The 56,729-nt window shown below is 61.6% G+C and carries 49 protein-coding genes, 1 tRNA gene and 19 pseudogenes (1 of these 69 only partly in view); 25 read left to right on the top strand and 44 right to left on the bottom strand.

What is annotated here, in order from left to right; translation table 11 throughout:
- Nucleotides 1-32 precede the first annotated feature (32 nt).
- Both L0A91_RS00615 and L0A91_RS00610 read right to left on the bottom strand, forming a co-directional pair.
- Nucleotides 33-209: a hypothetical protein gene (locus tag L0A91_RS00615; RefSeq protein WP_235245429.1), complete on the bottom strand. Its 177-nt coding sequence runs from the start codon at nt 207-209 to the stop codon at nt 33-35.
- 26 nt (nt 210-235) lie between these two features.
- Nucleotides 236-1,573: an amidohydrolase family protein gene (locus L0A91_RS00610; RefSeq protein WP_235245428.1), complete on the bottom strand. Its 1,338-nt coding sequence runs from the start codon at nt 1,571-1,573 to the stop codon at nt 236-238.
- A 70-nt stretch (nt 1,574-1,643) separates the two neighbouring features.
- Here L0A91_RS00610 and mce point away from each other — a divergent pair.
- Nucleotides 1,644-2,094 (top strand): annotated as a pseudogene (gene mce, locus L0A91_RS00605) (methylmalonyl-CoA epimerase).
- 347 nt (nt 2,095-2,441) lie between these two features.
- Here mce and L0A91_RS00600 read toward each other — a convergent pair.
- Genes L0A91_RS00600 through L0A91_RS00590 form a run of 3 tightly spaced genes read right to left on the bottom strand, consistent with a single transcriptional unit; the run spans nt 2,442 to nt 4,089 of the window.
- Nucleotides 2,442-2,600: a hypothetical protein gene (locus L0A91_RS00600; protein WP_235245427.1), complete on the bottom strand. Its 159-nt coding sequence runs from the start codon at nt 2,598-2,600 to the stop codon at nt 2,442-2,444.
- A complete protein-coding gene (locus tag L0A91_RS00595; RefSeq protein ID WP_397333884.1) occupies nt 2,582-3,517 on the bottom strand; it encodes a 3-hydroxyacyl-CoA dehydrogenase family protein in 936 nt (311 codons plus the stop codon). Before L0A91_RS00595 ends, L0A91_RS00600 begins: the two co-directional genes overlap by 19 nt.
- Nucleotides 3,517-4,089: a 3-hydroxyacyl-CoA dehydrogenase family protein gene (locus tag L0A91_RS00590; protein WP_235245425.1), complete on the bottom strand. Its 573-nt coding sequence runs from the start codon at nt 4,087-4,089 to the stop codon at nt 3,517-3,519. Before L0A91_RS00590 ends, L0A91_RS00595 begins: the two co-directional genes overlap by 1 nt.
- Nucleotides 4,090-4,150: 61 nt before the next feature.
- Between L0A91_RS00590 and nucS the strand changes: the two are divergent.
- The 4 genes and pseudogenes from nucS (at nt 4,151) to L0A91_RS00570 (ending at nt 7,608) form a co-directional block, all read left to right on the top strand.
- Nucleotides 4,151-4,845: pseudogene (nucS, locus tag L0A91_RS00585) on the top strand (endonuclease NucS).
- A 94-nt stretch (nt 4,846-4,939) separates the two neighbouring features.
- The gene (locus L0A91_RS00580; RefSeq protein WP_235245424.1) at nt 4,940-5,743 is read left to right on the top strand and encodes a gamma-glutamyltransferase; all 804 of its coding nucleotides are present in this window, start codon (nt 4,940-4,942) and stop codon (nt 5,741-5,743) included.
- Entirely contained in the window at nt 5,743-6,465 is a 723-nt protein-coding gene (locus L0A91_RS00575) for a gamma-glutamyltransferase (protein ID WP_235245423.1), read from the top strand. Before L0A91_RS00580 ends, L0A91_RS00575 begins: the two co-directional genes overlap by 1 nt.
- 12 nt (nt 6,466-6,477) lie before the next feature.
- On the top strand, nt 6,478-7,608 hold the full coding sequence (locus tag L0A91_RS00570) for a MalY/PatB family protein (RefSeq protein ID WP_235245422.1): 1,131 nt from the start codon (nt 6,478-6,480) through the stop codon (nt 7,606-7,608).
- Here the strand turns inward: L0A91_RS00570 and L0A91_RS00565 are convergent.
- Nucleotides 7,605-7,955: an STAS domain-containing protein gene (locus L0A91_RS00565; protein ID WP_235245421.1), complete on the bottom strand. Its 351-nt coding sequence runs from the start codon at nt 7,953-7,955 to the stop codon at nt 7,605-7,607. The two genes, L0A91_RS00570 and L0A91_RS00565, sit on opposite strands and share 4 nt — an antisense overlap.
- A gap of 192 nt (nt 7,956-8,147) precedes the next feature.
- Between L0A91_RS00565 and L0A91_RS00560 the strand changes: the two genes are divergently transcribed.
- Nucleotides 8,148-8,798 (top strand): cob(I)yrinic acid a,c-diamide adenosyltransferase, encoded by a 651-nt coding sequence (locus L0A91_RS00560; protein ID WP_235245420.1) that lies wholly within the window; start codon nt 8,148-8,150, stop codon nt 8,796-8,798.
- A gap of 16 nt (nt 8,799-8,814) precedes the next feature.
- On the opposite strand, the gene L0A91_RS00555 is transcribed toward L0A91_RS00560, so the two are convergent.
- The 17 genes and pseudogenes from L0A91_RS00555 to L0A91_RS00485 all read right to left on the bottom strand — a co-directional run bounded on the left by L0A91_RS00555 (nt 8,815) and on the right by L0A91_RS00485 (nt 21,934).
- Nucleotides 8,815-9,255, bottom strand: coding sequence for a DUF2550 family protein (locus tag L0A91_RS00555; protein WP_235245419.1), 441 nt, complete (start codon nt 9,253-9,255; stop codon nt 8,815-8,817).
- Nucleotides 9,256-9,260: 5 nt separating this feature from the next.
- The gene (locus L0A91_RS00550; protein ID WP_220121123.1) at nt 9,261-9,542 is read right to left on the bottom strand and encodes a F0F1 ATP synthase subunit epsilon; all 282 of its coding nucleotides are present in this window, start codon (nt 9,540-9,542) and stop codon (nt 9,261-9,263) included.
- A 41-nt stretch (nt 9,543-9,583) separates the two neighbouring features.
- Nucleotides 9,584-10,863 (bottom strand): annotated as a pseudogene (locus tag L0A91_RS00545) (uracil-xanthine permease family protein).
- 131 nt (nt 10,864-10,994) lie between these two features.
- Nucleotides 10,995-12,452: pseudogene (gene atpD / locus L0A91_RS00540) on the bottom strand (F0F1 ATP synthase subunit beta).
- A gap of 15 nt (nt 12,453-12,467) precedes the next feature.
- Entirely contained in the window at nt 12,468-13,367 is a 900-nt protein-coding gene (locus L0A91_RS00535) for a F0F1 ATP synthase subunit gamma (protein ID WP_235245418.1), read from the bottom strand.
- Between the two features lie 79 nt (nt 13,368-13,446).
- Nucleotides 13,447-15,078 carry a F0F1 ATP synthase subunit alpha gene (gene atpA, locus L0A91_RS00530; protein WP_235245417.1) on the bottom strand — a complete coding sequence of 544 codons (1,632 nt, stop codon included), beginning with the start codon at nt 15,076-15,078 and terminating at the stop codon, nt 13,447-13,449.
- Nucleotides 15,079-15,145: 67 nt separating this feature from the next.
- Complete coding sequence (locus L0A91_RS17080) at nt 15,146-15,361, bottom strand: FoF1 ATP synthase subunit delta (protein ID WP_260115259.1); 216 nt, start codon at nt 15,359-15,361, stop codon at nt 15,146-15,148.
- Nucleotides 15,358-15,954 (bottom strand): F0F1 ATP synthase subunit delta, encoded by a 597-nt coding sequence (locus L0A91_RS17075; RefSeq protein WP_260115258.1) that lies wholly within the window; start codon nt 15,952-15,954, stop codon nt 15,358-15,360. The genes L0A91_RS17080 and L0A91_RS17075 overlap by 4 nt, the downstream gene beginning before the upstream one ends.
- Nucleotides 15,954-16,508: a F0F1 ATP synthase subunit B gene (locus tag L0A91_RS00520; RefSeq protein WP_235246671.1), complete on the bottom strand. Its 555-nt coding sequence runs from the start codon at nt 16,506-16,508 to the stop codon at nt 15,954-15,956. The genes L0A91_RS17075 and L0A91_RS00520 overlap by 1 nt, the downstream gene beginning before the upstream one ends.
- Before the next feature lie 99 nt (nt 16,509-16,607).
- Nucleotides 16,608-16,817: an ATP synthase F0 subunit C gene (locus L0A91_RS00515; protein ID WP_235245416.1), complete on the bottom strand. Its 210-nt coding sequence runs from the start codon at nt 16,815-16,817 to the stop codon at nt 16,608-16,610.
- A gap of 88 nt (nt 16,818-16,905) precedes the next feature.
- Entirely contained in the window at nt 16,906-17,613 is a 708-nt protein-coding gene (gene atpB, locus L0A91_RS00510; RefSeq protein ID WP_235245415.1) for a F0F1 ATP synthase subunit A, read from the bottom strand.
- A 185-nt stretch (nt 17,614-17,798) separates the two neighbouring features.
- A complete protein-coding gene (locus L0A91_RS00505; RefSeq protein WP_235245413.1) occupies nt 17,799-18,047 on the bottom strand; it encodes a hypothetical protein in 249 nt (82 codons plus the stop codon).
- Nucleotides 18,044-18,502, bottom strand: coding sequence for a hypothetical protein (locus L0A91_RS00500; RefSeq protein ID WP_235245412.1), 459 nt, complete (start codon nt 18,500-18,502; stop codon nt 18,044-18,046). The genes L0A91_RS00505 and L0A91_RS00500 overlap by 4 nt, the downstream gene beginning before the upstream one ends.
- 51 nt (nt 18,503-18,553) lie before the next feature.
- A complete protein-coding gene (locus tag L0A91_RS17905; protein WP_311197905.1) occupies nt 18,554-18,835 on the bottom strand; it encodes a hypothetical protein in 282 nt (93 codons plus the stop codon).
- Nucleotides 18,814-19,659, bottom strand: coding sequence for an MraY family glycosyltransferase (locus L0A91_RS00495; RefSeq protein ID WP_311197904.1), 846 nt, complete (start codon nt 19,657-19,659; stop codon nt 18,814-18,816). Before L0A91_RS00495 ends, L0A91_RS17905 begins: the two co-directional genes overlap by 22 nt.
- Before the next feature lie 37 nt (nt 19,660-19,696).
- Nucleotides 19,697-20,988, bottom strand: a pseudogene (gene glyA, locus L0A91_RS00490) (serine hydroxymethyltransferase).
- Nucleotides 20,989-21,058: 70 nt separating this feature from the next.
- Nucleotides 21,059-21,934 carry an L-threonylcarbamoyladenylate synthase gene (locus tag L0A91_RS00485; protein WP_311197903.1) on the bottom strand — a complete coding sequence of 292 codons (876 nt, stop codon included), beginning with the start codon at nt 21,932-21,934 and terminating at the stop codon, nt 21,059-21,061.
- A gap of 39 nt (nt 21,935-21,973) precedes the next feature.
- On the opposite strand from L0A91_RS00485, the gene L0A91_RS00480 reads away from it, so the two are divergent.
- Nucleotides 21,974-22,657, top strand: a complete 684-nt coding sequence (locus tag L0A91_RS00480; RefSeq protein WP_235245411.1) for a pentapeptide repeat-containing protein — start codon at nt 21,974-21,976, stop codon at nt 22,655-22,657.
- Between the two features lie 90 nt (nt 22,658-22,747).
- Here the strand turns inward: L0A91_RS00480 and prmC are convergent, their stop codons facing one another.
- The 3 genes and pseudogenes from prmC to rpmE form a co-directional block, all read right to left on the bottom strand.
- On the bottom strand, nt 22,748-23,605 hold the full coding sequence (gene prmC / locus L0A91_RS00475; protein ID WP_235245410.1) for a peptide chain release factor N(5)-glutamine methyltransferase: 858 nt from the start codon (nt 23,603-23,605) through the stop codon (nt 22,748-22,750).
- Between the two features lie 11 nt (nt 23,606-23,616).
- A pseudogene (gene prfA / locus L0A91_RS00470) lies at nt 23,617-24,695 on the bottom strand (peptide chain release factor 1).
- Nucleotides 24,696-24,808: 113 nt separating this feature from the next.
- Nucleotides 24,809-25,023, bottom strand: a pseudogene (gene rpmE / locus L0A91_RS00465) (50S ribosomal protein L31).
- A 231-nt stretch (nt 25,024-25,254) separates the two neighbouring features.
- Between rpmE and L0A91_RS00460 the strand changes: the two are divergent.
- Nucleotides 25,255-25,401: a LysM peptidoglycan-binding domain-containing protein gene (locus L0A91_RS00460; protein ID WP_235245409.1), complete on the top strand. Its 147-nt coding sequence runs from the start codon at nt 25,255-25,257 to the stop codon at nt 25,399-25,401.
- 66 nt (nt 25,402-25,467) lie between these two features.
- Here the strand turns inward: L0A91_RS00460 and rho are convergent, their stop codons facing one another.
- The 3 genes and pseudogenes from rho to L0A91_RS00445 all read right to left on the bottom strand — a co-directional run bounded on the left by rho (nt 25,468) and on the right by L0A91_RS00445 (nt 30,558).
- Nucleotides 25,468-27,531: a transcription termination factor Rho gene (rho, locus tag L0A91_RS00455; protein WP_235246668.1), complete on the bottom strand. Its 2,064-nt coding sequence runs from the start codon at nt 27,529-27,531 to the stop codon at nt 25,468-25,470.
- 357 nt (nt 27,532-27,888) lie between these two features.
- Nucleotides 27,889-28,872: a homoserine dehydrogenase gene (locus L0A91_RS00450; RefSeq protein ID WP_235245408.1), complete on the bottom strand. Its 984-nt coding sequence runs from the start codon at nt 28,870-28,872 to the stop codon at nt 27,889-27,891.
- A 43-nt stretch (nt 28,873-28,915) separates the two neighbouring features.
- Nucleotides 28,916-30,558 (bottom strand): annotated as a pseudogene (locus tag L0A91_RS00445) (arginine--tRNA ligase).
- A gap of 86 nt (nt 30,559-30,644) precedes the next feature.
- Between L0A91_RS00445 and L0A91_RS00440 the strand changes: the two are divergent.
- Nucleotides 30,645-30,716, top strand: a tRNA-Arg gene (locus L0A91_RS00440).
- 70 nt (nt 30,717-30,786) lie between these two features.
- Here L0A91_RS00440 and L0A91_RS00435 read toward each other — a convergent pair.
- A complete protein-coding gene (locus L0A91_RS00435) occupies nt 30,787-31,533 on the bottom strand; it encodes a glycosyltransferase (protein WP_235245407.1) in 747 nt (248 codons plus the stop codon).
- A gap of 18 nt (nt 31,534-31,551) precedes the next feature.
- Between L0A91_RS00435 and L0A91_RS00430 the strand changes: the two genes are divergently transcribed.
- From L0A91_RS00430 to L0A91_RS00410, 5 genes and pseudogenes are all read left to right on the top strand, one after another.
- A complete protein-coding gene (locus L0A91_RS00430; protein WP_235245405.1) occupies nt 31,552-31,791 on the top strand; it encodes a hypothetical protein in 240 nt (79 codons plus the stop codon).
- A gap of 210 nt (nt 31,792-32,001) precedes the next feature.
- Nucleotides 32,002-35,737: pseudogene (locus tag L0A91_RS00425) on the top strand (multifunctional oxoglutarate decarboxylase/oxoglutarate dehydrogenase thiamine pyrophosphate-binding subunit/dihydrolipoyllysine-residue succinyltransferase subunit).
- A 99-nt stretch (nt 35,738-35,836) separates the two neighbouring features.
- Nucleotides 35,837-36,622: a GNAT family N-acetyltransferase gene (locus L0A91_RS00420; RefSeq protein WP_235245404.1), complete on the top strand. Its 786-nt coding sequence runs from the start codon at nt 35,837-35,839 to the stop codon at nt 36,620-36,622.
- Entirely contained in the window at nt 36,577-36,786 is a 210-nt protein-coding gene (locus L0A91_RS00415) for an N-acetyltransferase (RefSeq protein WP_235245403.1), read from the top strand. The genes L0A91_RS00420 and L0A91_RS00415 overlap by 46 nt, the downstream gene beginning before the upstream one ends.
- Before the next feature lie 116 nt (nt 36,787-36,902).
- Nucleotides 36,903-37,535: a GDSL-type esterase/lipase family protein gene (locus L0A91_RS00410; protein ID WP_235246667.1), complete on the top strand. Its 633-nt coding sequence runs from the start codon at nt 36,903-36,905 to the stop codon at nt 37,533-37,535.
- 31 nt (nt 37,536-37,566) lie between these two features.
- Here the strand turns inward: L0A91_RS00410 and pheA are convergent.
- From pheA to L0A91_RS00395, 3 genes and pseudogenes are all read right to left on the bottom strand, one after another.
- Nucleotides 37,567-38,423 (bottom strand): annotated as a pseudogene (pheA, locus tag L0A91_RS00405) (prephenate dehydratase).
- A gap of 81 nt (nt 38,424-38,504) precedes the next feature.
- Nucleotides 38,505-39,037 (bottom strand): annotated as a pseudogene (locus L0A91_RS00400) (sugar transferase).
- Nucleotides 39,038-39,168: 131 nt separating this feature from the next.
- On the bottom strand, nt 39,169-39,954 hold the full coding sequence (locus L0A91_RS00395; protein WP_235245402.1) for a nucleoside-diphosphate sugar epimerase/dehydratase: 786 nt from the start codon (nt 39,952-39,954) through the stop codon (nt 39,169-39,171).
- Nucleotides 39,955-40,236: 282 nt separating this feature from the next.
- On the opposite strand from L0A91_RS00395, the gene L0A91_RS17070 reads away from it, so the two are divergent.
- The 6 genes and pseudogenes from L0A91_RS17070 to L0A91_RS00370 all read left to right on the top strand — a co-directional run bounded on the left by L0A91_RS17070 (nt 40,237) and on the right by L0A91_RS00370 (nt 43,239).
- On the top strand, nt 40,237-40,740 hold the full coding sequence (locus tag L0A91_RS17070) for a transporter substrate-binding domain-containing protein (RefSeq protein WP_260115257.1): 504 nt from the start codon (nt 40,237-40,239) through the stop codon (nt 40,738-40,740).
- Between the two features lie 8 nt (nt 40,741-40,748).
- The gene (locus L0A91_RS17065) at nt 40,749-41,132 is read left to right on the top strand and encodes a transporter substrate-binding domain-containing protein (RefSeq protein WP_260115256.1); all 384 of its coding nucleotides are present in this window, start codon (nt 40,749-40,751) and stop codon (nt 41,130-41,132) included.
- Complete coding sequence (locus tag L0A91_RS00385; protein ID WP_235245401.1) at nt 41,129-41,656, top strand: hypothetical protein; 528 nt, start codon at nt 41,129-41,131, stop codon at nt 41,654-41,656. Before L0A91_RS17065 ends, L0A91_RS00385 begins: the two co-directional genes overlap by 4 nt.
- Before the next feature lie 130 nt (nt 41,657-41,786).
- Nucleotides 41,787-42,110: a hypothetical protein gene (locus L0A91_RS00380; protein WP_235245400.1), complete on the top strand. Its 324-nt coding sequence runs from the start codon at nt 41,787-41,789 to the stop codon at nt 42,108-42,110.
- A gap of 95 nt (nt 42,111-42,205) precedes the next feature.
- Nucleotides 42,206-42,881, top strand: a pseudogene (locus tag L0A91_RS00375) (amino acid ABC transporter ATP-binding protein).
- Between the two features lie 82 nt (nt 42,882-42,963).
- Nucleotides 42,964-43,239: a S24 family peptidase gene (locus tag L0A91_RS00370; protein ID WP_235245398.1), complete on the top strand. Its 276-nt coding sequence runs from the start codon at nt 42,964-42,966 to the stop codon at nt 43,237-43,239.
- On the opposite strand, the pseudogene tsaE reads toward L0A91_RS00370, so the two are convergent.
- From tsaE to L0A91_RS00345, 6 genes and pseudogenes are all read right to left on the bottom strand, one after another.
- A pseudogene (gene tsaE, locus L0A91_RS00365) lies at nt 43,228-43,727 on the bottom strand (tRNA (adenosine(37)-N6)-threonylcarbamoyltransferase complex ATPase subunit type 1 TsaE). The gene L0A91_RS00370 and the pseudogene tsaE sit on opposite strands and share 12 nt — an antisense overlap.
- Entirely contained in the window at nt 43,717-44,133 is a 417-nt protein-coding gene (locus L0A91_RS00360; protein ID WP_235245396.1) for an alpha/beta fold hydrolase, read from the bottom strand. Before L0A91_RS00360 ends, tsaE begins: the two are co-directional and overlap by 11 nt.
- Complete coding sequence (locus tag L0A91_RS00355; protein ID WP_311197902.1) at nt 44,109-44,672, bottom strand: alpha/beta fold hydrolase; 564 nt, start codon at nt 44,670-44,672, stop codon at nt 44,109-44,111. The genes L0A91_RS00360 and L0A91_RS00355 overlap by 25 nt, the downstream gene beginning before the upstream one ends.
- Before the next feature lie 40 nt (nt 44,673-44,712).
- Entirely contained in the window at nt 44,713-45,396 is a 684-nt protein-coding gene (alr, locus tag L0A91_RS17900) for an alanine racemase (protein ID WP_311197901.1), read from the bottom strand.
- 131 nt (nt 45,397-45,527) lie between these two features.
- Nucleotides 45,528-45,785 (bottom strand): annotated as a pseudogene (locus L0A91_RS17895) (alanine racemase); the annotation flags it as partial.
- 143 nt (nt 45,786-45,928) lie between these two features.
- Entirely contained in the window at nt 45,929-47,065 is a 1,137-nt protein-coding gene (locus L0A91_RS00345) for a 3-isopropylmalate dehydrogenase (protein WP_235245395.1), read from the bottom strand.
- An 83-nt stretch (nt 47,066-47,148) separates the two neighbouring features.
- On the opposite strand from L0A91_RS00345, the pseudogene leuC reads away from it, so the two are divergent.
- From leuC to leuA, 3 genes and pseudogenes are all read left to right on the top strand, one after another.
- Nucleotides 47,149-48,553: pseudogene (gene leuC / locus L0A91_RS00340) on the top strand (3-isopropylmalate dehydratase large subunit).
- Nucleotides 48,553-49,173, top strand: a complete 621-nt coding sequence (gene leuD / locus L0A91_RS00335) for a 3-isopropylmalate dehydratase small subunit (RefSeq protein WP_235245394.1) — start codon at nt 48,553-48,555, stop codon at nt 49,171-49,173. The pseudogene leuC and the gene leuD overlap by 1 nt, the downstream one beginning before the upstream one ends.
- A gap of 233 nt (nt 49,174-49,406) precedes the next feature.
- A pseudogene (gene leuA / locus L0A91_RS00330) lies at nt 49,407-51,076 on the top strand (2-isopropylmalate synthase).
- A gap of 10 nt (nt 51,077-51,086) precedes the next feature.
- Here leuA and L0A91_RS17060 read toward each other — a convergent pair.
- The 5 genes and pseudogenes from L0A91_RS17060 to glmS all read right to left on the bottom strand — a co-directional run bounded on the left by L0A91_RS17060 (nt 51,087) and on the right by glmS (nt 54,586).
- On the bottom strand, nt 51,087-51,569 hold the full coding sequence (locus L0A91_RS17060; protein ID WP_260115255.1) for an NAD(P)H-hydrate dehydratase: 483 nt from the start codon (nt 51,567-51,569) through the stop codon (nt 51,087-51,089).
- Nucleotides 51,562-51,954, bottom strand: a complete 393-nt coding sequence (locus L0A91_RS17055) for an NAD(P)H-hydrate dehydratase (RefSeq protein ID WP_260115254.1) — start codon at nt 51,952-51,954, stop codon at nt 51,562-51,564. The genes L0A91_RS17060 and L0A91_RS17055 overlap by 8 nt, the downstream gene beginning before the upstream one ends.
- The gene (locus tag L0A91_RS00320) at nt 51,947-52,378 is read right to left on the bottom strand and encodes an MOSC domain-containing protein (RefSeq protein ID WP_235245393.1); all 432 of its coding nucleotides are present in this window, start codon (nt 52,376-52,378) and stop codon (nt 51,947-51,949) included. The genes L0A91_RS17055 and L0A91_RS00320 overlap by 8 nt, the downstream gene beginning before the upstream one ends.
- Nucleotides 52,379-52,382: 4 nt before the next feature.
- Nucleotides 52,383-52,732 (bottom strand): annotated as a pseudogene (locus L0A91_RS00315) (holo-ACP synthase).
- A pseudogene (gene glmS, locus L0A91_RS00310) lies at nt 52,729-54,586 on the bottom strand (glutamine--fructose-6-phosphate transaminase (isomerizing)). The pseudogenes L0A91_RS00315 and glmS overlap by 4 nt, the downstream one beginning before the upstream one ends.
- A 129-nt stretch (nt 54,587-54,715) precedes the next feature.
- Between glmS and coaA the strand changes: the two are divergent.
- The gene (gene coaA, locus L0A91_RS00305) at nt 54,716-55,627 is read left to right on the top strand and encodes a type I pantothenate kinase (protein ID WP_235246666.1); all 912 of its coding nucleotides are present in this window, start codon (nt 54,716-54,718) and stop codon (nt 55,625-55,627) included.
- A 50-nt stretch (nt 55,628-55,677) separates the two neighbouring features.
- A pseudogene (locus tag L0A91_RS00300) lies at nt 55,678-56,729 on the top strand (class II fumarate hydratase); it runs 363 nt beyond the window's last position.

Below are 56,729 nucleotides of genomic sequence, written 5' to 3'. Positions count from 1 at the left end.
CGTTCTCCCAGCGTCGTTGGTGGACTCTCACTCTAACCTTGCACTGCTGCGGCAAGCGGGCCGCGTACGTGCCCGCCAATCACGGTGCCTGCAACGGCCATCGACCGCAATGCTGCTGCCTGTTCAGAAGGGTCCCCCGGTGCCAGCGGGTCTTGGTCCAGCAAGATGACGTCGCCGCGGTCGCCAGGACGCACCCGTTGGCCATCCACCGACGCGGCCAGCGCCTGGTGAACGCTCAGGGCTTGCTCTGGATGCCAGGCGGGGCGCCGGGCTCGCCCCGGTGCACAGCTGAAGACATCGCCAGCCAAGGGTCGAGAGCTGCCACGGGTGCGTCAGAGCCAAGAGCAACCTTGATGCCTTGGTCGAGCAAACCGCGCACCATGAACGTTCGGTCGGTGCGATCTGGCCAGCACTGCTCCGTGACCGATCGATCATCAAGCAAGTGCGCGGGCTGAACACTTGCGGTGACCGGCAGTTTTGCCCAGCGCGGCAGATCGGCCAACTGCAGCAATTGGGCGTGTTCGATGCTCCCCGTTGCCCCGGTGGTGGCAAAGACGTCGAGGGCCGCTGCCACGGCGGCATCGCCAATGGCGTGCAGCGCGGTGTGCAATCCAGCCTGGTGGGCTTGAGCCACGAGGTCGAGCATCTGTTCCTTGGAGAAGTTGGGCCGCCCCAGCGGGTATGCCAGGTGCTCGGCGCCCGCATACGGGCTGCAGCACCATGCAGTGCGAGTGTTGAGTGACCCATCACTGATCAGTTTGAGGGGGCCTTGGGTGGCCCAGCCGTCACTGCCAGGGATGACATCACCCGCTCGCCGGCCAGTCGCCAAGATCTCAGGGAAGCGTCCGGCATACACACCGGTTCGCACCCGCAATGGCCCACAGCCCGCAGCAAATCGTAGGGGCCACTGCTCCCAGCTACCGGAAAATTCAAGGTCAACAATGCCGACGACTCCAGCACGGCGGGCCACATCCACAGCCAACTGCACCCCGGCCTCTGCTTCAGTGGTGGCCCCGGGCAGGCCGTCAAGCAGGGCATAGACGTCAAACCATTCGTCTTCTTCGATGATGCCGTCGCGCAACGGAATGCCCAGTCGCTGCAGGGCAGCCGTATTGAGCCAGCCGTGATGCCCATCTCCGCTGATCAGAACAACAGGCACCGAGCCGGTCACGGCGTCGAGTTCAGCAACGTTGGGCTGACGCTCCCACTGGGCAGATCGGTGACCCCACCCAGTCAAGAAGCCGGTCGGGGTGTTTGCCTCGCCGCGAGCGATGGCTGCCTGCACCAGGTCAAGGGTGTCCTGCGGGCTCGAAACCCCCGAGGTATCGAGGCGGTTGAGGCTCAATGACCACCGAGTCATGTGCACGTGCTGGTCCCACAGCCCAGGCATCGCCCAGCGACCTTCGGCATCCACAATGAACGACTCGGGCGTCGGTTCCAGCGACTGCCCCACCTGAGCGATCTGACCATCACGAATCAGGATGTCCTGGGGCTCGTCTGCCTTAGGCGCACGAACGTCACGGGGCGCGCCGAGTGGGACAAGTTTGGCCTGGCGCAACAACAGGTCAGTCATATCCGCACCGTATGCGCTCAGACCGGGTTGAGGCGAAACGGCCCTGCCAGGTCGGGGCTAGCCTGGGGTGATGACGCACACGAGTGAAGTCCTCAAGCCGTTCATGTTGGGCATTGACCACGTGGGCATCGCAGTGCCAGACCTCGATGAGGCCATCCGTTGGCATCACGACGTCCTAGGGCTTGACGTGCAGCACCGCGAACAAAATGCCGAGCAAGGTGTCGACGAGGCCATGGTCGGCCCCTCAGACGCAGCCCCCGGCGGCGTGTTGATTCAACTGCTTGCTCCGCTGACTCCTGAGTCCACGATTGCCGGTTTTTGGACCGCAAGGGCCGGGCTTGCAGCAACTCGCCTATCGAGTCACTGACGTCACGGCTGCGAGCGCCGCACTGGTTGAGCACGGTGTCCGGTTGCTGTTTGCTGAGCCCAAGCGCGGCACAGCTGGCAGCCGGATCAACTTCATCCACCCCAAAGACGCTGGCGGCGTGCTCGTGGAATTGGTCGAGCACCGCTCCGATTAACTGGGGGTCTGCACCGCGCTACGCGCAGCGCTATGCGAAGGATCCGCCTGGCCGCCGACGTTCCCTGGCTGACCAGCACGTTGTATGCCAGTGTCGCCGGTTATCAAGCCCGCCCATCCCGTCGTTGGGCCATGCCACGGTGTGAGCAAGGGAGGCAGGCACCTGCTGCTGGCATCCGGGGCAGACATAACTACGTCCAGACTCGTTGCCGCGAACTTGCCGCACGGACCACTCTTGACCTGCATACCGCGTCGTCTGGACCCAACTGCCCTGCGTCATCGCCGGGGTGGCCTTCGGCTGACCAGAGGTTGGCCTTCCCTTGCGCTTCGGCCGATTGGACCGCGGCATCAGTCTTGATGGAAGAGGCGATCAAGCAGCACGTGCTCGACCAACAACGGCGAAGGCACCAGGTGTGTCTCATAGCCGTATGACCCGGTCATCAAGTCTTCGACCGTTGCCAAAACCTCGTCGGCCCCAACGTGGTCGATCATCGCAAGCGGTCCCATGGGGTAGCCCAAGCCAAACTGAATCGCGGTGTCGATATCTTGAGCACTGGCATACCCTGATCAACCATGCGGACAGCATCGTTGAGATGTGGCATCAACAAGGCGTCCACGACCAGTCCAGTGCGGTCCCTGCTCACCACCGAGTGCGCATCAAGCGCGGCGATCGCCGCCCGGCTCACGACGACTGCTTTGTCCGAGGTAGCCACCGTCTTACCGACTTCGATGACTTGCCCCGATTGGGTCGGGGCGTGGATGCGCCACACCAGCGTCTCTGCGAGGCGTCCTGTGAGTGCCGATAACGCAGCGGCACTCGCCGGGTTAATCGTGCTGAGCACTGCTCCCGCCTTGGCCTTGCGACCTAGCTCGGCAAACAACTCATCAGCGTCTCGGCCTGTCAACTGGTCTTGGCTGGGGTCGACTGGCTCACCCTGGGCTTCGATCACCAACTCTGCCTGGCTGACGGCGCTCAGGTCACCATTCGCATCCTCGACGTGCTGCGTCGCGACGCCGGCTGCTTCAAAGCGAGCCACGAGATCATCAGCAATCTCACCAGCCCCGACGATCGCCACGGCACTTGGAGCAGCCATCAACGGAGTGGGTGTCGAAGCGTCCTCGACGACCTGCCCCTTATTGGGGCCGGCGTAGGTGTAGAAGCCGCGCCCGGACTTGCGGCCCAGCCGGCCGGCGGAAACCATCTGCTCAAGCATGCTGCTGGGCGCATGGACACGGTCCCGGCTGTGGCTATAGATGACATCGCCAATGTGATGGCAAACATCAAGACCAATCAGGTCCATCAACGTGAGCGGTCCCATCGGCAAACCAGCACCGACGCGCATCGCGGTGTCTAGGTCCTCGCGGCTGACGTGGCCCTGCTCCAACATCGTCATCGAGGAGTTGAGGTAGCCAAAAGAGGTAATTACGCAAAGCCAGCGCGGTCGCGGACAACGACGGGCTTCTTACCCACCGATGTCGCGATCCCGCTCACCTGCTGGACCAACTCATCCGGCGTGGTCAGAGTCGTGATGACTTCGACCAGTTTGAGGATCGGTGCCGGGTTAAAAAAGTGCAGGCCAATGACGCGCTCAGGCTGCGCAGTCCCGGCAGCGATCGCAGTAATCGACAGGCTCGAGGTGTTGCTCGCCAAGATCGCCGTGTCGCTGACGATGTCGTCAAGGGCGGAAAAGACCTGGTGCTTGATGTCCAGTCGCTCGGGAACAGCCTCAATGACAAGATCCGCCGGCGCTAGGTCCTGCATGTCGGTCGTGATCGTAATCCGACCAAGGATCTCCTGTTGGCCCTGCTCATCAAGTTTGCCCTTGGCAACGGCACGATCCGTCGAAGCCTGCAAGATCGCCTTGCCCCGGTCTGCGAACTCTTGGGTAGTCTCCACGCCGATGACGCTGGTGCCTCCCCGTGCGAACACTTCCACGATCCCGGCACCCATCGTGCCCAGACCAATGACTCCTACGGTCGTTGTTTCTTCAGCCATACCCTGATCATGTCATCGAGGCTGCAGGCTGACGAGCGGGGCAAGGCTAGGGTGGTGTCCCGTGCGTGTAGTGATTGCTGAATGCAGTGTTGATTATGAAGGCGCCCTCGAGGCCCACCTTCCGTTGGCGACTCGTCTGTTGATGATGAAGGCCGACGGCTCGGTCCTGGTGCACTCCGATGGTGGCTCCTACAAACCACTCAACTGGATGGCTCCACCGTGCTCAACGGCCGAGATGGAGCCAGACGAGATCGAAAAATCAGAAGGTGTCACCGCGGTCTGGTTGGTGCGCCACCGCAAGCGGGAAGACACCCTGCGTATCAAGATTCACCAGGTCATTAGCGATACTGCGCATGACCTCGGTGTCGACCCTGGCTTGGTCAAGGAAGGCGTTGAAGCCCAGTTGCAGGCACTCTTGGCCCAGCACATCCAGACCCTTGGTGAGGGTGGACGCTGCTCCGTCGCGAATACCCCACAGCGATTGGACCCGTTGACATCCTCTGCCGAGACACCGATGGCACCACGGTGGCCGTGGAAATCAAGCGACGCGGCGACATCGATGGGGTGGAGCAACTCACTCGCTACTTGGAGTTGCTGAATCGCGACCCCCACCTGGCCCCCGTGACCGGCATCTTCGCGGCTCAGGTCATCAAGCCTCAGGCTAAAACCTTGGCCACCGACCGGGGCATTCGCTGCGTGACGCTGGACTACGAGGCTTTGCGCGGCATTGACGACGCAGAGGTGCGCCTCTTCTAAGAACCACCCGAGACCCGGGGAGGCGGCACAGCGCTTCGGTTGCTTCAGGCCTCACTGACCGTTGCCCATCTCGCAATACGGCAGAATCACTCCTATGACGCGACAAGCCGCAATTGCCGCTCCCAATCCGATTGCCACCCAGGCCGGCCAGGCCGCGCTCGCTGACGGCGGAAATGCTGTGGACGTAGCCATCGCAGCCATGACTGCGGCCTCGGTCTCCGAGCCAGGTCTGATTAGTCCACTGGGCGGCTGCTACATCAATATCTGGCCCTCCCAGGGGTCTCCGGTAGTGATTGATGGCAACGTTGAGATGCCGGGTCGGGAAGCACGTGCCGAGCAGTTCGGACAGGGCTTGCAGGAGTGCCACACCACCTATGGCGGCGGGCTCACCACCTTTGTTGGCCCTGGTTCGGTGGCAACGCCAGGAATGTTCTCAGCAATGGGGTGGGCTCACGAAAACCACGGCAGTGCGCCCTGGTCAAGCCTCTTGGACCCGGCTGCGCGAGCCGCCCGGGCCGGATTCCCCGTGAGCGCGACAGCGGCCAGTTATAGCGAGTTGGTCTCCAACAAGATCTTTGCCTGGGACCCCAAGACCCGCGAGGTCTACACCCAGGAGGCTGGCCCTCTCAAAGTCGGTCAGATCATCGTCGATGAAGACCTGGCTGGCGCGCTCGAGCAGATCGGAGCCGAGGGGGCAACCAGCCTCTACACCGGCGACCTGGCCCGAGCAATGGCGGCCGACATGAAGGAACGCGGTGGCTTGTTGGGCCTCGCCGACCTCCAGGCATATCAGCCGATGGTTCGGCCAGCATTGCGCACTACTTTTGGCGAATGGGACTTGGCCTGCAATCCCCTCCCGCCATTGGCGGCCCAGTCCTCACCGCCATGCTGCGCCTGATGGCAGCCAGCAAGGAGCCTCTCACCACCTCCGAGATGGCTCACATCATGCGGCAGGTTCTCGACCTGCGACTGGGCACCGTGGACATTGCGCCAGACCTTGAAGTCGCTGGGCATGGGCTTTTGGAAACAATCGCCAGTATGGACGGTCTGGGCATGCCAACGACGGCCAGCACGGCGCACGTGTCGGTCGTCGACAACGACGGCATGGCCTGCGCCATCACAGCGTCCTCTGGCTACGGCTCCGGTATGACGATTGCTGGCACCGGGATGCTCGCCAACAACGCGCTGGGTGAGCCTGAATTGAACCGCCTCGGCCTGCACGCCCTCAAGCCCGGGACCCGGATGGCCTCCAATATGGCGCCGACAACGGGCATGCACGCCGATGGATCGCGGCTGGCTATCGGCACTCCTGGCGCCGACCGCATCACGACTGCCCTGGCGCAGGTCCTGTGGCACTTCTGCCAATCTGGCCAAGGGCTCCAAGAAGCTATCGACTTGCCGCGCATGCATATTCGCCACTTGGACGATGGCAGCGTGCGAATCGATCACGAGCAGGACGAAGCCCTCGTGGCAGATCTCGCCGCTACCGGATTGCCGCTGCACGAGCACCCGCCACACGCCATGTTCTTTGGCGGAGTTGGCGGTGCCGTTCGCCACAGCGATGGCGCCCTCAGCGCTGGCGCAGACCCACGCCGGGCCTCGGCAACGGCGGTGGGCTAAGTGCTTCGCGATTTGAGCGATGACCATCTGATCCAGGCGGGCCCGATGAAGTGGGCCCTGGATGAGCCTGGGGTCATCCCGGCCTGGATTGCCGAGATGGACTTTGCCGTTGCTCCGGCGATCTCCGAAGTCGTCAAGGACTACGTTGCCAGCGATGTGTTTGGCTACCCCGATATTCGGCTCAATCCACAGGTCATCGATGCGTTCGTTGCCTTTGTTGACCGGCGCTGGGGAGCAACCATCGAGCCCGAGCGTGTGATGATCACCGGCGACGTCATGGAGGGTATGCGTCTCGTCTTGTCGCATATTGCTCCCGCCGGTCCAGTGATCGTGCCTACCCCCGTTTACCCGCCGTTCTTGGTCATGACGCGAGACATGGGTCGGGAGGTCATTGAGGTTCAGATGTCGGATGACACTCCGAACTTGGACCTCGCAGCAATTGAGGCTGCAGCGGCCAACGGCGCGCAGGCCCTCCTGCTATGTCAGCCGCACAACCCGCTTGGCCGGGTCTGGACTCGCGACGAACTCACCCAGATTCGGGACATTGCCAGGGCCTACGGGGTTCACGTCATTAGTGATGAGATTCACGCACCGCTTGTCTGGCCAGGAGTGGAACTGACCTCTTATGCGAGTGTCACGGACGAAACCGACCTGGCCACGGTTCTGATGTCAGCAACGAAGTCATTCAACATGCCAGGTTTGCGGTGCGCTCAAGTCGTCAGCAGCAGGGCCGAAGACCACGAAACTCTCAGTTCACTGCACCCGGTGTTAAACCACAGCATGTCCACACTAGGCATGCGAGCCTCGATTGCCGCTTTCACCGAATCCGACGAGTGGCTCGACGCAGTCCGGACCCGCAGCGCCGAAAACCACGCACTCATCACAGCCCTGCTCGCAGACCAGTTGCCTGAAGTCTCCTGCCTTCCGGCCCAGGCAACCTATTTGGCCTGGATTGACGTCAGCCGAGTCGCGACCGATGACCCCATGGCGGGAGCCCTCGCGGCTGGCGTCCGCCTCGACGGACAAAACTACGGCGCCGGCACCGATGGGCACCTGCGGGTCAACCTCGCTACTTCTTCAGACCGGGTGCGAGAAATCGTGCGCCGGTTGTCGTCGGCTCAGTCTGGCTGGCGAGCGAGTTAACTAGCCGAAGCGATCGGCACAGCCATCGGTGACTGGCGCATCAACACAGCGTGCAGTTTTGTGGCCCGCAGCAATCTCTCCATCCGCGCTGAGGCTTGACCAATCACCAATCGGCGGCCTTGCCGCAGCGCCCGATGGTGCGCCCCGACAAGCACTCCCAACCCCGTCGCGTCGTCCACTTCTGCTCGATCCAGGTGAACGATGAGATCACCACTGCCGGAGGCAAGCAGTCGGTGCAGGGTTACCCGCAAATCAGCCACCGTCTCCATATTGAGCGCCCCGACGAGAGTCACCACTGAACCGCATGGTGTGACCTGCACATCGAGGGTCCCCGCCCCTGCTGCCATTTCCTGCTCCTCTGCCTCATGCGACCAATTTCTTAGGCCTGCCCCGAATCCAGTTCAGCAACTAAGACGTCGCGACATGGGGATTTGATGCACTTTGAGAGATCACGATTAGGTCACGAATACCGGACAGTAGCTTCGGGCGAAATGAGCGGCTCCCCTATCCGCTCTTTCAGGGTCTGCGAAGATGGCTCCATGGTCACTTTGTCTCGCATTTACACCCGCACCGGCGACCAGGGCACCACGGCCCTTGGCGACTTCAGCCGCACCTCCAAGAACGACCCGCGACTCATCGCCTACGCCGACACTGACGAGGCGAACGCAGCACTAGGGCTGGCCGTCACTCTGGGCGGCTTACCTGCCGACGTTCAGGCCTGTCTCCAACGGGTGCAGAACGATCTCTTCGATGTCGGTGCTGATCTGTGCAACCCATTGGCGGCTACGTATGAGTACCCACCGCTGCGGGTGAAACAACAGTGGATAGATGAGTTGGAGCGCGACTGCGACACGTTCAACGAGGATCTACCTGCACTTCGCTCGTTCATTCTGCCGGGTGGCACGCCGGGATCGGCCTATCTTCACCTGGCCCGCACAGTGACTCGTCGTGCAGAACGAGGTGCCTGGGCTGCTATCGAGATGTATGGCACCCAGCCAGCGGCTGATGGTGAAACCGCGCAGGAAGCGCAGCGACCCGGTGGCGTCAATCCGCTCACCGCGACATACCTCAATCGGCTCTCCGACTTGCTCTTTATTCTTGGCAGGGCAGCCAATCAAGACGCTGGTGGAGATGTGCTCTGGCAGCCCGGTGGCGGTCGCCCCACGGAGTCCACGGACTCCCAAGAGTAGGCGGAGTAGTTAGCCGCTAGGCCACATTCGAATTCCAACCGGGCGGAGCCGCCTCAATCCACGACCGCAATGCGGTGTAGTGGGCCGGGCTCAACGCCAGCTGAAAAGACGTGCCGAGATACGAGCATGGGACGCTCAGTCCCTGCTCTAGGTCTACCCAACGGCGAGAGATGCCGCTGGGGTCGATCCGTTCGGCGACGCCCAAGTCGAGATAGTTGCGCTCCCAGAGGGTGACCACACCACCAGGGATTTGGCGATGCACCAGCAGAGTGCCGTCATACTGCACCGTGCCGTCTGTCCATTCGCTCGCGCCTGCTTCTCGGAAAGCGCAGAGCAACGGCGAGCTCACGTTGGCTTGTGGCTGACCCATCCGCGAGAACGCATACCAGGCAAGCGAAACCAGGATGGCGGCTCCAATGACCGCCATACCTACGAGCACCAACGTTTGCCCGAACATGGGGCTTAGCGACCGACTGCTTCGACCATGTCGTCGGCGTCGACGCGATCGGCAACGATCGTCACCGAGTTGTGGTCGACGGAGAGGAAACCACTGTCGATGGTCGCCTTGTGCTGCTTGCCGCCAGACTCGATGCGGACGTCGCCGCTCACGAGCACCCCCAGCACTGGGGTGTGACCGGGCAAAATACCCATGTCTCCCTCAATGCTGCGGACGATGACCTTGCTTGCTGTCCCTTCCCAGACCGTGCGGTCGGCGGCGACTAGCGAGACCTTCAGTTCACTCATCTTGTCAATGTCCTCTCGAAAGGGTTAGACGCATATAGATACTACTGGTTCAAAGTGCTGGTCTCGTCACTGACAACCGAACCAGTGGCACGGTTGATAGCGGTGAGCCCATGGAAAATGATTAATGCTGCGGCGGTGCCCAAGGCGATGCCTGCAAAACTCAAACTGCCGATTTCCCAAGTGTAGTCAGCGATGCCGATGATCAGGGCTACTGCGGCAGTGCTGAGATTAATGGGGTTAGCAAAGTCCACCCGGTTCTCCACCCAGATCCGCACGCCCAACACGCCGATCATGCCGTATAGCACCGTCGCTGCCCCGCCGAGCACCCCGACCGGGACAGTCTGAATAGCGGCACCAAACATCGGAAAGAAAGCCAGCAAGATCGCGATGATGCCGGCCACCCAGTAGGCAGCGGTCGAGTAGACCTTGGTTGCCGCCATCACGCCAATGTTCTCAGCGTATGTCGTGGTGCCCGAGCCACCCCGCTGCCAGCCAGCGTCGTGGCTAGTCCGTCGGCCATCAGGGCCCGGCCCATGTAGGGATCAAGGTCCTCACCAGTCATTTGAGCAACCGACTTCACGTGGCCGATGTTCTCGGCGACCAGCACCATCACGACGGGGACGAATAGCCCCACGGTGCTCAGATGAAAGGAGGGAGCGGTGAACTCGGGAAGGCCGATCAGCGGAGCCGAGGCAATGGCCGAGAAGTCGACCTCGCCCCGGAACGCGGCAAACACATAGCCGACCACAACACCGATCAGGATCGAAAGGCGTCCGATGAGGCCTCGGAAGAGCACACCGGCAAGCAAGATAGCGGCGAGCGTCACCAGACCCGTCGCTGGCGCTGCACTGAAGTTATCTTTGGCCGCTGGCGCAAGGTTGAGACCGATCAACGCAACGATGGCACCAGTCACGATGGGCGGCATCAGCGCCTGGATCCAGCGGTATCCCAGCACTTGGACTGCAACGCCAATGGCAAAGAGCGTCAGCCCCGCCATCACGATTCCGCCGAGGGCTCCCCCGGGTCCATATTCGTTTTGCGCGGCTGCGATGGGAGCCAAGAAGGCGAACGAGGAGCCCAAATAGCTCGGCACCCGATTGGCGGTCAGCGCCAAGAACAGCAACGTGCCGATGCCCGAAAAGAGCAATGTCGTCGAGGGCGGAAAGCCGGTAATCAGCGGCACCAAGAAGGTTGCGCCAAACATCGCCACGATGTGTTGAGCACCCACTCCGATGGTCGGCCCCCACGCCAACCGCTCCCCTGGTGCAACAACTCGACCGGGCTCAACACGGTAGCCATTGCCGTGCAGCGTCCACTTCATTCTTTGCTCCTGATGGGCTCTAGCCCGATGCCGGACCGGGTACTAAGTGCAGACATGCCACGCGGGCCGGTCCGCCATGGTGGCGACGGACCGGCCCGCGTTGTGCAAAGTTCAGAGTCAGAGCTCTGTGATCAGCTGTTCTTCTCGAGCTCAGCTGCCTGACGCTCCACGTCGTCCAAGCCACCACATGAAGAAGGCCTGCTCGGGGAAGTGGTCGTACTCACCGTCAGCGACCTTCGTGAAGGCCTCGATCGTCTCTGCCAGCGGCACAGTCGAGCCCTCAAGTCCGGTGAACTGCTTGGCGACGTAGGTGTTCTGCGACAAGAAGCGCGAGATACGACGTGCGCGGCCCACCAAGATCTTGTCGTCTTCCGACAACTCGTCAATACCAAGAATCGCGATGATGTCCTGGAGCTCCTTGTAACGCTGCAGGATCGAGCGCACGCGGACAGCCGTGTCGTAGTGGTCCTGCGCAATGTAGCGCGGGTCCAAGATGCGGCTGGTCGAGGTCAGCGGGTCCACGGCCGGGTAGATGCCCTGCGAAGCAATCGGACGCGACAACTCAGTCGTTGCGTCGAGGTGCGCGAAGGTGGTTGCCGGAGCCGGGTCGGTGTAGTCGTCAGCAGGAACATAGATGGCCTGCATCGAGGTAATCGAGTGACCACGAGTCGAGGTAATGCGCTCCTGGAGCACACCCATCTCGTCAGCCAGCGTCGGCTGGTAACCCACGGCAGAAGGCATACGGCCCAACAGGGTCGAGACCTCGGAGCCGGCCTGAGTGAAGCGGAAGATGTTGTCAATGAACAACAGCACGTCCTGCTTCTGCACATCGCGGAAGTACTCAGCCATGGTCAGGGCCGACAACGCGACACGAAGACGCGTGCCTGGCGGCTCGTCCATCTGGCCAAAGACCAGGGCGGTCTGGCCAAGAACGCCAGCCTCCTCCATTTCCACCATGAGGTCATTGCCCTCACGGGTGCGCTCACCAACACCGGCGAACACCGACACACCACCGTGGTCGCGTGCCACACGGGCAATCATTTCCTGGATCAAAACGGTCTTACCGACACCGGCACCACCGAACAGACCAATCTTTCCACCCTGCACGTACGGCGTCATCAGGTCGATGACCTTAATGCCGGTCTCGAACATCTGGGTCTTGGACTCCAGCTGGTCGAAGGCCGGCGCCTGGCGGTGGATGCCCCAGCGCTCGTTGACCTCGAAGGTCTCGCCTTCAGCAAGGTTCAGGACCTCACCGGTGGCGTTGAAGACCTTGCCCAAGGTGACATCACCAACGGGCACCGAGATCGGGCCGCCGGTGTCCTGCACTGCCGAACCGCGAACCAGTCCGTCGGTGGGCTGCAAGGAAATAGCGCGGACCATGTTGTCGCCGATGTCCTGGGCAACCTCAAGGTTGATGTTCTTGGTTTCGCCCAACAGTTCAACGCTCGTGGTGAGCAAGTTGTACATCTGGGGGATCTGTCCTGGGGGAACTCGATGTCCACAACCGGACCAATGATCCGGGCGAGACGACCGACGCCGCCCCGTTGCTGCTCCTGGCTCGGAGCCTCAGTAGTGGCAGTGCTCATGGTGGTTGCTTCCTTCTACTTGGCGTCTGCGAGGGCGCTGGCGCCGCCCACGATTTCGCTGATCTCTTGGGTGATCTCGGCCTGACGGGCTTGGTTGGCCAGTCGGGTGTAGGTCTTGATGAGTTCTTCGGCGTTGTCCGTTGCAGACTTCATCGCGCGCTGGCGTGCTGCCAACTCGGATGCAGCCGCTTGCAGGAGAACGTTGAACATGCGCGCCTTGACGTACTTAGGCAGCAACTGGTCCAAAACCTCTTCCGAGCTGGGCTCGAAGTCATACAGCGGGTACAACTCTTCATCAGAGGGCTCAGCGTTGCCCTTCACAACCTCAAGGGGCAGCAGGCGAATGACCTGCACCTCCTGGGTGACCATGTTGATGAACTTCGTCGAGACGACGTGCAGTTCATCGACACCGTCTTCGACAGCCCCGGCAATGAAGTCATCCGTGATGCGCTGACTGATCTCGTCGGCTGCGTCGAACGAAGGAGAGTCGGAGAAGCCTGACCAGGTCCCGGCTGCTTCACGCCGACGGAACTTGTAGAACTGCTCGGCCTTGCGACCCACCAGGTAGGGCACGACCTCACGGCCGGACTGCTCCAGGTGCTCACGCAACTGTTCGCTGCGCTTCATCACGTTGGCCGAGTAGGCACCAGCCATACCTCGGTCACTCGAGATGATCACCAAGCCAGCACGCACGGGCTTGTCACGCTCGGTCGTCAACGGGTGGTCAACGTCGGCAAACGTGGCAACAGCCGAGACTGCCTTCGTGATGGCCTCCGCATAGGGCGTCGTCTCAACGACGCGGGCACGGGCCTTGACCACGCGAGACGCGGCGATGAGTTCCATCGCACGCGTGATCTTCTTCATCGACTTAATGGACCGGGTGCGTTGGCGGTACTCGCGCTGCTGCGCTCCCATATCTCTCCTTAACGTTCCGCGTTATAACAGATCAAGCCTTCCGAGTGTGGCCCGCTGAGCGGGCCACACTCGGTCGCGACTAGCGCTTTTGGCTCTTGATCTGCTCCTGGTCCATCTCATCGTTCGGCTCGACGTCGTCGTCAACCGGAACCGGGCCGGTGCCATCGTCCGTCGGCTTGAACTCCTGCTTGAAGGCCTTCATAGCGTCTTCAAGGGCAGCAGTGGTGTCGTCGCCCAGCTTCTTGGTCTCGCGAATGCCGTCAAGGAGACCCGACTGTTCGCGGTGCATGTAGTCGACAAACTCAGTCTCGAAGCGGCGGATGTCTTCGGTCGGAACCGAGTCCAACTCACCAGTCGTGCCGGCCCAGATGAGCGCGACCTGCACCTCAACCGGAATCGGCGACGCCTGCGGCTGCTTCAGCAACTCAACCATGCGGGCACCGCGCTCCAGCTGAGCGCGCGAGGCTGCGTCCAAGTCAGAAGCGAACATGGCGAACGCTTCCATCTCACGGAACTGAGCCAAGTCAACCTTCAAACGACCTGCGACCGACTTCATCGCCTTGATCTGAGCCGCACCACCAACACGGGAAACGGAGATACCCACGTCGATAGCCGGACGGACGTTCGCGTTGAACAGGTCAGCCTGCAAGTAGATCTGGCCGTCGGTGATCGAGATGACGTTGGTCGGGATGAACGCCGAAACGTCTCCGGCCTTGGTCTCAATGATCGGCAGACCGGTCATCGAGCCAGCGCCCAACTCATCCGACAGCTTGGCGCAACGCTCAAGCAGACGGGAGTGCAAGAAAACGTCACCGGGGTATGCCTCACGGCCCGGCGGACGACGAAGCAACAGCGACACGGCGCGGTATGCGTCGGCCTGCTTGGAGAGGTCATCAAAAACGATCAAGACGTGCTTGCCCTGGTACATCCAGTGCTGGCCGATGGCCGAGCCGGTGTAGGGAGCGAGGTACTTGAAGCCAGCAGAGTTTGATGCCGGGGCAGCAACAATGGTGGTGTAGTCCAGCGCGCCAGCCTCTTCCAGCGTGCCGCGCACGCCAGCGATGGTGGAGCCCTTCTGACCGATAGCTACGTAGATGCATCGGACCTGCTTGTCCGGGTCACCGGACTCCCAGTTGGCCTTCTGGTTCAGGATCGTGTCGACCGCGACCGTGGTCTTACCGGTCTGACGGTCGCCAATGATGAGCTGGCGCTGGCCACGGCCGACCGGGATCATCGCGTCGATCGACTTGATACCCGTCTGCAGAGGCTCGTGCACCGACTTGCGCTCGACAACCGAGGGAGCCTGGAGCTCGAGGGCGCGACGGCCTTCGGACTCAACCTCGCCCAGTCCATCGATCGGGTTACCCAGCGGGTCAACCACACGGCCGAGGTAGCCGTCGCCGACTGGCACGGACAGGACCTCTCCGGTGCGGCGGACTTCCTGGCCCTCATCGATACCGGCGAACTCACCCAAGATGACGACACCGATTTCGTGTGCGTCCAGGTTGAGCGCCAGGCCCAATGTGCCGTCTTCGAACTCCAAGAGTTCGTTAGTCATGGCCGAAGGAAGACCCTCAACGTGCGCGATGCCGTCACCGGCGTCAACCACGCGACCGACCTCTTCGCGAGAGGCGGCGCCAGGCTGGTAGGACTGAACAAAGTTGTCCAGCGCGTCGCGGATCTCCTCCGGACGGATCGTCAGCTCCGTCATTCTCTTCTCCTCAAGTGTGCCCCGGTTCGCTGGGGCATGTGCGTAGCTATGTGGTCGGGTGGTGCGCTCAGCTGGTGAGACGACGGCGTGCGTCGTCCAGCCTGCTGCTGATCGTGCCTTCGATGATCTCGTCGCCGATCTCAACGCGAAGGCCACCAATGACCTCGGGATCAATCACGACATTCATGTGAACCTGCTTGCCGTATTGCGCAACCAGGGCCTTCTCGAGCCGGTCCAGTTGCGTCTCGCTCAGCGCGCCCGCCGTCGTGACGATTGCCGTCACTTCGTCCAAGCGCGTCGCGGCAATTGCAAGTAGTCCCGGATCTCGGAGTCGAAACGCCCGAAGGACGTCACGGCCAGAGTCGCCAGTCGCACCGTCTCCGGGGCAGCCTTGTCGAACAACAGTTTCTGCATCAGCGCAGTCTTTGCCGAGGCCGGGGCCTTCGGGTCCGACATAGCTGCCAGCAGTTCGTCCTGGCCAGCGACGATGCGCTCGAAGCGGAACAACTCATCCTCAACGGTGCGCAGACGTCCAGCCTGCTGAGCATGAGCCAACACAGACTCGACGCCCAAAGCAGTCATGGCAGCCGGCAAGTCAGCATCGACCGTCCAGCGCTGTGCGGCGACCGCGCGAGCGACCTCCAGAGCACTGTCCCCAATGCGACCTGCAAACAGACGGTCAATCAACTTGCCACGATCGCGGCCTTCACGCGTTGGGTCGGCCAGGTTGCGCCGCAAAACGCCAGAGCCTCGCACCACGCTGGAGACAGCCAAGAGGTCTTCTCCGAGACGCGCAGCGTCAACCGAAGGGCCATCCAAGACTGAGTTCAGCGATTCCCGAGCGTTCTTCAACGCAATTTGCGAGGGCCCGCGCATCAGGACTCCTGACCGGTTGCGACCTGGTCGCTCTTGACCGAGCCGTTTTCGAGCTCAGCAAGGAACCGGTCAACAACGCCGCTGCTGCGAGTCTGGTCGTTCAGCGACTCACCCACGATGCGGCTGGCCAGATCAGTTGAGATCGCACCAACTTCACCGCGAAGCGAAACCATGGCCTGCTTGCGCTCAGCATCAATCTGCTTGTGCGCCGTCTCAGTGATCCGGTCGGCTTCGTCCTTGGCCTGCTGACGCAAGTCAGCGATGATCGCAGCGCCCTGCTCCTTGGCGTCCTCGCGAATGCGAGCCGCCTCGTCGCGAGCCTCTGCCAACTGGTCAACATACTTCTGGCGGGCTGCTTCGGCCTCGGCTTGGGCCTGCTCCGCCTCTTCCATGCCGCCTTCAATGGCTGCGGTGCGCTCCGCGTAGGCCTTCTCTAGGTTGGGGACGACCTTGGTGGCCACAACCCAGTAGAGAATGCCGAACGAGATAATACCGAAGACCAGTTCCGGCCAATACGGAAGAATCGGAAGCGCTTCTGCCTCCGGGTCTGCCATTGGCAGGCTGAGGGCAGTAAGGGTGTCAGCAATGTGCTGCACGGTTTCTCCTTACGGTGAACGCCGCTAAGCGACGTTGCCTGTCGGTCGAGAAGTTGGTCAGGCTACTGGGATGAAGAAAAGGACCAGACCGAAGATCGCGAGGGCCTCAGCCAACGCGAAACCAAGAATGGCGATCGGGCGGAGCAGGTTGCCAGCCTCAGGTTGGCGAGCAACGCCGTTGATGTAGGCGGCGAAGATCAGGCCCACGGCAATGGCCGGCCCAATGGTGGAGAGGCCATAACCGATGATGGTGAGGTTGCCAGTCACGTCACTGTCTCTTTCTGTGTGGTGAACCAAACGACGCTTCGTCGCTCGGGAGTTCGTAGATATTCAGTTGTGTATCTAGGAGGACGGCTTAGTGCTCGTCCACGAGTGCGCCACCGATGTAGCTGGCAGCGAGTAGCACGAAGACATAGGCCTGCAAGAACTGCACCAATGCTTCAAAAATGGTCATCATGAACGCCAAGATCCATGCGGGCAAAGCCACGACAGACAGTAGGCCGCCCTGCATCAGCAACTCATAGCCTCCCAGGATGAACACCACGAGGAGCATGTGCCCGGCGAACATGTTTCCAAACAGTCGCAGCGCCAAAGTCAACGGGCGAGTGATGAAGAAGGTCATGAACTCGAGCACGAAGATGGCGGGAATCATGATCTTTGGCAGGCCCGAGGGGACCATGAAGGCGAAGTAGCCACCGAGGCCGTGCTTCTGGATGCCAACCCAGTGGTACACCACATAGACGATTAGCGTCAGGGCGATCGGGAAGCCGACTCGGGCCATCGTGGGCATCTGCACCGGCGGGATGATACCCATCCAGTTATTCAGCAAGATCAAGATGAAAAGGCTGAAGAGCAACGGCACGAACCGCATAAACTCTTTGCTGCCGATCATGTCGCGAGCAACGCCGTTGCGGACGAAGTCGTAGACCTGCTCGGTGTAGTACTGCCCCTTGCTAGGGACCACGGCGGCCTTGCTGGTCGTGGCCAGGAGCCACCAGGCCAACAGACCTACAGTGATGGTCATGACCACCATGGGGCGAGTAATCGCCAGCGTGGTCTCCATGCCGAAGAAGTCGACGGTGCCGAACTTAACGAGTGGTTGCCAGAAGAGGCTGGGCTCCGGGGGAAGTGCTCTTCTTCTGCCAATGGCAGAAGGACCGAAGTCACGTTCACTGGATCTCCTTGGTCGAAAAGGCGTCGGCGATCTGGGCGTCCCGGCTGCTCGCTACATAGCGGCATCCGGGGAAGTCACTGTGAACCATACCGGAGCCAGATGACGTAAATCGACATAGTCATTCCCGCGATGATGCCGACCGGCACCAGGAAGGAGGTTCCGAGCCACCAATCGAGGAGGAATCCCAAGCCCCCGAAGGTAATAGGACCGGACAACAAGTAGGCGATGACCGACGTTGCTAGGTGGCTATCGGCGGCCGTTCCGGTGGTGTCATGGGTGGGCGGCAGAGGGCTCTTCTTTGGCCGCTGCGGCTCTTGCGTCATACGTCTTCACGCCCTTCGTCGCCCGGTAGGACGACATCGATGGCCACCATCCGGGCGGTCAAGAAGGCCCAGACTTGACCGATTTGGTAAGCCAGGCCAGCGATGAGCAACCCAAATGCTGCGGCTCTGACATTGATCCATGACATTTCACGCATCACGAGAACAGCGCTGACCAGTAACAATAGTTGGACGAGAAAGAGAGCAAGTGCACCAGCAATCTCGATGCCCGGTAGATGCTCCAAGACCAGCGAGATCGCCCAGGTCCCGGCGAGGAAAGCTATAACTGCCACCATCCCACCAAGCAGTGCGCCGGTACCAGCAGCTCCATCAACGGCAAGATAGCCAAACGCGCTACAAAGAACCGTGGCCAAGAGGCTGAGCCCGCCGCCATACTTTTGCATCGCATTCACGGTCGTTTGCCCCAGCCGGGCATGCCCACTCACGGGGTCCCCCATCTGGTGTCGACTGGGTCCCGCAAACCACTGAAAAAACGGCTCGTGAAAAAATCACAAAGCCTCCTCGGTGCTCGGACTGTGCCATGGGCGCCAGGTCAGGGTAGCCACCAAAATTAACCCAACGGCCAGTCCGAGAGTCGCGTAGACGGCCGCAAGATAGGCGTAAGAGACTGCTCCGGCGGCGATCACGGCAGACCATAGATAGAGCAGGCTCACGGCGCGTCGATGGCTGTGCCCAATGGCCAACATTTGGTGGTGCAGATGCGAAGCATCTGGCTTCCAGAAGCCATCCCCACGCCGGGTGCGCCGGATCACCGCCAACACGATGTCCAAAGGGGCAAAGCCAAAATCGCCACCGGCAGGATAATTGGCAAAATAATGGCCGTCAGCGTCGACGTCGTTGCCACCGATGAGCTGGGGTCGACACTGCCGGTCATCGAGATCGTTGCCGCCGACAGCAAGAGGCCCAGCAGCAGCGCACCGGCGTCTCCCATAAACAGTCGCGCCGGGTGGAAGTTGTGCGGCAAAAAGCCGATGCAACAGCCCATGATGGCCGCCGTGATCAGTGTTGCCGTCGAGAACACATTGGGTGGGTCGAAGTCACGACTGACGACATACGTCCACGAAAAGAACGTGCCGGCCGAGATTAAGACGATGCCTGCAGCGAGACCGTCAAGACCATCAACGAAGTTCACGGCATTGGTGGTGAAGACGACGATCAAAATCGTCAGCACCACCAGGACAGCTTCGGGCAGGATCGTCACGCCAAACAGCGGCAGGCTCAAGAGCCGGACACCGAAGAAGGCCATCACTCCCCCGGCCAGCACCTGCCCGGCCAACTTCGTTGACCAGTCCAAATCCCGGACGTCGTCCAGTGCCCCCAGCGCGGTGATGATGATGGCGGCAATGAGGACGCCATAAATCTCATTGGTCTCAAACAGCTGCCCCAAGAACGGCAACTGGGTGGCCAACAACACTGCCGAAGCAAAGCCGATCAGCATCCCTACGCCGCCCATACGCGGCGTCGGCACAGAGTGGACGTCTCGGGCACGCACGGGTGTCACCGCACCCACCTTTTGCGCCCACAGGCGAACGATCGTGGTGCCTACATACGTGAAGATGGCCGCGGTGAGCAGGATCAACAGATACTCACGCACGGCTCACCTCACAGTTATGTCGGGCCAGCAAAACGCCTCAGATAGTCGGGTATGCGGGGTAAGCACCCAACAAGTCAGTCACTTCACCACGGATGGCCTGGGCATTCGCGTTATCAGCCGATCCGTCAGTTTGAGTGACCGCGCGGTGGATCAAGTCAGCAACCTGGTCCATCTGATCCACACCCATACCCTGGGTCGTCAGCGACGGAGTGCCCACGCGCACGCCCGAGGCAACGTTGGGCTTCTCGGGGTCAAACGGGATGGTGTTCTTGTTCAAGACGATGCCGGCGGCATCGCATCGCAGCTCAGCGTCTGCTCCGGTCACGCCAACTCCACGCAGGTCGTGCAGCGACAGGTGAGTGTCGGTGCCGCCCGTGATGGGACGCAGACCACGCTCCCCCAAGCCTGCTGCGAGCGCCTGAGAGTTCTCAATGACCGACTTCGCGTAGGCCTGGTAGCCAGGCGTTGCGCATTCGGCGAAGTTGACGGCCTTGGCCGCCACGGCATGCATCAGCGGCCCGCCCTGCATCATCGGGAAGACTGCTCGGTCAATCTTGGCCGCGTGCTCGGCCTTGCAGACGATGGCGCCGCCGCGTGGTCCACGCAGCACCTTGTGCGTCGTGAAGCTCACGACATCGGCCAGATCAACTGGCGATTCGAGCACCTTGCCAGCGACCAAGCCAATGAAGTGTGCTGCGTCGACCCAGAAGATCGCTCCAACCTCGTCGGCGATGGCGCGGAACGCAGCGAAGTCAATGGCACGGGGGATGGCAGAGCCACCGGCAATGATCAACTTGGGACGGTGCTCCAGGGCCAATGCACGGACCTGGTCGTAGTCAATGTGCTCCGTCTCTTGGGAAACGCCGTAGTGCACCGCGTTAAACCACTTGCCCGAGAAGGAGACCTTGAATCCGTGGGTGAGGTGTCCACCGTGATCAAGGGACATTCCCATGATCGTGTCCCCGGGCTTGGCAAACGCGCCATAGACCGCCTGGTTTGCGCTGGCGCCCGAGTGCGGCTGGACGTTAGCGTGCTCTGCCCCAAAAGCGTCTTTGCCCGCTCAATAGCGAGCTTTTCGACCTTGTCTACCTCTGCACAGCCACCGTAGTAGCGCTTGTCTGGGTAACCCTCGGCGTACTTGTTGGAGAGCGTCGAGCCCAGGGCTGCCAGCACCGATGGGCTGGTCTGGTTTTCGCTCGCAATAAGTTGCAAGCCTGAACGCTGACGATCGAGCTCGCTCACCAGGAGCTCAGCAATTTGGGGATCTGACTCCACCAGCGCGCCGAAACTCGGTCCGTAGTAGGTGTCTGGGTTGACTTGAGTGCTCACGTGGGCTGCTCTCCTGCTCGGCGGGTCCGGTCAGTGACCGGCTGGGGGTTTATCAAACTGTAGGGGGTCATCACTCGCGACCTGAGCCAACGGGATACAACTCGGTGAGAGCGCCGCGCCGAAATGCCACTCCGCTATCGCGTACCGAGCCAATCAACCGGGCGCCGTGATCAAGGTTGAGAGCAGCCTCCGTGCTGTCAGCGCCGGTGCTGTCATCGAGCGCCGCCATCTCGGCGGTCTCGCTGTCAGCTGTCTCAGTCTCACCGTTGTGCGACTCGTCTTCCTCGGGGTCCTCCACCACCGGCTCGTCATGCAGGGCTGTCGTCCCCAAAACTTCGCGCATGGTGTCACCTGATAAAGCACCGTGACGAAGAATCACTGGCTCATCACCGGTGCAGTCCACAATCGTGGAGGCGGCCGAGTTAGTCCGAACTCCCCCATCGAGATAGACCTCAACAGCCCCAGTCAACTGACCCTGGGCTTCCTGGGCTGTCGTTGCGGCCGGCTGCCCGGTGAGATTCGCGCTCGTCACCGCCATGGGGCCGACCTTTTCCAGCAACGCCAGCGCAATCTCGTCGTCTGGCATCCGTAGCGCTACCGTCCCGTTAGTATCGCCCAGATCCCACATCAGCGACTGTTGAGCGCGCAAGACCAAAGTCAGTGGCCCCGGCCAAAATCGACGCATCAGTATTTTGGCGTACATCGGCACTTTGGTCGCTAGACCGTCGACAGTGCGAGCGTGCGGCACCAGCACCGGCGGCGGCATCTCACGCCCGCGCCGCTTGGCGGCGAGCACCATGGCGACGGCGACGTCATCAAATGCATCGGCACCAACGCCATACACGGTGTCCGTCGGCAGCACGACGATCTGGCCGTTACGCAATGCATCAACGGCTTGATCTATGGCTTCGTTGCGGCCTTCGGGATTGGAACACTCGACGATCACGTAGGCATTCTCCCACTATCGACGTGCGATGCTAACCCGATGCCACAGTTAAATAACGAGGTCCTCAATGCCGCGGACGTTGTTGAGTTGGTGAGCGGCTCCGAAAGCCTGCACTTGGTTAGCTGTGACCTGCGTGAACTTCGTCTTACCGGACTAGATCTCAGCGATGCCGTCTTTGAGGATTGCCACCTAGATGGGGCCGACTTGCGAGGTGCATTGTTATCCGGAACTTCCTGGTCGCGGGGCTCGCTCAGTGGCACGCTGCTTGACCGTGCTGACCTGGGAGATGCCCATTTTGACGCTGTTGATATGGCCGAGGCGCGGCTCACCGGTGCCATGATGACGGACGCTGTGCTGAGTGCGTGTCGACTGACTGGCTTGCATGCAACAGACACACAGGGCATGGGGCTGCAGATCATCCGTTGCAATGCCTATGGGGCAGACCTCAGCGGCATGGTCCTCCGACGGCGAGACCTCAGCGGCAATCGGTTGGCGGAGGCGAACCTGCGCGGTGCCGACCTGCGCGACTCACGTCTTGACGGGTGCTCGTTGGAGAATGCCGACCTGGTGGGAGCCAAGTTCGCTGGGTCTGACCTGCGCGGCGCTAGTCTGGGCACCTTCGATCTCGCGCGCGCTGCTGCGTTGGCAGATGCGCACATCAGCCCTCGCCAGGCCCAAGCTTTGGCTTATGACCTCACCGGAGCCATCACCGTCGGTGATTGAGGTCACCTCACACACCGGGAACAGGGCTACCCGATCCAGGGTTGACCGAGGGTGAACTAGACCTCAATATCGCCACGGTTATCTTTCTTGCTAGGCACGCATTGCGCGCGCAACCCTGGGTCGGCCCGTCAGATCATCATGATCAGACAGGTCGACCCATTTTTGTGTCTTCGATAGGGCTGCCGCAAGGGACTCACGCTGCACGTCAGCGTGCTCCATCAGCAGCACTCCCCCAGGCTTCAGCAACTCAGCTGCGCGGGCAGCCATGGTCAGTGGGATGGCCAAGCCGTCGGCGCTCCCCCCATAGAGAGCCATGGACGGATCGTACTGCGCGACCTCAGGGTCGATGGGGATCGCGTCATTGGGCACATACGGCGGATTGCACGTCACCACGTCAACCAAGCCGATGAGCTCGTCAGCAGCGTGCCCGGCATCCCCCAACCGCAGATCAACATCCAGCCCGGTATGCGTTGCATTGCGCGTGGCCCAAGCGTGCGCCTGGGGCGACAACTCGACACCGATCACCGTGGCACGCGGGACTTGCCTTTTCAGCGCTAGCGGGATCGCACCGCTGCCGGTGCACAGGTCAACCACGACTGGCTCCGATCTCCCCACCAGGTCTGTGGCCGCCATCGCCACCAACGTCTCCGTTTCCGGTCGAGGCACAAAGACACCCGGTCCAACCAACAACTCGAGGTCGGCGAAGGGTGCAGTTCCGGTCAGGTGCTGTAACGGCTCGCGGGCGGCTCGGCGACAAATGAGCCGCGCATACCTGTCGCCATGTTCATCCGATAGTGGCTTGCCCAGCACCGCCATCCGCACCATGTCGCCACGGCTGGTTTGCAGGACATGGGCCAGCAATATCTCGGCGTCCGCCCGAGGGCTTGGCACCCCCGCTGAGCTGAGATCACCGGTAGCGGTGCGCAGAGCCGCGCTGATCTCGGTCACGGCGCGCGGAATCAGTCTTCGGCCGACATGGCAGCAAGCCTGGCTGCTTCGTCGGCGTCAATGGCGCTCACGACTACCGGGTCGAGGTCACCATCCAGGGCTTGGTCAAGTTGTAGGCCTTGTAACCCGTGCGGTGATCGGCGATGCGGTTCTCGGGGTAGTTGTAGGTGCGGATGCGCTCACTGCGGTCAACGGTGCGGATCTGAGACTTGCGGTGGGCTGATGCTTCCGCATTGGCCTCTTCAATCGCCAGTTGGTGCAACCGACCACGCAGCACGCGCATGGCTGACTCTTTATTCTGCAACTGCGATTTTTCGTTCTGGCAGGACACGACCAGGCCACTAGGCAGGTGGGTGATCCGAACCGCTGAGTCGGTGGTGTTCACCGACTGCCCCCGGGACCATGGACCGATAAACATCGATCTTGAGATCGTTAGGGCCAATCTCCACCTCAGCCGGGTCCTCGACTTCTGGGAACACCAAAACACCGGCGGCTGAGGTGTGCACCCGCCCTTGGCTTTCTGTCACGGGGACTCGCTGCACGCGGTGCACGCCACCTTCATACTTCAACCGAGCCCACGGGGCCTCCCTGGCCCGGGAATCCCAGTTGCCTGGAGTGCAATGCGGATGTCTTTGTAACCGCCGAGGTCAGAAGCCGTCGAATCCAGGACCTCGGTGCGCCAACCACGTCGCTCGGCGTAGCGCAAATACATCCGGACCAGGTCAGATGCGAACAGAGCAGACTCGGCGCCGCCTTCACCTGCCTTCACTTCGATGATGGCATCTTTGTCGTCGTCCGGGTCGCGAGGCACCAGCAGGCTGCGCAAGTGCTCAGCGACTTCCGCCAACTGAGTCTCCAGCGCCGGAATCTCCTCGGCAAAACTTTTGTCGTCCGCGGCCAACTCACGAGCAGCCTCAAGGTCATCCCGCACCGAGATGAACTCACGATAGGCGGTGACAGTCGGGCCGAGTGCCGCGTAGCGCTTATTCAACCGGCGGAACGCAGCCGGATCGCTGTGGATTGAGGGGTCAGCCAACTGCTCCTCGATCTCGAGGAACTCAGCAACTAACGGCTCGGCTGACTCGTCCATGCGATTCTCCTGCGGTCTGGGCGCCGTGCAGGCGCTGCGGTGCTCTTTGGGGGCCTATCAAAGACAACACCGGCCCAGCCACCACGAGGGTTGCTGAGCCGGCGTCGGAAGTCTTACTTGGCAGCCTTCTTGCCGTAACGCTCCTGGAAGCGAGCGACGCGTCCACCGGTGTCCAGAATCTTCTGCTTGCCGGTGTAGAAGGGTGGCACTGCGAGCACACATCGGCGCTGATCTTGCCGGACTCGGCCGTGCTGCGGGTGGTGAATGTCGAACCACAGCTGCAGGTCACAACGGTCTCGTTGTATGCGGGGTGAATGTTCTGCTTCACAAAATCTCCTCGGGTGGTAAACCTCCCGGGTCGCCCTGGCGGATGCCAAAACGTGAACCGGTGAGCCAACCGTTAATAATGCCACGCGAGCCAAAGATATTCCATTCCGACCCGAGGTCAGGGGTGTGCACTAGGGTTCCAGTGCGGAGCCGGGCCTCTACGCAGCCCGCCGCCTGTTTCATCTATGCGATCACCTGACGGCACGGCGATCTTGGTGGTGGGCCCCGCTTCGTGGTGGCTGCCCTCTGGGGCATTGCAGTCTCTCAGATGGGTGGCGGCGCCTATTATCACGCCTTGGCGGCAGCCAACCAGCCGGCGGTCACAGACCCAGATTCCATCTCGGTGGGCCAGGTCTTGCGAGTGCCCTACCGCGATTGAGCACTAGCAACAGCAAAACGAGCGCCAGGCAATGTGCCTGGCGCTCGTTTTCGATGTGCGAATGAGTTACTCCTCGTCGTCCAACTTGATCGAGGACGTTTGCTGCACCTGAGTCAAGAACTCGTAGTTGTTGCGAGTCTTGCGGAGCCGGTCAAGCAGCAACTCGATGCTCTGTTGGCTGTCCAAGGCGGCCAAGACACGACGCAACTTCCACATGATCTTGAGCTCTTCGCCCGACATGAGGATCTCTTCGCGGCGAGTGCCCGAGTTGTTGACGTCAACGGCCGGGAAGATCCGACGGTTGGCCAACTGGCGGTCCAGCTTGAGCTCCATGTTGCCGGTGCCCTTGAACTCTTCGAAGATGACCTCGTCCATCTTCGAGCCAGTCTCGACCAGAGCCGTAGCCAAGATCGTCAACGATCCACCGTGCTCGATGTTGCGAGCGGCACCAAAGAACTTCTTCGGTGGGTAGAGCGCTGCGGAGTCGACACCACCAGAGAGGATCCGACCGCTGGCCGGAGCCGAAAGGTTGTATGCGCGGCCCAACCTGGTTATCGAGTCGAGCAAGACGACAACATCGCCGCCCATCTCCACGAGGCGCTTAGCACGCTCAATTGCCAACTCGGCGACCGTCGTGTGGTCATCGGCGGGACGGTCGAACGTTGAGGCGATGACCTCACCGTTGACTGCACGCTGCATATCGGTGACCTCTTCGGGACGCTCATCGACCAGCACAACCATGAGGTGAACCTCGGGGTTATTCGTGGTGATGGCGTTGGCCAGGGACTGCATGACCATCGTCTTACCGGCCTTGGCCGGGGCGACAATGAGGCCACGCTGGCCCTTACCAATCGGGGCCACCAGGTCGATGATCCGAGTGGTGAGGTTCTTGTTGTCGGGAGTCTCCAACCGCAGACGGTCCTGCGGGTACAGCGGAGTCAACTTGCCGAACTCGGCGCGGGCCTTGGCCTGGTCTGGCTCAAGGCCATTCACGCTGTCCAGACGCACCAGGGCGTTGAACTTGCTGTTGCGACCGTTGCCACCGTTGTTGATGGGCTCGCCGTCCTTGGTGGCCTTGATGGCACCAACGACTGCATCGCCCTTGCGCATACCGTTCTTGCGGATCATGCCCATTGGCACGTAGATGTCCGTCGAACCCGGCAGGTATCCGGTGGTCCGGATGAAGCCATAACTGTCAAGAACGTCCAACACACCAGCAACCGGGACAAGCACGTCCTCGTCGGAATAGCTGTTGTCCTGATCGTCGTAGTCGTTGCGACCGCCGTTGCGGCCCGAAGGACGCTTGTTGCGGTCGCGACCACGCTGGCGGTTGCGTCGGCGGCCCCGACCGTTGCGGTCATCATCGTCGTCGAACTGGCCGGAGTTGTTGTTCTGGCCTGCGTTGGACTGGCTGTTGTCGCGACCGCCGTTGTCACGGTTGTTGTCGCGGTTGTTGTTGTCGCGACCGCCCGAGTCGTTCCGGGTGTTGTCGCGGTTGTTATTGCGACCGGAGTCACGGTTGTCACGACTGCTGTTGTCGCGTCCGTTGTCGTCTCGGCTGTCATTGCTGCCCGACCGGTTGTCGTTCGAACGGTCCTCGCTTGAGCCGTTGTCCCGACCATTGCGCAGGCCACCGTTGTCATGACCACCGTTGTCACGGTTGTTGTCGCGCGATTTGTTGCGCTGATTGTCCCGACGCTGGTTTTCTCGCGAGTCACCGTTGTTGCTACCGGCCTGCTCGTCGTTCGACCCAGACTTGGTGTCGTTGACGTCGGCAGTTGGCTGGCCCGACGAGGTCGGCTCTTCGGCCTGTCCTTCACGGGGGCTCTTTGCCTCGGGCGCCGAGTCTGCAGTGTTCTGCTCGCTACTGGCGGTCCCCTTGGGCTCACCTGCAGCAGATCCGGCGCGACGAGAGCGACGAGTCGGACGCTTGGGCACCTCGGACTTTTCCTGCTCAGCGGCCGGGGCCGCTGCAGGCTGCTCGTTGGTGCTGGGGAGTTGAGGTGCGTGGGTGCTTGATGCACCACCACGGGCTTGGCGAATGGCTGAGACGAGGTCAGCCTTGCGCATCCCGCGGGCCACGTCGAGGCCCATGTTGCCGGCTAGATCCTGCAACTCGGCAAGGCGCATTGCGCTCAGGGCGCCTGTTTTGGTGCTGCCCTGCGCGTTCGAGGTTTCAGTCACTAAGAATCCTTCCCCCGCTTCCTCCGCGTTGGGAGCGTTGGGGTATCACTGGATCAGCGCTCAAGCGCTGTTGGGATCGATCCCCGTACGTGCGATTGCGGCATCAAAAGCCGATGGACAACGAATCTGCCAACGATCTGTGCGGGGAAACACCACGGGATTACGAGGAGAATGTGAGTTGCGAGAACCCCCGGTTCTCACTCGTCCACGAGGATGACACAACCGTAGCACTGGGTGAGCCGATAATCACACTCCGACCGGCCCAGCCAGCGCAGAGACCGTCACTCCGGGCTAGAACGACGCTCAATTCACCTGTCGAGCGACGTCCATCAGGTCGCCCAAAATTGCCGAAGCGGTGGCGTCTCCCCCGGCCCCAGCACCGGTCATCAACAACGGCCCAGCAGACATAGTCTCGATCATCAACGCGTTGTTTCCTTCGCGAATCCCAGCGAGTGGGTGGTCAATGGGCAGCGGCACTGGTCGGACCGACAATTCAACGCGCGGGGCACGTGCCGATCCGGTCGCATTGGCTGTCGCCACCAACTTGATGACCTGACCGGCAGCTTGCGCCTGGTCAAAGTCAGCGTCGCTCAGGTCGGCGATGCCTTGGAGGTGGACGTCGTCCATGCTCGCGTCGATGCGCCAGGCGGTCCGAGCAAGAATCACGATCTTGGCGGCCGCATCGATGCCCTGCAGATCTTCGGTCGGATCGGCTTCCAGGAAGCCGAGTTCGCCAGCCTGCCTGACTGCATCCTCAAACGGCACACCCAGGCGGCTGACCAGGTCAAGGACGTAGTTGGTCGAGCCATTAACGATGCCCGAGATGGTCTTGACCTCATCCCCTGGCAACGACTCACCAATCGCGCGGAGCACTGGGACAGCAGCCATCACGGCGGCTTCGTACTTCAACTCCACGCCAGCATTCGCCGCTGCCTCGTGCAACTCTGCGCCCCGATGAGCGATCAATTGCTTATTGGCGCTGACGACATGTGCTCCATTCGCGAACGCCTCGCTCATCAGCGAAGCAGCAGGCTCCAGCCCGCCCATCACCTCAATGACGACATCGGCATCTGCCAGGACAGACGCTGCGTCATCGGTCAACAACTCAGCATTGGCCGCTGACAGGTCACGCTGGGTCGACAGATTGCGCACCGCGATGCCGGTGAGGACCAACCGACGCCCCAACCTGGCCTCGTACAGGTCTGCTCGCTCCGACATCAATCGAGCGACGGAGGATCCGACGGTGCCGCAACCGAGCAGGGCGACGCGAATAGGGGCCTGTGTCATCACAAAGTCCTTCGGGGTGGGGTATGTCGCAGGTCGGGTCGGACTACATGCGCTCGGGAGCGTCGACTCCCAGCAGCGCCAGACCGTTGGCCAGCACCTGGCGGGTGGCGTTGTTCAGCCACAGCCTGGTCCGGTTCAGGTCAGTGATCTCGTCCTCAGCGTTAAGCGGGCGCACTCGGCACACGTCGTACCACCTGTGGAAACGACCGGCTAGATCCTCAAGGTAGCGAGCAATGCGGTGTGGCTCGCGCAGCGTTGCAGCCTGCGCGACTACGCGCGGGAAGTCGCCGAGGGTGGCCAGCAGTGCCGCTTCGGTGTCGTCTGCGAGCAGTGACGGGTCAAAGCCATCGGCGCGGTTAACTCCGTCAGCGGCCGCCAAGCGGGAGACGTTGCACGTGCGAGCGTGCGCATACTGCACATAGAAGACGGGGTTGTCGTTGGTGCGCTTGCGCATCTCTTCGCCGTTGAGGTCCAGCGGCGAATCCGCGGGGAAACGGGCCAGGGAGTAACGCAATGGGTCCGAGCCGATCCACTCCAGCAGGTCGTGCAGGAAGAGCGCATTGCCGCGACGCTTGCCCATCCGCTCGCCTGAAATGTTGATCAGTTGGCCGATCAAGACCTCGATGTTCTGTTCGGGGTCGTCTCCAGCGCAGGCCGAGATGGCCTTCAACCGGTTGACGTAGCCGTGGTGGTCGGCGCCGAGCAGGTAGATCTTTTCCGCGAAACCGCGGTCCTTCTTGTCGAGGTAGTAAGCAGCGTCGCTGGCGAAGTAGGTGGGCTCGCCATTGCTGCGAATCAGGACGCGGTCTTTGTCGTCCTTAAAGTCTGTCGTGCGCAGCCACACGGCGCCGTCGACATCATCCACGTGGCCCTGGGCGCGCAAACGCTCAACCGCCGTCTCGACTGCTCCCCGTCATGCAGCGTCTTTTCGGAGAACCACATCAAACTGCACCTGGAAGGCGTTCAACGTGGCCTGCATCTGTTCAAGTTGAAGCTCATAGCCGCGAGACTTGGCCAATTCATGGGCTTCGTCGTCGGGCATCGTCGCGAAGTCAGGGTTTTCGCCGGTGATCTGTGCGGCCAAGTCGTTGATCCAGCCGCCCGGATAACCACCCTCAGGGATCTCCTCACCCCGGCGCGGGCAACGATGGAGCCGGCGAACTTGTCCATCTGGCTGCCAGCGTCATTGATGTAGTGCTCAGCGGTCACGGAGGCGCCACTGGCTTTTAACAAGCGCGCGATCGCATCGCCGAGTGCAGCCCACCGGGTGTGGCCGATGTGCAGCGGACCCGTGGGGTTGGCCGAGACAAACTCAACGTTGATGACATGACCAGCCAAGGTGTCGTTGTGGCCATAAACCGCGCCAGCTTCGACGATGTTTTTGGCCAATTCACCCGCGCTAGCGGCATCCAGCGTGATGTTGAGAAATCCGGGCCCCGCCACATCGACCTTGGCAATGCCCTCGCCTTGAGACAGTCGAGCAGCGAGCGCCTCCGCGATCTTGCGCGGCGGCATACCGGCGGACTTGGCCAACTGCAGAGCGATGTTCGTTGACCAGTCTCCGTGCTCGCGACTCTTTGGGCGCTCGACTCGCACGGATTCCGGGAGTGGCGCGGCGAATTCGCCTGCGTCAACAGATGCGTGGAGGGCGGCCAGAATCGCTTCGGCAAGTTGCTCAGGAGTCACCCCATCAGTCTAAGGGAGAACGCATACCCCCACTCATCGACAGAATCGTGATGAGCGCCACGGTGCTGATATTGTCTGTGGCTGTTGCCCCCGTAGCTCAGGGGATAGAGCACCGCCCTCCGGAGGCGGGAGCGCAGGTTCGAATCCTGCCGGGGGCGCAATGTGATGTCTTCCGACATCAGCGATAGTGGCCCTACGGAAACGTAGGGCCACTATTGTTGTGCTGGCCTATCTTTGGTTGCCGTCAGATCGTGCTGCCGGACCCTGGGCACGCTTGATGTGGGCGTCCAGATACGGGAAAGCGTCCCTTACGCTGCCCCAACCGTCTTCGTACTGCGGCAGTTTCCGATGGCCGTTGATCATCCGGGTCCGCGCTTCCTCCGCCTCCATGCCTAGCCGAGTGTCTTGCCACGGGTGCTTAACATGCACCCAGGCGAGGGCTCGCGAGTCAATGATGGTGGGCAACTGGCGGTGCACTAGCCGGTGATGCAGCAGTGGCGACATTTCGAGTCCGCCTGACTCGGCATCAAATCGACCCACGTAAGCCTGTCCAATAGCGATCAGTGGCGAAACCAAAGGCCGGAAGTCAATGAGGCCCTTGCTATCCGTGCGAGCCGCCAAACCGTACCCCAGGCTAATGACCCAACCATGGTGCTCAGGAGTCACGTAGGGCGCCAACTGGTCAAGGAAATCAGCGCTCATGATGTCGTCGTCGTCGACCCTCAACATCACGACCGGACCCGTCTTGCCGTCGGCCTGCAAATCCTCGCGGATTCCAACATCCGATTGGACGAAAGTTTCTGTCGGCACGAGCCGCAAGGCTGGGTATGTCTCGGCTAACGATCGCAACTGTCGAAAGTAAGGCTTTGGCAGGTCCGGCGAATATTGCACCAAAACCCGAAAGTCGTGCCGCTGTGCCATCGCTTGATAGTGCGGGGCGGCCCACTCCCCAAAGATCTTCAACCGCGTCTTCATCCTGCCTTCGCCCCAAAGATGGTCGCGGTACTCCTGCGCGCTACCAAAAAGCCCGCGTTCGTGGCTCGCCAACCTGTCCAGTTGGGGTCGAAGACGCTGAACTTCACCACTGCCCGATACTGCGGCGGCGCGTCTGCTGCTGACTGCGGCGCAGCCCTGATCAACGTTTTTGCACGGTCAAAGATCGCCATCGTTAAACCGTATCCGCAAATTGGCGAGCCAGCCATAGACATGCAGATGACGTGCTCTCAGCAGTGAACGCGTAAACCGAAGGTGAACCCACGACTCACGATTTCAATCAAAAGTCTCACCCTCAGCGAAATCAGTCGCTCGAACGGCTAGTGTGGTTACGCACGATTCCTTCTTATCAACCCGGTCAGGAAGAGGCGTTCACGCCGTGGCAACGCAGCCCCCAGCAACGACAACCCGTTGGCAGATTTTGGAGCCAATGAATGGCTCGTCGAAGACATGCGCGACATGTACTTAGCCGACGAGTCGTCCGTCTCGCCCGAGTGGCGAAGTTACTTCGCTGGGGCTGGTGGTGAAGCGGGTTCGGACTCAAAGGCCGACGCAGATGGCGACAAGGGCAAAGCGTCCAAGCCAGCAGCCGACAAGACTCCTGCTGAGCCAACGAAGCCCACGCCGAAAGCAGAGTCTCCGGCCAAGCAAGAGGCCAAGAGCGAGTCTGAGGCCAAAGAAACCCCCAAGAGCGAGCCAGCGGCAAAGAAGCCTGCTGGGCCAAAGACCGACCCCAAGAAGGAACCCTTGACCAAGAAGGAAGAGGTGGCTTCGCCCACCCCGCGCGACACTCCGGCCCGCAAGAGCACTCGCCCTCAGGAAGAGTCGCAGGCCACCACCTTGCGCGGCGCAAATGCTCGCGTTGTCTCCAACATGGAGGCAAGCCTCACGGTCCCAACCGCAACGAGTGTCCGCTCGCTGCCAGCGAAGTTGCTGATCGACAACCGCACCGTGATCAACAATCACCTGACCCGCACGCGGGGCGGCAAGGTTTCGTTCACCCACCTCATTGGGTATGCGATGGTCAAGGCCGCGCGCTCGATGCCTTCGATGAACAACGGCTTTGAGATGCGCGAAGGCAAGCCTGTTCTGGTGGAGCCAGTCCACATCAACCTGGGTATTGCTATTGACCTGCCGAAGCCCGATGGCTCGCGTCAACTTTTGGTGCCCAGCATCAAGAGCACCGAAGAGATGGACTTCAACAGCTTCTTCCAGGCTTACGAGGACCTCATTCGCAAGGCTCGCGACGGCAAACTCACGATGCCCGACCACCAGGGCACCACCATCACCCTGACCAATCCCGGCGGCATCGGCACCGTCCACTCGGTGCCCCGACTGATGCAGGGCCAAGGCGCCATCATCGGCGTCGGCGCGTTGGACTACCCCGCCGAATGGCAGGGTGCGAGCGCCAAGACCATCGCCAACAATGCGGTCAGCAAGATCCTGACGCTGACCTCGACGTATGACCACCGGATCATCCAGGGCGCAGCCTCTGGTGAGTTCTTGAAGCAGATGCACTCGTTGCTGCTAGGCGGCGATGACTTCTTTGACGAGATCTTTGCCTCCTTGCGGATCCCCTACGAGCCGATCCGCTGGTCGCCGGACATCTCGGCCTCGCATGAGGACGACATCTCCAAGACCTCACGTGTGCAGGAGCTGATCCACGCATACCGGGTCCGTGGTCACCTGATGGCCGACACCGACCCCCTCGAATATCAGCAGCGTCGTCACCACGACTTGGACATCACCAACCACGGCTTGACCCTTGGGACCTTGACCGTTCATTCGCGACCGGCGGATTCGGGCACGAGAAGCGCCTCACTTTGCGCAGTATTCTCGGGACGCTGCGTGACTCGTATTGCCGGACCACTGGCATCGAGTACATGCACATTCAGGATCCAGAGCAGCGAGCCTGGATCCAGGAACGCGTTGAGGTCCCCTACACGAAGTCCAGCCCTGCCGAGCACCTGCGCATCTTGCGCCGGCTGAACTCGGGTGAAGCCTTCGAGACGTTCTTGCAGACGAAGTTTGTCGGCCAGAAGCGATTTAGCTTGGAGGGTGGCGAGTCGGTCATCCCACTGCTGGACCGGATCTTGACTCAGGCTGCCGAAGAGAGCCTCGACGAGGTCTGCATCGGTATGCCGCACCGTGGCCGTCTCAACGTCTTGGCCAACTTGGCTGGCAAGTCCTACGGACAGATTTTCCGCGAGTTCGAAGGTAAGCAACAGCCCGGATCCGTCCAGGGCTCCGGTGACGTCAAGTACCACCTGGGCACCGAAGGCACCTTCGAGACCGAAGAAGGTGAGACCACCAACGTCTACTTGGCTGCGAACCCCTCCCACTTGGAGGCAGTCAACCCGGTGCTTGAGGGCATCGTGCGGGCTAAGCAGGACAAGTTGGACAAGGGCGAAGAGTTCAGCGTCCTGCCTGTCTTGATGCACGGTGACGCTGCCTTCGCCGGGCAGGGTGTGGTGGCCGAAACGCTCAACCTGTCCCAACTGCGCGGTTACCGCACCGGTGGCACGATTCACGTCATCGTCAACAACCAGGTCGGCTTCACCACCAGTCCGTCGCAGTCGCGTTCCTCTGTCTATTGCACAGATGTGGCTCGCATGGTGCAGGCGCCGATCTTCCACGTGAACGGCGATGACCCCGAGGCGTGTGTCCGGGTCGCCCAGTTGGCGTACGACTACCGCCAGGCGTTCAACAAGGACGTCGTGATCGACATGGTTTGCTACCGACGCCGTGGTCACAACGAGGGCGATGACCCTCGATGACGCAGCCGCTGATGTACGAACTGATCGAGTCCAAGCGTTCGGTCCGCAAGATCTACACCGACTCGCTCGTTGGCCGTGGTGACATCACCGTGGACGACGCCGAAGAGGCTTTGCGCGACTACCAGAAGCAGTTGGAGCAGGTCTTCACCGAGACCAAGGCGGCGCTGAAGGGCGAGGACGGCCAAAGCGGTGGGCTTGAGCGCCCACAGGCTCAAGAGCGCGACGAGCAAAGCAAGCACCGCAAGGTGAACAGCGCCATCGATGAAGAGACGCTGCATCGCATTGGTGACTCGTTTGTTGACACCCTGATGGCTTCACCGTGCACCCGAAGTTGGCGCAGTTGATGACCAAGCGCCAGGAGATGACCCGCAAGGGCAGCATCGACTGGGCCCTGGGCGAGTTGCTCGCGATTGGCTCTCTGCTCATGGAGCAGACTCCGGTGCGTATGGCGGGTCAAGACTCGCGGCGAGGCACCTTTGTGCAGCGTCACGCAGTGCTCACGGACAAGCGAAACGCCGCCGAATGGGGCCCGTTGGGTCAACTCTCCGACGACCAGGCAAAGTTGTGGATCTACGACTCGCTGCTGAGCGAGTACGCCGCCATGGGCTTTGAGTATGGCTACTCAGTTGAGAACCCGAACGCTTTGGTGCTGTGGGAAGCCCAGTTTGGTGACTTCGTCAACGGCGCCCAGACCATCATTGATGAGTTCATTTCGTCGTCTCAGCAGAAGTGGGACCAGCGCTCATCTGTTGTCCTGTTGCTGCCGCATGGGTATGAGGGACAGGGCCCGGACCACTCCTCCGCACGCATCGAGCGCTTCCTGCAGATGTGCGCAGAAGACAACATGACGGTCGCCTACCCCTCCACACCGGCGTCGTACTTCCACCTGCTGCGCAGTCAGGCATATGCCCGTCCGCGCACCCCGTTGATCGTTTTCACGCCCAAGGGCATGCTCCGGCACAAGGCTGCCGCCAGCGCGCCGGAGGACTTCACCAACGGCACCTTCCGTGCTGTGTTGGCAGATAACCGCGCCGCGGCAGGACCGGTTGACCGTGTGCTTTGGCTTCCTCAAGTTGGTCTATGACCTGGAAGAAGAGCGCGCCAAGCGCGAGGACGAGAACACCGTCATCTTGCGGGTGGAGCAGTTGTACCCGACTCCCGCCGCCGCCATCGCGGACCTGGTTGGCGACTACCCAGATGCCGAGTTGGTCTGGGTCCAGAACGAGCCAGAGAATCAAGGCGCTTGGCCATTTATGGCCTTGAACCTGCCGCCGGCTCTGCGTGAGTTGGGTGTGGAGCGGGGCTTGCGAGTTGTTTCGCGCCCAGCTGCTGCCTCACCTGCCACGGGTTCAGCCAAGGTGCACGCCGTTGAACAGGCCGCACTTGTGGCCAAGGCTTTTGACCGCTGAGGAGATCATGAGCGCATCCCCACCCCTAGTCCGACGCTGCCCGACGGCTGGACGGCCGCTGAGCCGACCGAGGCTGACATCCCTGACCTCGTCGAGTTATTGCGGCTGCACGAGGAAGAGGCTCGAGGCTTCCCGGGTGCCGATAGCGAGAACGTCGCAGCCGAGGTAACCGGCCGAGGCGCGCGCACGCATACCCACCTTTTGGTGCGAGATGATCAAGGCAAGGCTCGCGCCTGGATCTCCTGCCATGACCGAGCCAAGGGCCGCGTTCTCGTGGGGATCACCGTGGACCACCACTTTGATCCTGAATTGGCCGACATGACTGCTGAGTTCAGTTTTGCCAAAGCCAAAGAGTTCTCGATCCAGATCGGCGCCGAGCGCGGCCTTGAGGTCACCCAGATGGACTCGGGTGCGTTCAAGGAAGACAAGCGCCAAGCGCGTTGGCTGACTGAAACGGGCTTTGAGAACGTGCGCGAATGGTGGCAGATGTCGCGCCCGACTGAGCCTGGCGATGAAGATGCCGTCGGCACTTTGCGTGAAGGCGTCGAGATCCGCCGCGTGGCGCGAAACAACACCGACAAACTGCCCACAGAACAAGACCTGCGCGATGTGCACTTTGTGCTGGAGGAGTCGTTTGCCGACCACTTCAACTCCTACCGTGAAACTTTCGAGGAGTTCCTGGGTAGGTTGCGGGAAGACCCCGGTCACCGCTGGGATCACTGGTGGTTGGCCACCGTTGATGGCAAACCGGCTGGCGCCGTCGTCGCTGCGGCGCTCACTGGCCGAGTTGACTCCGAGGGCAACCCCAAGGCGGATGCCTCCTACGTTGACTACATCGAGTGCACAAGCGAGCACGTGGTCGCGGTGTCGCCAAAGCCCTGCTGAACACGGTTATTGCCGATGCTGCCGAGCGCGGACGTGGCTCAGTTGCATTGGAAGTTGACGCCGATTCCCCCACCGGCGCCGATGGCCTCTACACCTCAATGGGCTGGAAGACGTCGTACATCACACAGTCTTGGCACAAGGATGTGAACGTCTTCGCGTCGTGATCCCGCAACTTCGGGTAATACGACGTTAGGCTCTTGGGTGTGGCGCTTGCCGCACCCAAGAGTGACCTCAGCAGCGAAAGGCAGTCACTGTGACAACCGGCCCAGACCAAGCTCCGATGGAGTTCACCCCCAGCGCGGAGTTTCAGGTCACCGATGGCCCCCGCGACATCGGGGTGTGTTTCGTTGGAGACGGCTTCGTCGCGGGCTACGGCGACCCCAAGGCCCTTGGTTGGGTGAGTCGCGTTGTGGGACGCACGCCAACCCACGGAGCCGACCTGACCGCATACAACCTGGGTGTGCGTGGTGATTCCAGCGCCGAAGTGATGAACCGGTGGCGCACCGAGTGCCCGCCGCGCTGGGAAGACCGCACTGAACGTCGACTTGTCATTGGTGTCGGCGCCCGTGATCTAGATGGTGGGATTAGCACTGCCCGGTCGCGGCTCAACTTGGCCAACGTGCTTGATGAGGCGGCCGCCACCGGTATCGCTACCTTCGTCGTTGGGCCAACCCCGACCCTGGACACCGACGAGAATGCTCGGCTGCAGGTGCTAGCTGAGGCTCAGGCTGACGTCTGCTCACGCCGCGGCGTGCCCTATGTCGACTGCTTCTTCCCGTTGCGCGACCACGAGCAGTGGCAGTCAGACCTGGCCGCCGGCGATGGAGTCCACCCTGGGCAGGCAGGCTACGGCTTGATCGCTTGGCTCGTGCTGCACCACGGCTGGCAGCGCTGGCTGCAACTTGACGGCTAACCGGGGTCAACGCCGACTACCTGGGCTCCCGCTAGCGGTTGCCGCCTCGGAGCGACTGCACCCAATCGCTAGCCGCCCGGTATGACGTGACGTCGGCTCCGTGTGGGGCTGGCGTCACTCGACCATCGGCTCGGGGATAACTGCCCAAGAAGAGCACCTTGGAAGACGTGCGGTGCAGACCAGTCAATGCCTCGGCCATCCGCGGCTCATCGATGTGCGCATCAGCGTCAATCGCGAAGCAGTACTCCCCCAACCCGTCTCCGGTCGGCCGCGATTCCAAGCGACGCAGGTCAACGCCTCGGGTAGCGAACTGCTCAAGAATCTCGAGCAAGGCTCCAGGACCGTTCTCGTGCAAGTAGGCAACCATTGTGGTGTTGTCTGCCCCAGTCATCGCCTCCGGCGGCCCAGGCTGTCGCACCTGCACGAAGCGGGTCACCGCGCCAGCGCGATCAGCAATGTCGTCAGCAACAATCACGAGCCCATGGCGAACCCCTGCTAACTCAGATGCGATCGCTGCGTCATACTGTCCGGCTGCCACTAACTCGGCTGCCCCTGCTGTGGAGGCCTCAGGCATAACTTGGGCAAGCGGGATGTGGTGAGCAATCCACTGGCGGGTTTGTGCTGCGGCGTGTGGATGAGTGGCCAAGCGCTTAATGTCGCTCAGTCGCGTGCCTGGCCGCGCCACCACAGCAAACCGAACTGAGACTTCTACTTCCCGGACAATCACCAGCGGTGAGCCGTGGATTAGCCCGTCAAGCGTCGCCGAGACGGAGCCTTCGACTGAATTCTCAAAGGCACGACCGCACTGCGCGCCCGGCCAGTACGCACATCGTCGAGGGCCGCTCGAACCGTCGGCGCGGGCGAAGTTGAGGCTGTCTGTCCCTCCACCAGAGCCAGGACAGCTTGCTCAGTGAAGGTGCCGCTCGGCCCGAGGTAGGAGATATCGACTGGTGCGCTCACACTCGAACTTTAGTAGGCACCAGCCTTGTCCGGGAACAACACGACAGCCACGGTGCGCCAGAGGATCATGACATCAAGAACCGGAGTCCAGTTTTCGACGTAGTACAGGTCAAGCCGGACCGCCTCGGACCACTCCAGGTCGCTGCGACCGCTGATCTGCCACAAGCCAGTCATGCCGGGCCGCACCAAGAGCCTGCGATGCGCAGCCTCCTCATACTCTGCAACCTCGCTGGGCAAGGGGGCCGTGGCCCGACAACACTCATATCGCCAACGAGCACGTTAAAGAGTTGGGGCAGCTCGTCAATGCTGTAGCGCCGGATGAACGCACCAATCTTGGTCACCCGTGGGTCATCCTTCATTTTGAAAAGCGGACCCGCGCCATCGTTCTGGTCCATCAAGCCTGCACGCTGATCTTCAGCGCCGGTCACCATGCTGCGGAACTTCCACATCCGGAAGGTGTCGCCGCCACGACCGACCCGCTCTTGCCGGAAAAAGATTGGTCCCCGGTCTCCGCGGTAAATCGAGAAAGCCACAGCAATCATCAGCGGAGAAAAGATCAACAACAGCGCAACAGCCAACAACTTGTCGAGAAGTTGCTTGAAGATCAATTGCGGGCCAGCAAACGTCGGCGATTCGACGTGGATCAACGGCAACCCCTGAACTGGGCGGGTTTTCACCGAGGACCAGCGACGTCCATGATGTCCGGCGACACAACCAAGTCGATATTGGATCCCTCGAGAGCCCAGCCGAGCTCGCGCAAGCCATTGGAGCCGAGGCCCGCCGACGAAGAAACGGCCACGACATCGATGCCCAAAGTTCGTGCCTGCTCAGCTACTTCGTCAGCATCCCCTACGATCGGCACACCGGCGACGGTCCCCGTCCTACTTGTGTGGTGGCTGACGCAGGCTCCATGCACCTGGTATCCAGCCCCTGGGACGCGCCGCAGGGCAGCGACCAGTTGATTCACGTGGCTGTAGTCACCCACCACCAAGACCTTGTCGGACAATTTCCCTGCTGCTCGATGATGCACTAACCAGCGGCGAGCTAGCCAGCGACCCGTGAGGAGCAGGAGGGTGCCAAGGGGAAAGGCAATCAAGACGTAACCGCGGGCGAAGTCCAGCCTGAAAACGAAAGAAACAATCGCTAGGAGGCCGAAGAGCGCAAACGTGGCATTGACCACTGCGCGATACTCCTGCACCCCGTGACCGGTATAGCGTCCGTCGTAGGCGCCTTGAAGGTGCAGAAAAATGGCCCAGCCCACAACGAGAGCGATCGACACGTAGGTGTAGCTGACCGCGTCCAGCCCTCCAGCCGAAGCAAGCAACTCATCGGCGAACCCGAAACGGGCCACCTGGGCGACCACGGCAGCGGTGCCAATGGCGAAGACGTCGGACCAACGAAGCCACCGCAAATAAGGCCGTAGGTAATGGCGAGAGGACGGGCCAGACGATTCAGGCATAACTGACGAACCCCCACGGGAGTCAAGTATTTGCGATGAAGCTTATTGATTTTCTGTCCTGTCACGGAGGAGATCTGCCTGGTAATGATAGTTCACTATGCAACCGGAATTTTCATCTTGACCAAAACTTTACTGTTTTAAGCGTGTGTCACGGGCCGCACCTCGCCTAATGTTGCGACAGGTTCGTCTGCGCATCACCCCTACTGCGCAGACGAGCAGCCGAAAACTCGGCTGTCACCAAGTGCCCGGCAATCGGGCATTCCCCTGTTGAAAGGTTTGTCGATGAAACTCCACACCTCTCGTGCACGCTATTCCATGGCCCTCGTGGCCGGTGTTGCACTCACCCTGTCCGCTTGCGGCAGCGACGACGCCGAAACCGACTCGGGCTCGGAAGCCGCGGCCGAGGTGGACACCGAGTCTGAAGCAGCCGGCATGGTCCCCGACGCCATCAAGGAAGACGGCAAGATTGTGGTTGGCACCGATGCTTCGTACGCCCCGAGCGAGTTCCTCGACACCGATGGCGAAACCATCATCGGAATGGACATCGACTTGTTCACTGCCGTCGCTGCAGAAATGGGCCTCGAAGTCGAGTTCCAGAATGCTGACTTCGGCAGCATTATTGCCGGTGTTGACGGTGGCAAGTACGAGATGGGTGTCTCCAGCTTCACCATCAATGACGAGCGCAAGGCTGAAGTCAACATGGTCAACTATTTCAGCGCTGGCACCCAGTGGGCTGTCGCTGAGGGCAACCCAGAGAGCGTCGACCCCGACTCCCCTGTGGTTTGACCGTCACGGTGCAAGCCAACACGGTTCAGGACCTGGATGACCTGCCGCCGAAGGCCGAGGCGTGCGAAGCCGATGGGAACCCAATGGAAATCTTGCAGTTTGAGGGCCAGGACCAGGCCACCGCAGCACTCGTCTCTGGCAAGGCTGACGCCATGCTCGCTGACAGCCCGGTTGTTTCCTACGCCATCACCCAGGTTGACGGCATTGAGGCCGTTGGCGAGATCTACGACGCAGCTCCCTACGGCTACGTGATCCCGATGGACCAGACCGAGTTGGCCGACGCCATCGTCGTCGCCCTGAACTCGATCGTCGAAAGCGGTGGCTACGAGGAAGTCCTCGCTGAGTGGGGTCAAGGTGAAGGCGCTATCAACGACTTCGCCGTCAACCCGTGAGCACCAGCACTCCTGCTGATCAGCGGCCGGGACTGATTGACGCCGTCCCGGTCCGCCATCCTTGGCGTTGGGTCGCAGTCGGTGTCGTAGCCGTGGTGGCTGCCATGTTCATCAACATGCTGGTCACCAACGAGGCCTTCAACTGGCCTTTCGTCTTTGAGACGATGACGCTGCCACCGGTCATCAACGGCCTGCTGATGGGCACTTTGCTCGTCACCTTGCTGGCGATGATCATCGGCGTGGTCCTCGGAGTCACGCTGGCCGTCATGCGACTCTCGCCCAACCCGGTGCTGCGCTATGCGTCGTTCACCTTTATCTGGTTCTTCCGAACCATTCCCCGACTCGTGTTGCTGACCATCATGGGTGCGCTTGGTGTGCTCTTCCAGGACGGTCTCGCTATCGGTGTGCCGTTCGACCACATCTTGTTGGCTCCCTTCGATTTCAGTTGGGATCTTCGGTTTATCACGCTGGATGCCAACACGGTCTTCGTGGGTGTCACTGGTGGCGCCATTGGCTTGGCTTGAGCGAAGCGGCCTACATGGCCGAGATCGCTCGAGCTGGCATTACGTCTGTGGACACTGGCCAGCGCGAAGCGGCAGAGGCGCTGGGTATGGACGGCGGCAAGACCATGCGTCGTATCGTCCTCCCCAAGCGATGCGGGTCATCGTGCCGCCAACCGGCAACGAATTGATGTCCATGTTGAAGGACACCTCGCTGTTGATCGGGATCCCGGTCGGTGCTGAGTTGTTCTTCCAACTAAGCGCGGTCGGTGCTCGGACCTTCCAGGTTTTCCCGGTTCTTGTCGCGGCTGTCCTTTGGTACATGATCATCGGCAGCATCTTGATGGTTGGCCAGCACTTCCTGGAGAAGCGATTCAACCGTGGGTACGGCGCCCGTCGCGCTACGCCTAAGGAGTCCGAAATAGCTGCGTCCGTCGGTGCGGCTGGCGCAACTGGCGCTGGAGGTGGCGACGTATGACACGTCCAATTGTTGAAGCGGTCAATGTGACCAAGTCATTCGGCCACAACGAGGTGCTCAAGGGCATCGACTTGAGTGTCGACACTGGCGAGGTCGTGTGCTTGTTGGGGCCCTCGGGCTCCGGCAAGACCACCTTTTTGCGGTGCATCAACCAGCTCGAGACGATTCAGGGTGGCCGTATTTGGGTCGACCAGGATCTGATGGGCTACAAGGACCGTGGCGGCAAGTTGTATCGCCTGAACGACAAAGAGATCGCGGCCCAGCGTCGTGAGATCGGCATGGTCTTTCAGAAGTTCAACCTCTTCCCACATGACGGTGCTGGAGAACATCTGCGAAGCACCCATCCGGGTGAAGGGCCGCAAGAAGGCCGAGGTCCAGGACGACGCTCGCGCGCTGCTGGCTCGGGTCGGACTGGGCGACAAAGCCAACGCATACCCGAACGAGCTCTCTGGTGGCCAGCAACAGCGGGTAGCCATTGCCCGGGCGCTGGCGATGAAGCCTAAGCTCATGCTCTTTGATGAGCCGACGTCTGCGCTTGACCCTGAGCTAGTCGGTGAAGTGCTGTCGGTGATGCGCGACCTGGCCAACGAGGGCATGACAATGGTGGTGGTGACCCACGAGATGCAATTCGCGAACGAGGTTGCCGACCACGTGGTCTTCATGGCTGACGGTTATGTCGTGGAGAGCGGCCCACCGGAACAAGTGCTCGGCAACCCTCAGCAAGAACGCACCAAGGACTTCTTGCGCATGGTCAAGGACGACGAAGACTGACCTCGTCGATGCCTGACTCAAGACCGCCGCGACGCCAGCGGGGCAACTGCCCTTTGGCGTCGCGGTTGTGCATGGTGCCTCCATGCTCCCCACGTATGCCGAAGGCGACCGTTTGCTGGTCCGCTACGGGGCGACAGTGAGCCCGGGCGATGTCGTGATCGCTCAACTGCCGCACGCCCCGTCAGGCAAGCGCCCGTTGGGCGTCAAACGCCTCGCGCGCTGGGAATGGGGCAAAGCGTGGCTGGCCTCTGACAACCCAGAACAGGGCACCGACTCTTCTGTGTTCGGCGCGCTACTGCCTGAGAACATCATCGGCAAAGTCGTGCTGCGACTCCCCCGCAAGAAGTCAGAAGCCTAGGGTCGCCAACTCCCGCTGGGCAGCATCAGTCGCCCAGCGGGCACCGACTCCGCGCACTTTCACCATGCGAGTCTGGTCTGGGCCATCCACGTCAGGCCTAGCCAAAATCACTTCAAGCCGGTGCTCTGCCACGTGCTCGACCAGGCCAGCGCCCCACTCCACGATAGTGACGGCCTCCTCGACAGCTGTGTCGAGGTCGAGGTCATCCAACTCAATCTCATTGCCAAGCCGATAGGCATCCACGTGGATCAGCCAGGGCCTACCCCCAGCGGTGGATGCTCCCGAGCAATCACGAAGGTCGGCGATGTGATCGGGCCCCGGACATCCAGTCCGATGGCTATCCCCTGGGTCAAGGTGGTTTTACCCGCCCCCAAGTCGCCGGTGAGCACCACGAGATCACCTGCCTGCAACACCTGGCCCAACCGCTGACCCCAGGCGTGGGTCGCCTCAGGATCAGACAGCACAACAGTCAACGGCTCAGGGTTCATGAAACCGATTGTCGCAAACCAACCTTGGGGATGCCCGCAGCGGCCGGCGGTCAATAATCTTGCGTGGCACGGCAGGTTTCGCGACCGCCAGACCGCCTTGCGCCCGCGCCAACAGTCTGAGCAGTTCTTCGTTCAAGATCTCCGGGTGCTCCAGCGCGATGATGTGGCCAGCCGCTGCGACCCGTACCAACTCAGCATGGGGCAAGTGCGCCGAGAGCGCCTCGCTGTGCCAAGGCGGGGTGAGCACGTCTTCTTCACCCACCAAGATCAGCGCTGGGACGTCGGCCAACACCTCGATCGATGCCTTCTCGTCGTGCACCTTCAACGCGTCGGCAAAGCCAGGCAATATCGCCAGATCGGTCTCCATCAGCATTTGGGCGTTCAGCGCCAATTCGGCCTCGGGCACCAAGGAGCCGTAGGCGGACATCCCATACAACGGGCGCTCGAGCGGCCCACACACCTGATGGAAGCGCCGGACGAAGGCTTGATGAGGCACAAAGTCGTCACTAGCGCCGTCAGGCCCCTTGCCAGAAGCGCTCCCCCGCGCTCTCCCAAGCCCCAATTGACCTTGTCGAGATCGCCAGCACTGGTGCTGATCAGACCTACTCCAACGATCCGCTGAGCAAACTCCTCCAGATGGCTCCCGGCATACGCCATCACGGTCATGCCACCCATTGAGTGGCCGATCAGCACAATCGGTCCATGCGGGATCATCTCGCTGATCAGCAGTGCGAGGTCATCGCCCAACCCCTTGATCGAGTATGCGTGGGACTCGGCCGCCGTGGACCGCCCATGGCCGCGTTGGTCCCAGAGCACGACTCGATAGCCAGCCTCGACCAGCGCGTCAGCCTGATAGTGCCAATAGCGGTGGTCAAGGGCATAGCCGTGGGCCAGGACAACCGTAGGCGAGCCCTCAAGCCGCTGCGTGGGCGACCGATCGATCACGAAGAGTTCGACGCCATCATGTGCCTCGACCCGATGCTGCTCAGTCCTCATTTAACCGATCATCGCTGATGGCATTTTCGAGATAGACACGGGGTAGGTGTGGGCCAAACCGCGTGACGATCTCATAGCTAATCGTGTCGATCGTCGCAGCCCAATCTTGAGCCGTCGGCTCGCCCGCGTCGCCCGCGCCAAAGAGCACGACTTCGTCACCGCAGACCACATCAAGATCGCCCGCATCAATCACGATCTGATCCATGCAGACCCGGCCCGCGATTCGACGCCGCTGCCCGGCGACCAGCACGTCGGTCTTGCTGCTGGCATGCCGTGGCACCCCATCGCCATAGCCGAGCGGGACATTGAGCAATGTTGTGTCTTGGGCGCAGGTGTAGCTGTAGCCATAGGAAACGCCCTGGCCGGCGGGCACTCGCTTCACGTTAGACACCCGAGCAATCACCCGCATTGCCGGGCGCAGACCGTAGTCGGCGCTGCTATGCAGGTCAGGCGCCGGGCTCAGGCCATACATCGCCAGGCCGACTCGGACCATGTCCCAGCGGGCATGCGGCAACTCCAGCGCGGCGGCAGAGTTAGCCATGTGCCTGATCTCGATGCCGAGACCGGCGTCGTCGGCCAGCGCCACCGCAGCCACGAAGGCTTCGTGCTGGGCGGAGACGCTGGGGTGGGTTGGCTCATCAGCAGCCGCGAAGTGCGAAAAGATGCCGCGCACGTTGATCGAGCCTGCCTGTTGGGCCGCAGCGGCGTGGTCGACCAGTTCAGCAAAATCCGTGCGTCCCTCCCCGGGCTAAAGGCTCCGTTACGCCCCAATCCAGTGTCGACCTTCAGGTGCACGTTAGCCGTGACTCCCAGCGATTGCGCGGCAGCGATCACCGCATCGAGCGCCCAGTCGGTCGAGACGCCGAGGTCGATATCAGCCTCAAGCGCTGGCGCGAAGTCCACGCCAGGGGCATGCAACCAACACAACAACGGAGTCGGTATGCCGGCAGCCCGGATCGCGAGTGCCTCGCTGAGTTGAGCGGTGGCTAGCCAATCGGCGCCAGCGGCGACAGCCGCCCGAGCAACGGGGATGAGGCCATGTCCGTAGGCATCTGCTTTCACGACACATCATCTTGGCGTCACCAACGGCAGCCCTGAGCCTGCGCACGTTGGCCGCGATAGCGCCCAAGTCGACCTCAACCCAGGCAGGATGCACAGCAGGCGAATACTCTGCCCGCTGCGACCCTGGCGCGGCATCGATGGGGTTAGGCACGATCGCGCAGACCCGCCTGAACCACCGCCAGCTGCTCCATCAAGGAGTCACCTGGCAACCCTGGCGCCTCATCGCTTTGCATGACCGCAATGATTCGCTCGCCAACTCCGGTCGTGCTCATCCCCATCGCTTCACCGGCCAGCCCCGGCAACTCAGCGAGAACCGCCGCAGTGGCCCGCTCAATGGCCGCTGCCGCCTTGCCCTCGCCGAGCGTGGAGAGCAGCAACGCCAGGGAAAGAGCCGCACCGGCCGGGTTGGCCCAGCCCTTGCCTGCGATATCGGGCGCTGAGCCGTGGATGGGCTCAAACATGCTGGTCGCAGAGCCATCAATGTTGAGGTTTCCGCTGGAGGCAACTCCCAAACCGCCCTGCACCACAGCACCGAGGTCGGTCACGATGTCGCCAAACAGGTTGTCGGTCACCACGACGTCAAAGCGCTCCGGGCTCACCGGCAGGTGCATGCACATGGCATCAACGTGCACGTAGTCCTGCTCAACATCGGGGTAGCGCTCCCCGACGACGCGCATGGCTTCGAGCCACAACGCGCCAGCCTGGACCAAGACGTTGGTTTTGTGGCACAGCGTGACCTTCTTGCGTCGTTGCTGCGCGAGGCGGAAGGCAAAATCGACAGCCCGCTCCACGCCATACCAGGTGTTAATGGACTCTTGGGTCGCCACAGCGGCCGTGGTGCCACGGTGCACGGTGCTGCCAGTGCCGACGTAGGCGCCTTCGGTGTTTTCCCGCACGATCACCATGTCGCAGCGCTGCGGCGTCAGACCAGCGATAGGGGTTGGCACACCTGGGTAGAGACGCACCGGGCGCAGGTTGATCGCCTGACGCATCGAGCCACGCAGAGCCAAGATGATGCCGCGCTCCAGCACGCCGGGCGTCACCTTGGGACTGCCGATCGCGCCAAACATGATGGCGTCGCTGCTCGTCAACGTCTCGATGGCTTCTTCGGTGAGCAGGTTGCCGGTTTCGAGGAAGTGGTCCGCGCCCAGAGGGACTTCGGTGCGCATGGTGCTGAAGCCAAACTGCTCTTCCGCGGCGTCGAGGATAGACAGGGCCACCGCGGTGACTTCGGGGCCAACACCATCGCCGGGGATCACAGCCAGGTTGTGGTTCTTCATCGGGTTGCAGCACTCCTTGACGTCACGTCACAAAGGGGGATTAGAGTTGAGGAACATCGTCGCAGGTCTACCAGGAGAGGTCGATGGGCAACACTCTTGCAGAAAAGTTGTGGCAATCCCACGTAGTTCGACAGGTCGAGGGAGAGCCCGACCTCCTTTATATCGACCTTCATCTCGTGCACGAAGTCACGAGCCCGCAGGCCTTTGAGGGTTTGCGGACCGCTGGTCGCCCCGTTCGGCGGCCCGACCTCACCGTGGCAACCGAAGACCACAACGTCCCCACCACGCTCGGTCCCGTGACCGACCTGGTCAGTCGCACCCAACTTGAGGCGCTCAAGGCCAACTGCAAAGAGTTCGGCATCGTGCACCACGAACGCGGCAACTTGGGCCAAGGCATCGTGCACGTCATCGGCCCAGAGTTGGGTCTGACCCAGCCGGGCATGACCATCGTCTGCGGCGACAGCCACACGTCCACTCACGGAGCATTCGGCGCGCTCGCGTTTGGCATCGGCACCAGCGAGGTCGAGCATGTGTTGGCCACCCAGACGCTGCCGCTCAAGCCATTCAAGACGATGGCGATCAACGTCAATGGCACGTTGACCCCAGGTGTTTCGTCCAAGGACATCATCCTGGCCGTGATCAACAAGATCGGCACCGGCGGCGGTCAGGGCTATGTCATTGAATACCGCGGCAGCGCCATCGAGTCGTTGAGCATGGAAGGCCGGATGACGATCTGCAATATGTCGATCGAGGCTGGCGCCCGCGCTGGCATGGTGGCGCCGGATCAGACCACCTTGACTACGTGCAGGGCCGCCCGCACGCTCCGACCGGGGCTGATTGCGACGCTGCCGTCGAGGCTTGGACCGCGCTGCGCACTGATGATGACGCGGTCTTTGACGCCGAAGTCGACATCGACGCCGACTCACTCACGCCGTTTGTCACCTGGGGCACCAACCCTGGGCAGTCGGTGCCACTGGGTGAATCGGTGCCCGACCCCGACAGCTTTGGCGACGAGGACGACAAGGGCGCCGCTAGTCGAGCCCTCGAATACATGGGTCTGACCGCTGGCACCCCCATGCGTGACCTGGACATCGATGTGGTGTTCCTCGGCTCGTGCACCAATGGCCGGATCGAAGACTTGCGCATTGCCGCGGGCATCTTGGAGGGTCAGCGCTTGGCGGACGGGCTGCAGATGCTGATCGTTCCTGGCTCGCATGCTGTGCGCCTGCAAGCTCAAGACGAAGGCCTCGACAAGATCTTCCTCGACGCTGGCGCCGAGTGGCGATTGGCTGGTTGCTCTATGTGTTTGGGCATGAATCCTGACCAGTTGAAGCCTGAGCAGCGTTGTGCCTCCACCTCGAACCGCAACTTTGAGGGCCGCCAGGGCGCCAAGTCGCGCACCCACCTGGTCTCCCCGAGGTCGCTGCGGCAACCGCTATCCGTGGCACCTTGTCCAGCCCCGCAGACCTGATGGAAGGAGCCAAGTGATGGAGGCTTTCTCGACACACACTGGCATCGGCGTGCCCATTCGGCGCAGCAACATCGACACCGACCAGATCATCCCCGCTTCCTACCTCAAGCGGGTTAGCCGCACCGGCTTCGAGGATGGCCTCTTCGCCCGGTGGCGGGAAAACGCCGACTTCGTCCTCAACCAGCCACCGTATGCCGCTGGCTCGGTTTTGGTGACAGGCCCAGACTTTGGCACTGGCTCTAGCCGCGAGCACGCCGTGTGGGCGCTGCAGCAATACGGCTTTCGCGTGGTGATCTCGGCTCGGTTCGGCGACATCTTCCGAGGCAACTCGGGCAAGGCCGGTCTGCTCTGCGCGCAGGTCAGCCACGATGATGCCGAGTTGCTGTTGAAGTATCTTGAGAGTGAGCCTGGCGCTGAGGTTTCGGTCGACTTGGCCGCTCGGCAGATTGTGGCTGGTGGCGATATCGTGACCACGTTCGAGATCGACGAATACACCGCGTGGCGCCTGCAGAACGGCCTCGATGACATCTCGCTGACGATGCAAAACGATGCAGACATCGCGGCCTACGAAGGCGCGCGCCCGGCATACAAGCCGGTTGTTCGTGACGTGAAGCCGGTCGTTCCCACCCAGGCTTGATCCACTTTTGCACGACCCGTCGCGACATCTCTACATCCTGTAGGGGTGTTGCGGCGGGGCAACATGGGCTAGGCTCACCGACGATGAAGTCACTTCTGCTCCTCCTCGGTTGCCGCAGCGAGACCTCTTAGGTCCGGCCCTCGCTGCGGAGTTCGTGTTGCCACCGGGCACACCACCTGAAACAGCGAGGATGAACGTTGACTGCAAAGCCCAACCCCCAGCAAACCAGCGCAATGCCCTTTGAGCGTTACGCCCCTTCGCCCCCGTCGATCTGCCCGATCGCACCTGGCCGGCCAAAGAAATCACCAAGGCTCCCCGCTGGTGTGCCGTTGACCTACGCGATGGCAACCAGGCGCTGATCGACCCGATGACGTCGGACCGCAAGCGTCGGATGTTCGAGTTGCTCGTCAAGATGGGCTACAAGGAGATCGAGGTTGGTTTCCCATCGGCTAGCCAGACCGACTTTGACTTTGTCCGGATGCTGATCGAAGAAGACCTGATCCCCGACGATGTCGTCATTCAGGTCCTGACCCAGGCGCGTGAGCACCTGATCCAGCGGACCTACGAGTCGATCGAAGGCGCCAAGCAGGCCATCGTGCACCTCTACAACTCCACCTCTACTCTGCAGCGTCGCGTGGTGTTCAACACCGACATGGACGGCATTGTGGATATCGCCACTCAGGGTGCGCGGTTGTGCAAGAAGTTTGAAGAGCAGATGACCAGTGACACCGACGTCTACTACGAGTACTCCCCCGAGTCCTACACCGGCACGGAGTTGGAGTTCGCTGCTCGCGTCTGCAACGAGGTCAACGAGATCTTGAAGCCGACTGCCGAGCGCCCCGTCATCATCAACTTGCCCGCCACCGTCGAGATGGCCACACCCAACGTCTACGCCGACTCGATTGAGTGGATGAGTCGCAACCTCAACAACCGCGAGCACGTCGTGCTGTCGCTGCACCCGCACAATGACCGCGGCACTGGTGTTGCGGCTGCTGAGTTGGGCTACATGGCTGGGGCTGACCGCATCGAGGGTTGCTTGTTCGGCAATGGCGAGCGCACCGGCAATGTCTGCCTGGTGACCCTAGGCTTGAACCTGTTTAGCCAGGGCATCGACCCACAGATCAACTTCTCTGACATTGACGACGTTCGCCGCACTGTTGAGCACTGCAACCAACTGCCGGTCGCCGAGCGCCACCCCTATGGCGGCGACTTGGTGTTTACCGCCTTCTCCGGCTCCCACCAAGACGCCATCAAGAAGGGCTTGGATCGGATGGAGTCCGACGCTTCCGAGGCGGGCAGTGCAATCGACGACTTCCGCTGGGAAGTGCCCTATCTGCCCATTGACCCCAAGGATGTCGGTCGCTCCTACGAGGCCGTGATCCGAGTTAATAGCCAGTCCGGCAAGGGCGGTGTCGCCTACATCATGCGCACTGAGCACAAGTTGGACCTGCCGCGCCGTCTGCAGATCGAGTTCAGTCGTGTCGTGCAGGGCAAGACCGATGGCGAGGGTGGCGAAATGTCGGCCGCCGCAATCTGGGCGGCTTTCGAGAGTGAATACCTGGTGCCGACTACGCCGGTGCGGCTGCTCTCGGTGGACACCCGGACCGCTCCCAACGGCGACGATGAGATCACGGCAACGGTTATCGCCGATGGCACCGAGCAAAAGATCTCTGGCACCGGCAATGGCCCAATCGCGGCCTATGTGAAGGCCCTGGCGACGCTGGGGCACGACGTGCGGGTGTTGGACTATGCCGAGCACGCACTCTCCAGCGGTGATGACGCGGTTGCTGCTGCCTATGTCGAATGCGCGATCGAGGGCGAAGTCCGCTGGGGTGTGGCGATTGATGCCAACATCACGACCGCGTCGCTGAAAGCCATCACCAGCGCCCTCAACCGCAGCTAGCCCTCACTGCTCAGAATCCGCCGTCCGAGAGCAGGTCAGCCACAGCACCAGGTATGGCGTGTGCCACCGTGAGCGCTCGCACCGGCCCGCCAGGGTTGGCTCGGTGGGCCGCCTGCCCGTGCACCATCGCTGCGACAGCGCCGACGTCGCGCATCGGCAAGCCAGCCGCAGCCAAGGCGCCACACAGGCCAGCCAGAACGTCTCCAGCGCCAGCCGTCGCCAACCACGGCGGAGCATCGTCTTGCATCCGCATGTCATCCGGGGCATCCGGGCTAGCGATCAGCGTTTGGGCCCCCTTGAGCAGCACGGTGGCACCCGTGAGGTCGGCCATCCGCTGGGCCATCCCCATACGATCGGCTTCGACTGAGGCTCGGACAACGCGATCCCCGGTCCACCGCGTCAACAACTCCGCTAGCTCCCCAGCGTGCGGGGTCAGGAGCGTGGCAGCAGAGCGATGCCGCCTCAGCAGGCTTAAGGCTCCAGCATCAACCACACAGGGTGTTTGAGAGTAGCGCCTCGTCAAGGGCACTCATCTGTGCTCGACCCGCCTTGGTCCGATCGGCCGGATCGATGCCGGGGCCCAGGACCCATGCCTGCACCTGACCGGCGCCTGGCACAACCTCCGGCGTTGCGCGAAGCACCAAGTTAGTTGGTGTTTCTGAGCCGACATATCGCACCATGCCAGCACCTGACTCCACGGCGGCGACACAGCTCAAGACTGCAGCGCCGGGGTAGGCCTCACAGCCCGCAATAATCCCGAGTACGCCCCTGGTGTATTTGTGATCACTAGCCCCAGGGACTGGCCAGAGCTCTGCCGCGGCCGCAGAATCTAACGTCGGAAGGCCAGCGAGATCTAAAGCCATATCATCGCTAAACACGAGTCAGCCCGAAGTGCGGCTCCGGTGGTAGGTCAACGGCGATGGGGTCGCCTGGCCGCACGGCACCGCCACGGGCAACCACGCCCATGACTCCAGCCAACCGCATAACCTCACCCGATTCGGTCTTGACGATCAATTGGTTGAGCAGACCTGGGGAAAAGTTATTGATTTGTTGGCACGGATTCCGCAGGCCAGTGATGATGATGTCGGCGTCACCGATCGTTAAGTGAGACCCCACCGGCAGCCCCAGAAGGTCGATCCCGGTGGTGGTGATGTTCTCGCCCAAGTTCCCGGCAGCGACGGTGAAACCGGCATCAGCTAGCACGTCGAACAGTTCACGGTGCAGCAAGTGCACTTGGCGAAGATTTGGCTGGCGCGGGTCATGGGAGCGGCCCAGGTGCACAGAATCAACGGTTGCGGTCATCGCGTCAGCCTTCAGCAATCACAACGGCTGAAGCCACCCCAGCATCGTGCGAGAGCGACAGGTGAAACGACGCCACGCCCAATTCTTCGGCACGGGCTGCGACGGTGCCGGACACCTCCAGTGAGGTCGCCCGTCATCATTACGGACAACGGTCGCATCCTGCCAATGCAGCCCCACCGGAGCACCCAGGCTCTTGGCTAGCGCTTCTTTGGCGGCGAAGCGGGCCGCCATCGACTCGGGCCGCAACTCTCGCTCGCCAGGGGTAAATAACCGCAAGGCGAGGCGAGGGTTGCGCAACATTCGCTCTTCAAATCGGGCGATGTTGACGACGTCGATGCCGACCCCGATGATCACTCGACAGTGACCGACTTCGCGAGGTTACGAGGCTGGTCAACATCCAGCCCCTTGGCCGAGGACAACTGCAGCGAGAAGTATTGCAACGGCACAACGGTCAGCAACGGAGCCAACAACTGCGAGGTCGCCGGGATGCGAATGACCTCGTCAGCGAAGGGCACCACGTCGTCATCGCCCTCTTCAGCGATCACCAGTGTGCGGCCCCACGGGCCCGGATCTCCTGGATGTTGGAGACAACCTTGCCGTGCAGACCGTTCTCGGCAGAAGGCGAGGGGACGACGATAAACACCGGCTGGCCAGGCTCGATCAGCGCGATAGGACCGTGCTTCAGCTCGCCAGCAGCGAAGCCTTCAGCGTGGATATAGGCCAACTCCTTGAGCTTCAAGGCACCTTCCATCGCGATCGGGAAGCCAACGTGACGACCAAGGAACAACACCGAGCGGGTGTCAGCCATGAAGTAGGCGATCTCCTTGACGCGAGCCAGGTTGCCCAGCAGGTCCGACATCTTGGCCGGGATGCCATGCAGTTCTTCGAGCACCTCGGCAGCGTTGCGGCCAAACGAGCCGCCACGCAGTTGAGCGAGGTAGAGCCCCAGGATGTAGCTGGCGGTGATCTGTGCGACAAAGGCCTTGGTTGAGGCAACGGCGATCTCGGGACCAGCATGGGTGTAGAGGACAGCGTCCGACTCACGCGGGATCGTCGATCCGTGAGTGTTGCAGATGGAAAGGGTGCGAGCGCCCAGTTCCTTCGCGTGCCGCACGGCCATCAGGGTGTCAGCGGTCTCACCGGACTGGGAGATCGAGACCACCAGGGTGTTCTCGTCGATCACCGGGTCGCGGTAGCGGAACTCGTGGGCCAACTCGACCTCGACGGGGATCCGCGTCCACCGCTCAATGGCGTACTTGGCGACCATCCCGGCATACGCTGCGGTGCCACAGGCCACGATGACAATCTTGGAGATGCCACGCAGGTCCTGCTCAGTGATGCTCATTTCGTCCAGGACCAACTGGCCATTTTCGTCGGTGCGACCCAACAGGGTGTCGCGCACGGCGTGTGGCTGGTCGTGGATTTCCTTCTCCATGAACGTGTCGTAGCCATCCTTCTCGGCGGCTGCAGCATCCCAGGTGACGTCGTAGGCCTTGCCCTCGCTTGGCGTGCCGTCGAAGTTGATGACGTCGCACGAGTCGGGCGTGATAGTGACGATCTGGTCTTGGCCCAGCTCAAGAGCCTTGCGGGTGTGTCCGATGAAGGCGGCCACATCAGAACCCATGAAGTTTTCGCCGTCGCCCAGGCCGACCACCAACGGTGAGTTGCGGCGGGCAGCGACCACCGTGTTTGGCGCGTCTGCGTGCACAGCCAACAGAGTGAAGGCACCTTCAAGAGTGCCCACGACATCCTGCATGGCACGAGTGAGGTCGCCTGAATCCGCGTATGCGCTGGCGACGAGGTGCGCAACGACCTCGGTGTCGGTCTCAGACGTGAACTCCACGCCGTCAGCCAGCAAGCTCTGACGCAGAGAGTGGAAGTTCTCGATGATGCCGTTGTGCACGAGGGCCAACTTGCCCTCGGTGCCACCCCGGTGTGGGTGAGCATTAGCGTTGGTCGGCCCACCGTGGGTCGCCCAGCGAGTGTGACCAATAGCGGTGGCGCTGTCTGCCGGGGGTTCTCGGCGAGCGCTTCGCGCAAATTAGTCAGTTTGCCTGCACGTTTGGCTGTGGCGACTCGGTCGTCGTCAACCAGGGCAACGCCAGCGGAGTCGTATCCGCGGTACTCCAGTCGCCCAAGCCCTTCCATGACAACCTCAAGAGCTTTGCCCGAGGTATTTGGCCCCACATATCCAACGATTCCACACATCCCGCAAGGATAGTCGGTCAGCACAAATCCGTCCGCATCCGAAGGGCTCGAATCGTGGTGATCTTGCAGACAAGGCACAATGTGCTCCATGTCCGCCTCCGGTCACCCGCTACCTTCCCCTATGTCGAGATGGATCGGCAAGCCTGGGCCGCGCTGCGTGAGCAAACTCCGATGCACTTGACCGCCGAAGATGTGGTGCGGCTGCGCGGATTGGGTGATCGACTCGATATGGCGGAAGTTGAAGAGGTCTATCTGCCGTTGACGCGATTGCTTTCTTTCTATGAAGAAGGCACCGCCGGCTTGCACCGAGTGACGAGTAATTTCCTCGGGGAGCGACCAGAGCGCACACCTTTCATCATCGGCGTGGCCGGCTCAGTCGCCGTCGGCAAGTCAACGACAGCCCGCATTTTGAAGGAACTCATTTCACGGTGGGACTCCAAGCCCAAGGTTGAACTGGTCACCACTGATGGCTTCCTCTTCCCCAACCGGATCCTGGCCGCTCGCAATTTGATGGCGCGCAAGGGATTCCCCGAGTCCTACGACGTGCGGTCGTTGCAACGATTTGTTGCCGAGGTCAAGGCTGGCAAGCCGGCTGTCAAAGCACCGGTCTATTCACACCTGACCTACGACATCATCCCCGGCGAACACCTCGCGGTCGATCGCCCCGATGTCCTCATCGTCGAGGGCTTGAACGTCTTGCAGCCGCCTCGTCGACGCGAGGACGGTCGCCCTGGGATGGCAGTGAGCGACTTCTTCGACTTTTCGGTCTATGTCGATGCCCACGTCGACGACATCAAACGGTGGTACATCGATCGATTCCTCAGCCTGCGGGAAACGGCCTTCAGCCAGCCCGAATCGCACTTCCGCCGGTATGCCACGTTGGACGACGAGGCTGCGATCGACATCGCGGAAAACATCTGGGAAGCGATTAACGCTCCTAACCTGCGGGAGAACATTCAGCCCACCCGCGGCCGGGCCACGTTGATCCTATCCAAGGGCGCGGCCCACTCTGTGCAGCGGGTTCGCTTGCGCCGCCTTTAAGGCAACCCGGCCTCCAACACCTGACCCACTCTTGGGCGCACACTAGGGGCATGACCTACGAACCGCAGTCAGCGCCAGCCACTCGCATCGAAAAGGACTCGATGGGCGAGATCGAAGTCCCCGCGGATGCGCTATATGCCGCCCAAACGGCCCGAGCCGTGGTGAACTTCCCGATTTCTGGTCAGCGGGTCCCCACCCCGATTGTCCAAGCCTTGGCCAGGATCAAACAGCACGCGGCCCAGGTCAACGCCGACCTGGGAGTCATCGATGGCCCCGTCGGAGCAGCAATCACGGCGGCTGCCAAGGAAGTTGTCGCCGGAGACCACGACGAGCACTTCCCGATCGACGTCTACCAAACGGGATCAGGCACCTCGACCAACATGAACGTCAACGAGGTCGTGGCCCGATTGGCCAGTGACGCCAGCGGCCTTGCCATCCACCCCAACGATCACGTCAACGCTGGCCAGTCGAGCAATGACACGTTCCCGACGGCACTTCGCGTCGTCGCGCTCCAGCTGCTCGCCGAGCAGACCGAGCCCGGATTGGCCGCGTTGGAAGAGTCGCTCAGAGCCAAATCCGTCGAGTTCGCCGACGTCGTCAAGGCCGGCCGCACCCACTTGATGGATGCGGTGCCCGTCACGTTGGGTCAAGAATTTGGCGGGTATGCGCGTCAGATTGCGCTGGGACGCAAACGCCTGGCTGACGCTGCACAAGATGTTGCCGAGTTGCCCTGGGTGGCACAGCAACCGGCACTGGACTCAACGCCCACCTGGACTTTGCGCCACGGGTCATCTCAGCTCTGGCTGACGACCTCGGCCTGCCTTTCACCGAGGCAGTCGACCACTTTGAGGCTCAGTCAGCGCAGGATTGCCTCGTTGCCCTCTCGGGCGCGCTCAAGGTCATCGCTGTCTCGCTGACCAAGCTCTGCAACGACCTGCGCTGGATGGGCTCTGGCCCCCGTGCCGGTCTGGGCGAATTGGCCCTTCCAGAACTGCAACCTGGCTCGAGCATCATGCCCGGCAAGGTCAACCCGGTGATCCCAGAAGCAACGCTGATGGCTTGCGCACGCGTCATGGGCAATGACACCACGATGACCATTGCT

This window comes from Ornithinimicrobium sp. INDO-MA30-4, from assembly GCF_021535045.1.
In the GTDB taxonomy this organism is placed as follows: domain Bacteria; phylum Actinomycetota; class Actinomycetes; order Actinomycetales; family Dermatophilaceae; genus Ornithinicoccus.
The sequence above is the reverse complement of the archived record's forward strand: the minus strand, read 5'-3'. Positions and strand labels throughout refer to the sequence as shown.

Bases quoted from the DNA above. Each gene is read 5' to 3' on its own strand.
- L0A91_RS00610 (WP_235245428.1), bottom strand. From the start codon at position 1,573: ATGACTGACCTGTTGTTGCGCCAGGCCAAACTTGTCCCACTCGGCGCG.
- L0A91_RS00600 (WP_235245427.1), bottom strand. From the start codon at position 2,600: ATGGGACCGCTTGCGATGATCGACCACGTTGGGGCCGACGAGGTTTTG.
- L0A91_RS00590 (WP_235245425.1), bottom strand. From the start codon at position 4,089: ATGGCTGAAGAAACAACGACCGTAGGAGTCATTGGTCTGGGCACGATG.
- L0A91_RS00580 (WP_235245424.1), top strand. From the start codon at position 4,940: ATGACGCGACAAGCCGCAATTGCCGCTCCCAATCCGATTGCCACCCAG.
- L0A91_RS00575 (WP_235245423.1), top strand. From the start codon at position 5,743: ATGGCAGCCAGCAAGGAGCCTCTCACCACCTCCGAGATGGCTCACATC.
- L0A91_RS00565 (WP_235245421.1), bottom strand. From the start codon at position 7,955: ATGGCAGCAGGGGCGGGGACCCTCGATGTGCAGGTCACACCATGCGGT.
- L0A91_RS00560 (WP_235245420.1), top strand. From the start codon at position 8,148: ATGGTCACTTTGTCTCGCATTTACACCCGCACCGGCGACCAGGGCACC.
- L0A91_RS00555 (WP_235245419.1), bottom strand. From the start codon at position 9,255: ATGTTCGGGCAAACGTTGGTGCTCGTAGGTATGGCGGTCATTGGAGCC.
- L0A91_RS00550 (WP_220121123.1), bottom strand. From the start codon at position 9,542: ATGAGTGAACTGAAGGTCTCGCTAGTCGCCGCCGACCGCACGGTCTGG.
- L0A91_RS00535 (WP_235245418.1), bottom strand. From the start codon at position 13,367: ATGGGAGCGCAGCAGCGCGAGTACCGCCAACGCACCCGGTCCATTAAG.
- atpA (WP_235245417.1), bottom strand. From the start codon at position 15,078: ATGACGGAGCTGACGATCCGTCCGGAGGAGATCCGCGACGCGCTGGAC.
- L0A91_RS17075 (WP_260115258.1), bottom strand. From the start codon at position 15,954: ATGCGCGGGCCCTCGCAAATTGCGTTGAAGAACGCTCGGGAATCGCTG.
- L0A91_RS00520 (WP_235246671.1), bottom strand. From the start codon at position 16,508: ATGGCAGACCCGGAGGCAGAAGCGCTTCCGATTCTTCCGTATTGGCCG.
- atpB (WP_235245415.1), bottom strand. From the start codon at position 17,613: ATGGAGACCACGCTGGCGATTACTCGCCCCATGGTGGTCATGACCATC.
- L0A91_RS00505 (WP_235245413.1), bottom strand. From the start codon at position 18,047: ATGACGCAAGAGCCGCAGCGGCCAAAGAAGAGCCCTCTGCCGCCCACC.
- L0A91_RS00500 (WP_235245412.1), bottom strand. From the start codon at position 18,502: ATGGGGGACCCCGTGAGTGGGCATGCCCGGCTGGGGCAAACGACCGTG.
- L0A91_RS00480 (WP_235245411.1), top strand. From the start codon at position 21,974: ATGCCACAGTTAAATAACGAGGTCCTCAATGCCGCGGACGTTGTTGAG.
- rho (WP_235246668.1), bottom strand. From the start codon at position 27,531: ATGCGCCTTGCCGAGTTGCAGGATCTAGCCGGCAACATGGGCCTCGAC.
- L0A91_RS00450 (WP_235245408.1), bottom strand. From the start codon at position 28,872: ATGACACAGGCCCCTATTCGCGTCGCCCTGCTCGGTTGCGGCACCGTC.
- L0A91_RS00435 (WP_235245407.1), bottom strand. From the start codon at position 31,533: ATGAAGACGCGGTTGAAGATCTTTGGGGAGTGGGCCGCCCCGCACTAT.
- L0A91_RS00430 (WP_235245405.1), top strand. From the start codon at position 31,552: ATGGTCGCGGTACTCCTGCGCGCTACCAAAAAGCCCGCGTTCGTGGCT.
- L0A91_RS00410 (WP_235246667.1), top strand. From the start codon at position 36,903: ATGGAGTTCACCCCCAGCGCGGAGTTTCAGGTCACCGATGGCCCCCGC.
- L0A91_RS00395 (WP_235245402.1), bottom strand. From the start codon at position 39,954: ATGCCTGAATCGTCTGGCCCGTCCTCTCGCCATTACCTACGGCCTTAT.
- L0A91_RS17070 (WP_260115257.1), top strand. From the start codon at position 40,237: ATGAAACTCCACACCTCTCGTGCACGCTATTCCATGGCCCTCGTGGCC.
- L0A91_RS00380 (WP_235245400.1), top strand. From the start codon at position 41,787: ATGCGGGTCATCGTGCCGCCAACCGGCAACGAATTGATGTCCATGTTG.
- L0A91_RS00370 (WP_235245398.1), top strand. From the start codon at position 42,964: ATGCTCCCCACGTATGCCGAAGGCGACCGTTTGCTGGTCCGCTACGGG.
- L0A91_RS00345 (WP_235245395.1), bottom strand. From the start codon at position 47,065: ATGAAGAACCACAACCTGGCTGTGATCCCCGGCGATGGTGTTGGCCCC.
- leuD (WP_235245394.1), top strand. From the start codon at position 48,553: ATGGAGGCTTTCTCGACACACACTGGCATCGGCGTGCCCATTCGGCGC.
- L0A91_RS00320 (WP_235245393.1), bottom strand. From the start codon at position 52,378: ATGACCGCAACCGTTGATTCTGTGCACCTGGGCCGCTCCCATGACCCG.
- coaA (WP_235246666.1), top strand. From the start codon at position 54,716: ATGGATCGGCAAGCCTGGGCCGCGCTGCGTGAGCAAACTCCGATGCAC.